Genomic DNA, 57,671 nt, shown 5'->3' on the forward strand with positions numbered 1-57,671 from the left:
GAAAAGGTCAATTTATTTCTGGGATGGCCAAACAAAATCCCGACATCAATTATATTGGTATTGAGTTATTTAAGAGCGTCATCGTGACAGCCGTCCAAAAAGTAAAAGACAGCGAAGCGCAGAATGTAAAGCTTCTGAATATAGATGCGGACACGCTGACGGATGTGTTTGAGCCGGGTGAAGTGAAACGGGTCTACTTGAACTTTTCTGATCCTTGGCCGAAGAAACGGCATGAAAAACGCCGCCTGACATACTCCCACTTTCTCAAAAAATATGAAGAAGTAATGGGAAAAGGCGGAGCGATTCATTTTAAAACCGACAATCGAGGTTTGTTTGAGTACTCTTTGAAGAGCTTCTCTGAGTACGGCCTGCTGCTGACATACGTCAGTCTCGATTTGCATAACAGCCATCTGGAAGGCAATATTATGACAGAATATGAAGAAAAATTCTCTGCACTCGGCCAGCCGATCTATCGGGCTGAGGTTGAATGGAGAACGTAAAGACAGACTCTGACAGGAGTCTGTCTTTTTTATGGACCGTTTGCTACCATGATGATAGGGGGGATGAAAATGGAAACAATGAAAATTGGAAACATTACGTTGACCTGGCTTGATGGAGGCGTGACACATATGGATGGAGGCGCTATGTTTGGCGTCGTTCCAAAGCCGCTTTGGTCTAAAAAATACCCAGTCAATGAAAAAAACCAGATTGAACTAAGGACAGACCCTATTTTGATTCAAAAGGATGGGCTCAATATCATCGTTGACGCCGGAATTGGATCAGGCAAGCTGACTGATAAACAAAAACGAAACTATGGCGTGACACAAGAGTCGAATGTGAAACCATCATTAGCTGCACTCGGGTTAACGGTTGCCGATATAGATGTGATCGCAATGACACACCTTCATTTTGATCATGCATGCGGTTTAACGGAATATGAAGGTGAACGGCTCGTCTCTGTCTTTCCGAATGCGGTGATTTATTCATCAGCTGTCGAATGGGATGAAATGCGCCATCCGAATATCCGGTCGAAAAATACGTATTGGAAAGAAAATTGGGAGGCTGTTGCCGGCCAAGTTAAAACCTTTGAGGACTCTTTAACCATCACAGAGGGGATTACAATGCATCACACCGGAGGCCATAGCGACGGACACAGTGTCCTGATATGCGAGGATGCGGGTGAAACTGCTGTACATATGGCTGATCTGATGCCGACGCATGCCCACCGCAATCCGCTTTGGGTTCTGGCTTACGATGATTATCCGATGACCTCTATCCCGCAAAAGCAGAAATGGCAGGCGTTCGCAGCAGAAAAAGACGCTTGGTTTATTTTTTACCATGATGCCGAGTATCGCGCCCTTCAATGGGAGGAGGACGGAAGCATCAAAGAGTCAGTCAAGCGTATGAAGCAATAGCATATTTTTATGTTTACCCTGCATGTTTTCCGGCTAATAATGCAAACCTAGTACTAATTATGCTCAGAAAGGAAGAGGCAGGGTGAAACAATTCAAAGTAACAAACGAAGGAGACATTCAAACAACATTAAGAGGCCTTGAAGTGCTCTCTGTTCCTTTTTTGAACAAAGGTGTCGCTTTTACTGAGGAAGAAAGAAAAGAGCTTGGTTTAAAAGGCTTTCTGCCGCCAAAGGTATTAACAATTGATGATCAGGCAAAAAGAGCCTATGAGCAATATTCAGCACAGCCAGACGATTTGAGCAAAAATGTTTATTTAACGGCGCTGCACGATCGGAATGAAACGCTGTTTTACCGCCTGTTAAATGACCATTTAGGGGAAATGCTTCCGATTGTCTACACACCGACAGTTGGAACGGCCATCCAGAGATACAGCCATGAATACAGAAAACCACGAGGGCTCTACCTGTCAATTGATGACCCGGACGGTATGAAAGAAGCATTTAAACAGTATAAAGATCAAAGCGATACGATCGATTTAATAGTTGCAACTGATGCGGAAGGAATTTTAGGAATCGGTGACTGGGGCGTCGGAGGAATCGCGATTTCTATCGGCAAGCTGGCGGTTTATACGGCTGCTGCGGGCATTGATCCGAGCAGAGTGCTGGCTGTTGTTTTAGATGCGGGGACAAATCAGGAGAGCCTCTTGAACGACCCGCTTTATGTCGGCAACCAGCATTCCAGGGTGCGCGGGGAACGCTATGACCAATTTATTGACGACTACGTTGCGCTGGCGAGAGAAACATTTCCGAATGCATTGCTGCATTGGGAGGATTTCGGAGCGAAAAACGCGCGAAGCATTTTGAAACGCTATAAAGATAAAGTTTGTACGTTTAATGATGATATCCAAGGGACAGGCGCTGTTTCTTTGGCGGCAGTCTTATCCTGTGCAAAAGCGTCTAAAGTTCCGCTGAGGGATCACAGAGTTGTTATATTCGGAGCGGGAACGGCAGGAGTCGGAATTGCCGAACAGCTGCGGGAAGCATTGGTGCGCGAGGGACTGAGTGAAGAAGAATCATACCAGCGCTTCTGGTGCATAGACAGAAACGGGCTGTTAACAGATGATATGGATCAGCTTCTTGATTTCCAAAAGCCTTATGCTCGTTCGGCTGATGAAGTGAAGGATTATCAGCGGAACGGAGACGGCGGAGGCATTGATCTTCTTGAAGTGGTCCGGCAGGCGAAACCGACGATCCTGATCGGGACATCTACGGTTTCCGGCGCTTTCACTGAAGAAATTGTAAAAGAAATGGCGTCACATGTGAAACGGCCGGCGATTTTGCCAATGTCAAATCCGACAACTCTTTCTGAAGCAAAACCGGAGGATTTAATCGAATGGACAGAAGGCCGTGCCCTGATCACGACAGGAAGCCCGTTCCCGCCAGTTGAATATAACGGAGTTACGTATCATATCGGGCAGGCAAACAACGCGCTTGTCTTCCCTGGTCTCGGTCTTGGAACGATTGTTACCAAATCAAAATTAATTACCGACGGCATGTTTGAAGCATGTGCCCGGGCAATCGCAGGTATGGTCAATGTCGGGGTGCCTGGCGCGCCGATGCTTCCAAAAATTGAGGATTTGCGGACTGTTTCGGCAACCGTTGCTGTTGAAGTTGCAAAAACCGCAATAAAGGAAGGAGTCGCTACGGAAGAGCCTGAAGACATTATACAGGCAGTGCAGGATGCGATGTGGTATCCGGTATACAAACCGATTCGCGCGATATAATAAAAAAGAGCCGCTGCGTTGGCAGCGGCTTCTATTTTTTGCTTGTCCGGTGTTAAGAGGCGATTGTATCAATGACATCAACAATTTCTCCCGTTTTCGCATCCACCATGACTTCATACTGTTCTAATTCTCCGAAAGCTGATCGTGTAATGCCGGTTTTGTATACCTGTACCATTTCTCCGTTAATAGTGTAAGGCTCCGGCTGGGTGTAAATCCATGATCCGTCAATCGGGCCCCGCTGCTTAAAAGCAGATTTTACAATTCGAAGCGCTTTTTCTGAAGAAATATAAGGCTTCATCACATATTGTTTCACAACGACAGCCGTACAAATTCCAAGTCCTGCTCCTAAAAGAAGATGACGCAATTTCAAAATAAAGCACCTCCTGGTTGATCGTACTTTTCATTATACAGAAACAGCCAAATCCTGTTAAGCAATACGCGGCTGATCGAGCAGATTCAGTCAGGGTGCTTGGAAAACTTCATTGTTTCTAATAAAATAAAAGGACTACATAGAAATGAGGGGAAAACATGAATCAAGAAACGAAAGCGCTTTTCCAAACACTGACGCAGCTTCCCGGCGCGCCGGGCAATGAGCATCAGGTTCGTGCTTTTATGAAGCAAGAGCTAGCCAAATATGCCGATGACATCGTTCAGGACAGACTGGGAAGTGTTTTCGGAGTCAGACGAGGCGCAGAGGACGCACCGAGAATTATGGTAGCCGGGCACATGGACGAAGTCGGCTTCATGGTGACATCCATTACAGACAACGGGCTGCTCAGATTCCAGACGCTCGGAGGCTGGTGGAGCCAGGTTTTGCTTGCGCAGCGGGTTGAAATTCAAACAGATAACGGGCCGGTTCCGGGTGTGATTTCAAGCATACCGCCGCATTTATTGACAGATGCGCAGCGAAACCGTCCGATGGATATCAAAAACATGATGATCGATATTGGAGCGGATGATAAGGAAGACGCCATCAAAATCGGCATAAAACCGGGACAGCAGATCGTGCCTGTCTGTCCGTTTACGACGATGGCGAATGAAAAGAAAATTTTATCAAAAGCTTGGGATAACCGGTACGGATGCGGTTTGAGCATTGAACTTTTGAAGGAATTACACGGTAAAGAGCTTCCGAACACGCTCTATGCGGGTGCAACGGTTCAGGAAGAAGTAGGGCTAAGGGGCGCGCAGACGGCTTCTCATATGATTAAACCGGACTTGTTTTTCGCCCTTGATGCCAGTCCGGCAAACGATATGAGCGGAGACAAAAATGAATTTGGCCAGCTTGGAAAAGGCTTTTTGCTGCGTATTCTTGACAGAACAACAGTCATGCATCGCGGAATGAGGGAATTTGTTCTTGATATGGCTGAAACGCATGATATTCCATATCAATATTTTGTATCCGGCGGGGGAACAGATGCAGGCAAGGTTCATATTTCGAACAGCGGCGTTCCGTCAGCAGTTATCGGAATATGTTCCCGCTACATTCATACAAACGCTTCTATCATTCATATTGATGATTATGCTGCTGCTAAAGAAATGCTCATCAAACTTGTAACAGCCTGCGATAGACAGACGGTGGATGCAATTAAGAAGAATATGTAGGGATTTATTTAAAAGCTTGTTGAACGAGCAGTAAGCCCGGATCGACAAGCTTTTTTCTTATTCTGTTTCAAATAGATAGGAAAGGGCCTTGATGGCTTGGTTGACGGTTTCCACCGTTATATTCGCTTTATTGGAAAGCTCTTTTAACGGATGGTGGAGCGATTCCGGCCGAATGATAATCAAGGGTTTTCCTTTTGCGATCGCATATGATGCATCCATTGCCGTGTTCCACTGTTTGTATTTTTCGCCAAACAGGGCGATCACAAAGTCTGCTTTATTCATCAGGACGGCTGTTCTGAAGTTATTGATGTCAGAGGCTTTGTCATCCTTCAAAACGGCATTTGGCTGTACGCCCATAATTTCTTCACCAACATTGTCTGAGCGGTCATGATTCTCCATTGGGCCGACAAATGTAATCGGCAGCTTCAGCGATTTTGTTTTCTCTTTGATTTCCTCGCGCCAATTGCTGTGGATTTCTCCTGCTAAATAGACGATAAACTCCATACTAAAATCCCTCCTATGTATGTCCATCTGTAAATTTTACCCTCATGTACACGATGTTAAACGAAACGAGCTTGATAATGCAAATAAAATATGATAATGATAATGGGAAAGCCAATCTTACATATTCATTCGTTGCATATAAGTGGTTTTGCCTCAATCAGTTTGGTATGATCCAAATGGACGAGTATCGATAAACAAACATGTAAGAACATAAACAACTGGAGGGATATGAAATGAAAAAAATTGAATCAACTCAAGAGCTGGAAAAAGCGGTACAGGATGATTGGTCTGTATTTATGTTTTCTGCCGACTGGTGCCCAGATTGCCGTTTTGTAGAGCCTTTCCTGCCTGAACTGGAAGCAGATTTCCCTGAATTCACCTACTACTACGTAGACCGTGACAAATTCATTGATACATGTGCAGAATGGGAAATTTACGGAATCCCAAGCTTTGTGGTGTTTAATGAAGGAAAAGAAATAAATCGTTTTGTGAGCAAAGACCGCAAAACAAAAGAAGAAATTGAACAGTTTTTAACAGACTCTCTCGCTAAAGCGTAAAGGAGGACATCGGTTTGAAAATGACCTCAAGGAAGCTGTCAGATATACTGAAACAGCGCCTTCAGCACGAGAATCGCTCCTTTCTGTTTGACAGAGAAAAAGACACCCTCCGTGTTGAGGATCAAACGACAAAAAAAGGGATTACGCTCGATTTGCCGCCGATTATTGCGAAATGGGAACTGAAAAAAGACGAAGCCATTGATGAGATCGTGTACTATGTTTCCGAAGCAATGAAGGCAATGGAAGGGAAGGCTCAGGAAATGACCGGGAAAGAAACTCGCATTTATCCGGTCATCCGCTCGACTTCCTTCCCGGACAAGTCCAGCGAAGATATCCCGCTCATTTATGATGATCATACCGCAGAGACAAGAATTTATTACGCGCTCGATCTCGGGAAAACATACCGTTTAATTGACCAGCGCATGCTTGAGAAAGAAAACTGGACAAAAGAGCGGATCAGAGAGACGGCCGCATTTAATCTCCGTTCCCTGCCGACGGTTGTCAAAGAGGATACGGTTGCCGGCAATTACTTTTATTTCTTTAGGGCAAACGATGGATACGACGCCAGCCGGATTCTGAACGAAGCGATTTTAAATGAGTACAAGCAGCGTGCGGAAGGGGAGCTGGCGATCTCTGTTCCGCATCAGGACGTTCTGATTCTTGCTGACATCCGGAATGAATCAGGGTATGATATTCTAGGACAAATGTCGATGAGCTTCTTTGCAGGCGGCACCGTTCCGATTACCGCCCTTTCATTTTTGTATAATGAAGGAAAGCTGGAACCGGTGTTTATCCTGGCGAAAAGCCGTCCGAAAAAGGATTAGAAAGGATTTTTACTTATGAACGCTTTTTATAATAAAGAAGGTGTGGGAGACACGCTCCTGATTTCTCTTCAAGATGTGACACGCGAACAATTAGGCTATGAAAAACACGGCGACGTCGTCAAAATTTTCAATAACGAAACAAAAGAAACTACGGGTTTCAACATTTTCAATGCGTCTACTTACTTGACCATTGATGAAAACGGCCCGGTTGCGCTCTCAGAAACATTCGTGCAAGATGTGAATGAGATTTTAAACAGAAACGGCGTTGAAGAAACATTAGTCGTTGATTTATCTCCGAAGTTTGTTGTGGGTTATGTAGAATCAAAAGAAAAACATCCGAATGCGGATAAATTAAGCGTGTGTAAAGTCAATGTAGGAGAAGAAACGCTTCAGATCGTCTGCGGCGCCCCTAACGTTGACCAAGGACAAAAAGTTGTCGTTGCCAAAGTCGGCGCTGTGATGCCTAGCGGACTTGTCATTAAGGATGCAGAGCTTCGCGGCGTTCCGTCAAGCGGAATGATCTGCTCAGCGAAAGAGCTTGATTTGCCTGACGCTCCTGCTGAAAAAGGAATCCTTGTGTTAGAAGGAGATTATGAGGCGGGAGAGGCATTTCAGTTTTAGACTCCCATAAATCCGCCAAAAAAAACGAATCATGTGAAAAGCCGCTAAGCCCCTGTTTAGCGGCTTTGTTTCTGCTGATAGCTTAATCTTTTCTGGGCCGACCAGCAGTGGTATACTAAAAACCGTCCCAGAAAACTATAAGGGAGTTAGAGATAAATTATGAGTTGGCTTCATAAATTTTTTGATTTGTTTTTAGGCGAGAGCGAAGAGGATGCTGAACGGGAGACAAAACCCGCTCAAATTCCGCAGCAACAAGAGGTGCATCATCCTGAAGGACAATTAAAAAGATTGGAAGATCCTAAAATATATTATGAATATCCAAAAGGCAAGTTCCGTTTTCCAGTCGTGCCTGATGGATACAAAAATCATGACCTGAGAAGGCGCCGCGCACCATCGGACGAACCGAAATCCGCGCCTCGTCCAAGCGCTGCACCTTACAGAGAGCGTCCCAGCAATGAAAAAGAGCAGCATACATATCAATCATCAGAGCCGGCGAAGAAACCGTTTAAACCGACAAATATCCCTTCGCCTATCTATGGATTCAATCAAAAACCATCCGTTAAAAGGGATGTGCAGAAACAGCCTTCTAAAACATTGAGCGTACCGGATAAATCGGTAAAAGAGAAGGTGACACTGCTGTCAGAAGAGATCGAACGTGAACGCGGCTATCCTGCTTCAGACACACAGGCGCACTCCAAAAAAGAAAATCCTTTCTTTCGGGATACCCAATTTGAAAAACAGCCCTCTGGCGTTTTAAACAGAAAGGATACAGAGCGTGATGAGGCTCCAGGTAACGAAGTGCCATTTGAATCAGGCGTTCAACAGCCGCAAAAAGAGGAGTCTTTCTTCCCGGCTGAACATGCCGAAGGGCAAGCAACGCCTGAGATACTCACAGATACGGCGAATGAAGACCTTTCAGGCAGTGAAGTAAGCCGCGAAGACATCATGCCTGCAACGGCTGAGGAAGAACAAAGGGAAGAGCAGTCAGAGAAATTTGAAGAGCCTGTTTTCTCCGCTGAACTTGATGAAGAGCCAACAGCTCCTGAATCTCTGGCAGAGGCAGCATCTGAGGATGAAAAATCAGAAGAGCCGTCAGACAGCACAGTATACAATCATCACGAAAACGCGGCAGAAGGTGCTGAGTCTCCGTTCGTTCAAGAAGAACAAATGGAATTTCGTCAGGAAGAGCCTTCATTATTTACTGATCACGAGCATTCATCTGGAGCTCTGGATCAAGCAGAAACCGAGGCGAAAGAATCAGAAGAGCCATCAGACAGCATAATAAATAATCAGTATGACATCCAGGCAGAATCTAAGGAAACGAAGATAGATGTTCAGCCAGACATCCATACAGAGCTTGAGGAAACTGATCGGATGGACCAAGGTTCCAAACCGTTTTCTGCAACCCATGAAAACCGGCAGGAAATCCGGGCAGACAAACCTCGCGAAGCTTCAAAAGAGCCAAAAACAAGGCCTGGTGTGCAGGAGAAAAGGACCGAACAAAACGCACCTTCTCAAAAAGGGCCATCCGTTCCTTTTAATGTCATGATGCTGAAAAGAGATACGCATAAACAGCAAAAAGCAGAGGAACGCCGCGGCAGCTATGTATTTCCGAATGTTGCACTTCTAGATGTCCCGCCAGCGCAGGTCCAAGATGATACTGCGTGGATCGAAGAACAGCGTCAGCTTCTTGATTTGACCTTGAAAAATTTCAATGTCCGCGCCAATGTCGTCCATGTAACCCAGGGGCCGTCTGTCACGAGATTCGAAGTGCATCCTGAACCAGGTGTAAAGGTGAATAAAATCACCAACTTGTCTGATGATATTAAACTCAGTCTCTCAGCAAGAGATATTCGGATTGAAGCACCGATTCCGGGGAAAAACACGATCGGGATTGAAGTGCCGAACCGCACGAGCAAGGTGGTTGATTTGCGCCAAATGATTCGTAGCTCAGCTTTCAGGACAAGCAAGTCACCGCTCACGGCTGCGCTGGGATTAGATATTTCGGGAAATCCTGTCGTTATCGACTTAAAGAAAATGCCGCATGGCTTGATTGCCGGCGCCACAGGCTCGGGAAAAAGCGTATGCATCAATACAATATTAGTCAGCCTGCTTTATAAAGCTGATCCGAGTGAGGTAAAGGTGCTGCTGATTGACCCGAAAATGGTAGAGCTGGCTCCTTACAATAAAATTCCTCATCTCGTCAGCCCGGTCATTACTGATGCTAAAGCGGCTACAGCTGCTTTGAAATGGGTCGTTGAGGAAATGGAGCGCCGCTATGAGCTGTTTGCCCATTCAGGTGTCCGCGACATTGACCGCTTTAATCAATTAACCGGAGAACACCAAATGGGTGAAAAGCTGCCGTATTTAGTTGTCATTATTGATGAGCTTGCAGATCTGATGATGGTGGCGCCAAACGATGTGGAAGAAAGCATTGCGAGGATTGCCCAAAAAGCAAGAGCGTGCGGTATCCATCTTCTCGTCGCAACTCAGCGTCCGTCAGTAGATGTCATTACAGGCCTGATTAAGGCGAATATCCCGACGAGAATCGCCTTTTCTGTTTCAAGCCAGGTTGATTCCCGAACGATTATTGACATCGCCGGAGCAGAAAAGCTTCTCGGAAAAGGGGATATGCTCTTTTTGGAAAACGGCTCGGGAAAACCGGTCCGTCTGCAAGGTAACTTTGTGTCGGACCGCGAAATCGACCGCGTCGTTTCTCACGTCAGAAACCAAATGCCGCCAACCTATTTATTTGAACAAGAAGAGCTCGTAAGACAAGGATCAGCTCTGAAAGAAGAGGATGAACTGTTTTACGAAGCGTGTGAGTTTGTTGTAGAGCAAAACAGTGCGAGCACTTCAAGCCTGCAGAGAAGATTCAGAATCGGTTACAACCGGGCGGCAAGGCTGATCGACATGATGGAAGCAGAAGGCATGATCTCTGAGGCAAAAGGAAGCAAACCCCGCGAGGTGCTGATCACGGCAAGTGATTTAATAAACGAATAATATGGGTTCATTTTCACTCCAAACATGGTATGATAGTGTTTAGAGCATTTAACAGCTATGCCGCTTTACAGCAGCTGCGCATAGACAAATCTTGATATCTAGGTTTAATCGAAAAGAAATAACCGGATACTGAACATAACAAAACATATAAAATACGCCGCTAAGGGAGGCTTTTCACCCGCCGCGGTCGCAAATTGAAATGAGCGTCATATACTGGGGAACAGATAGACGTTTGTTGGAGGTACAATTATGACTGTTTATCATTTTGTTGGAATAAAAGGGACCGGTATGAGTCCGCTTGCCCAAATACTTCATGATAATGGATATACTGTCCAAGGATCGGATATCGAAAAATTTATTTTTACGCAAACAGCGCTTGAAAAAAGAAATATTACAATTCTTCCTTTTAGCGCGGAAAATATTAAGCCCGGCATGACAGTCATCGCCGGAAACGCATTCCCAGACACGCATCCTGAAATAGAAAAAGCGATGTCTGACGGAATTCCGGTGATACGTTATCATAAGTTTTTAGGCGACTACATGAAAAAATTCACGAGTGTTGCCGTTACAGGAGCACACGGCAAAACGTCGACTACGGGTCTGCTGGCTCACGTGATCCAAAACGCAAAACCGACGTCTTTCTTAATCGGAGACGGAACAGGCCAGGGAAATGAAAACAGCGAATACTTTGTGTTTGAAGCGTGTGAATACCGCCGCCATTTCTTAAGCTATCAGCCAGACTACGCGATCATGACGAATATTGATTTTGATCATCCTGATTACTTCTCAAGCATTGACGATGTATTTGACGCTTTTCAAGAGATGGCTCTTCAAGTCAACAAAGGCATTATCGCCTGCGGAGACGATGAGCATCTGCCGAAAATCCATGCGAACGTCCCGGTTGTGTATTACGGCACAGGGGAAGAAAATGATTTTCAAGCCAGAAACATCGTAAAAAGCACGGAGGGGACAACTTTCGATGTCTTTGTCCGCAATACGTTCTATGATACGTTTTATATTCCTGCGTACGGCCACCACAATGTATTAAACTCATTGGCGGTCATTGCGTTATGTCATTATGAAGAAATTGATTCCAGCATCATTAAGCATGCTCTCAAATCCTTTGGGGGCGTCAAACGCAGATTCAATGAGAAGCAGCTTGGGGATCAAGTGCTGATTGATGACTATGCTCATCATCCGACAGAAATAAAAGTGACAATTGAGGCGGCAAGACAGAAATATCCTGATCGTGAAATTGTTGCGGTATTTCAGCCTCATACCTTTACACGTACGCAGCAATTCCTTGACGAATTTGCAGAAAGCCTGAGCGGCGCTGACTGTGTGTATTTATGCGATATTTTCGGCTCAGCCCGTGAGAATGCTGGAAAGCTGACGATCGGCGATTTGCAGGGAAAAATTCATAATGCCAAGCTGATTGAAGAAGATGACACTTCTGTTTTAAAAGCTCATGATAAAGCCGTTCTCATCTTCATGGGGGCAGGAGATATCCAAAAATATATGAGAGCCTACGAAAACGTCATGGCATAATAAAAAGCAGTGATCTCACTGCTTTTTATTTATCTGACAAGAAAGCTTATTAAAGGATTTTTTTACATAATGGAGAATAGTATGTATACAGCCCAGTACACATGTTTATGATTGAAGAAAACGGGTAAACAGCAGTATATCCTGCAGCAAGGAGGTTTGAGATGATTATTATTCTTTATTTGAGCGTTGCACTCATCGCAATTGCATTTCTCGTATTAGTGATCTACTTGTCTAAAACATTGAAGTCACTTCAGCTGACACTAAAACACGTCGCATCCACTCTTGAAGGGCTGGAGGGACAAATGAAGGGCATCACAACTGAAACAGCCGAGCTTTTACATAAGACTAACCGCCTGGCTGAAGATATTCAGGAAAAATCAGAAAAGCTGAACACGGTCGTTCATGCTGTTCAAGGGGTGGGAACTTCTGTACAGCAGTTCAATACATCCATGAAACAGGCGGCAGGGTCTGTATCGGCATCAGTTAGAGAAAATCAAGACAAGATCAATCAAGTTGTCACATGGAGCCAAGCAGCAATGGAAATTTGGGAGAAATGGAAGCAAAAGAAAAAATCAGCTCTGTAAGAGAAAAAATACCTAGAGGAGGAATAATGATGAGCAAAGATGGAATTAATAGTAAAGATTTTTTAATCGGAACTTTAATCGGGGGAATCATCGGTGCCACTACAGCTCTTTTTCTAGCGCCTAAATCAGGCAAAGAACTTCGCGACGATCTCGGCAGCCAAGCTGTTGCTTTACGGGATAAAACTGATAAAATGACGGCGGATGCGAAGGAAAAAGGCACGCAATATGTCAGCATCGCAAAAGACAAAACTTCCAACATCACACAGCTTGTAGCGGATCAGTCTGGGCAGATCATGAACAAGGTGAAGGATTTAAGAGACCGTTCCAAATCTGACAAAACGGATTCATCGACTGCAATGCAAGATATGAGGGAAGAAGCGATGCAGGCGGCTGATGAAACAAAAGAACAAGTCCTCCAGACGAAAGAAGATGTAAAAGACGAACTGAAAGATGCACAAAAACAGGCTGAGCATATGAATCGCTGAGCAGGGAAGGAAGAGCTTGAGTCATGGCTAAACAGCTTATTCAATCTGAAGAAGAATTTAAACGGATTGCAGAACAGGAAGGCGCTTTCGTCTTCTTTAAACACAGCACCACATGCCCGATCAGCCAGGCAGCATTTCACGAGTTTGATGCCTTTGCAAATCAGCATGAGGATGTGCCGGCTTACTATCTTCAAGTACAAGAAGCCCGGGCGCTGTCAAATTTCATTGCAGAAACATACGGGATAAAGCATGAAAGCCCTCAGGTATTCATCATCCAGAACGGTGAAGTGAAATGGCATACCTCACATTCACAAATTACAGAGGCCGCCATTGAGCAGCATTTGTCATAGAAAAAAGCGTCCAGATATCATCTGGCGCTTTTTTTTGTAAAAAACCCTTGAACATTGCCCTCACATCATGTAGGATAGCTTCATAGATTACTTTATCACTTAAAAGCGTTTGGGTAATAAAGTAGAGTTTTTATAAAATTTTTTGTATTTCAGTATTTCCATTTGGAATTACTTATAGTAAGATGCATGATAACTACAAAATAAAAAATGAATGTGCAGGGAAAGGATGAAAAAAATGAGCAACACAGAGTTAGAGCTTTTAAGGCAGAAAGCAGACGAATTAAACCTACAAATTTTAAAATTAATCAACGAACGCGGAAATGTTGTAAAAGAGATCGGTAAAGCGAAGGAAGCACAGGGTGTCAACCGATTTGACCCTGTCAGAGAACGCACAATGTTAAACAATATCATTGAAAACAATGACGGTCCGTTCGAAAATTCAACCATCCAGCACATTTTTAAAGAGATATTCAAAGCCGGTTTAGAGCTTCAGGAAGAAGATCACAGCAAAGCGCTGCTTGTCTCCCGCAAGAAAAAACCTGAAGATACAATTGTTGATATCAAAGGCGAAAAAATCGGAGACGGCCAGCAAAGATTCATTGTCGGCCCATGTGCGGTAGAGAGCTATGAGCAGGTAGCTGAAGTCGCTGCAGCTGCGAAAAAACAAGGGATTAAAATTTTGCGCGGTGGAGCCTTTAAGCCTCGTACGAGCCCATACGATTTCCAAGGGCTTGGTGTAGAAGGCCTTCAAATTTTAAAACGTGTAGCGGATGAATATGATCTGGCGGTTATCAGTGAAATCGTAACGCCTGCTCATATCGAAGAAGCGCTTGACTACATTGATGTCATTCAAATCGGAGCGCGCAACATGCAAAACTTCGAATTGCTGAAAGCTGCCGGTGCAGTGAAAAAACCAGTGCTTCTGAAGCGCGGCCTTGCTGCAACGATCTCTGAATTCATCAATGCTGCTGAATACATCATGTCACAAGGAAATGACCAAATTATCCTTTGTGAGCGAGGAATCAGAACATACGAAACAGCAACGAGAAACACGCTGGATATTTCAGCTGTGCCGATTTTGAAACAAGAAACGCATTTGCCAGTCTTTGTTGATGTTACGCATTCAACAGGCCGCCGTGACCTCTTGCTTCCGACAGCTAAAGCTGCTTTAGCGATCGGTGCAGACGGCGTCATGGCTGAGGTTCACCCTGATCCGTCAGTCGCGCTTTCTGACTCTGCTCAGCAAATGGCGATTCCTGAATTCGAAAAATGGCTGAATGAACTGAAGCCAATGGTGAAAGTCAACGCTTAATTGAACAATCCAAAAGGCCGCGCCTGCGGCCTTTTTTTATGCTTTCTCGTTTATTTAGTTATAAAATCCAAGTATACGTTTTCATCATCTATAAAAACGTGTATAATTTCATGAGAAGTAATTAAATTTGATGAATAATGAAAAATAATGTACACTACTGACTTACGCTTACAAATCATAAACGACATAAATTCGGACATTATGACATTTCTCTACATAAAGTGTTTATGCTATAGATAAGGATAAGTGTATCCAGTAAAAGGAGTGGTTTTAGGATGAGCAATATTACGATCTACGACGTAGCGAGAGAAGCTAATGTAAGCATGGCAACCGTTTCCCGTGTCGTGAACGGCAACCCGAATGTAAAACCGACAACACGGAAAAAAGTATTGGAAGCCATTGACCGTCTCGGTTACCGTCCAAACGCGGTGGCAAGAGGGCTGGCAAGCAAAAAGACAACAACTGTAGGTGTCATCATTCCCGATATCTCAAGCATTTTCTATTCAGAGCTTGCGCGCGGAATTGAAGATATCGCGACAATGTATAAATACAATATTATTTTGAGCAACTCTGACCAAAACATGGAGAAAGAGCTGCACTTGTTAAACACAATGCTCGGCAAACAAGTGGACGGCATCGTGTTTATGGGCGGAAACATTACGGACGAGCATGTGGCGGAATTTAAGCGTTCCCCGGTGCCGATTGTACTTGCCGCTTCTGTAGAAGAGCAGGAGGAAACACCGTCAGTCGCTATCGATTACGAACAGGCGATTTATGATGCAGTGAAGCTTTTGGTTGATAAAGGACATACAGATATCGCATTCGTTTCCGGACCAATGACAGAACCAATCAACCGCTCGAAAAAACTCCAAGGCTACAAACGTGCGCTTGAAGAAGCGAACCTTCCGTTTAATGAACAATTTATAGCCGAAGGGGATTACACATATGACTCTGGACTCGAAGCGCTGCAGCATCTGATGAGCCTGGACAAAAAACCGACAGCCATTCTTTCCGCAACTGATGAAATGGCACTCGGCATTATCCATGCCGCCCAGGACCAGGGGCTATCTATTCCGGAGGATCTCGACATTATCGGCTTTGACAACACAAGATTAAGCCTTATGGTTCGTCCGCAGCTTTCAACAGTTGTTCAGCCGACATATGATATTGGCGCCGTTGCGATGAGGCTGCTGACGAAGCTCATGAATAAAGAGCCGGTTGAAGAGCATATCGTCAAACTGCCGCACCGTATCGAACTAAGAAAGTCAACCAAGTCATAAGAAAAACAAAGAGCAAGCTTCACCTTCATGGTGAATTCTTGCTTTTTTCATGGGGAGAAATGATGAAACGTTTTGATTATCTTACACCTGTTGGATTTGTGTTAGGAACGATTATTATTGTTATCGGGATTATTTCGGGATCGGGAGTAAGGGGTTTCCGCTCTTTTCTTGATCTAACCTCTTTCTTCATCGTAACAGGGGGACTATGCGCCGCTGTTTTTATCAGTTTTCCGCCAAGAGAGCTGAAAAAAGCGCCCTCTGTATTAAAGCAGGCATTCATCCGCCAGGAAGACAATGTGAAAGATCTTGTGAAAACCTTTGTCTCCCTTTCCGATCACGCGCGTAAACATGGGCTTTTATCATTGGATGATCAGGCTCGGGGAATCAAAGATCCATTCTTGAAAAAAGGGCTGCTTTTAGCAATAGACGGCTGGGATGAAGAAACGATTCGGCTTGTCATGGATTCAGAAATCGCAGCAATGGAGGAACGGCACCGCAAAGGGCGGCGCGTTTTTGAAAAAGCGGGAGAATTCGCTCCGGCGTGGGGAATGATCGGAACACTCGTCGGGCTCGTGCTGATGCTCAAAAACTTAAATGACCCGCATATGCTCGGGCCGAATATGGCCGTTGCGCTTCTGACGACTTTATATGGTTCATTACTGGCCAATATGGTCTTCAACCCAATCGCGGCAAAGCTTGAAGAGAAAACAGAAAGTGAAATTTTCATCAAGCAGGTAATGGTGGAAGGGATTATCGGTGTTCAATCCGGAAAAAACCCGCGCAACCTTGAAAGCCAGCTCGTCGTTTTCAGTTCACGGGAAGAATGGCAGAAGCAGCCGAATCAAGTAAAAACAAAAAAGGGATCTGTACATGAAGCTTAGAAGAGAACGTTTTGAAAGAAGGAAAAACAGTCAATCTTCATCCAGCTGGATGGTTACCTTTACAGATTTGATCACCCTGGTCCTTGTGTTCTTTATTTTGCTTTTTTCGATGTCTCAAATCGATCTGCAAAAATTTAAAGCGGCAGTCGATTCGATTCAGAAGGAAGGCGGCGGGCTTCAGCCGGACCAAACGTCCATAGAAAAAAAGAAAACACCTCCATCCGAAGCGAAGAAGCAAGCGGATCAGCAGGATCAGCTTCTCAAGAAAGTAAATACATATATAAAGGACAATCACTTGAAGGCCCAAATGACAGCCAAACGGGATGAACGCGGTGTCGTGCTCGTTCTGCAGGAGGCTGTGCTGTTTGATACAGGTGAGGCAAAGGTGCTGAAAAATGCCGAAACACTTCTTCACCAAATTGCCGTACTTCTTCAAACCATTCCAAATGACATTCAAGTCGAAGGCCATACAGACAGCCGAAATATTTCGACATACCGATACCCGTCGAACTGGGAGCTGTCAGCAGCACGGGCGAGCGGAGTGATTCAATACTTCACGTCAAAAGAGAAACTTCCCTCCAAACGCTTTATTGCTGTCGGGTATGCGGATACAAAGCCGGTAAAGGATAACAAGACAAACGAACACATGAAAGAAAACCGGCGTGTGGAAATCGTCATTAAGAAATCAAAAACGACCTCTTCGTGAAGGTCGTTTTTTACTTTGTTCGTTGTTGCTCAGACCGTATCGCATACAATGCTTTGCTGACGGTTTGGGCATTTTTTTCTGTAATTTCAGACTTGCGGGGAATCGGAGGATATAAATCAACCGGATCGCTCCAGCTGGACGGCAGGGCGACGGGGCATTGTTTTTGCCATTTAGCGATCCATTCCGGCGGGATCTCGTGTCCCGGATCAATCCCCTTCATTTCAAGCCATATTCTGGCCCAGGCGCGGGGCACAACACGCCAAATATCATATCCGCCGCCTCCGACTGCAATCCATTTCCCTCCGCAATATTGGTGAGCCAAAGTGTGTGCAAGCCGGGGGATTTCTTCGTATATATTGATTGTTGCTGATAAATGTGTCAGCGGGTCGTAGTAATGGGCATCGGCGCCGTTTTGGCTGATAATGACATCGGGCCCGAAATACGCGGCGACTTCTGAAGCTGCTGTCCGGTAAGCTTCAAGAAAAGAATCATCCTCTGTAAAAGCGTCAAGCGGGATATTAAAGGAATAGCCATATCCTTTTCCGCTGCCTTTTTCCTGGATTTGGCCGGTTCCGGGGAATAAATACCTTCCTGTTTCATGAATGGACAGCGTGCATACGTCAGGATTATCGTAAAATGTAAATTGCACACCGTCCCCGTGGTGGGCGTCTGTATCAATATAAAGCACTTTGGCGCTGTATTTTTTCTGGATATATTGAATCGCTACAGCGCTGTCGTTGTATATGCAAAACCCTGAGGCTCTCCCGCGAAAGCCATGATGAAGCCCTCCACCAAGATTTGCCGCATGCAGGGCTTGTCCTGACATGACCCAGTCTGCGGCCGTTAAAGTGCCGCCGACCAAGAGTGATGCCGCTTCGTGCATGCCGGCAAAGACAGGTGTATCTTCAGTGCCGAGCCCGTAGCTTTCTCCTTCTTCAGCGGGAAGCTTTCCGGCGCCCGCAAGCTTTACTGCCTGAATGTAATCATCCGTGTGGACAAGGGCTAGTTCCTCTTCTGAAGCGAGTCTGGGACTGACAATGTCTCCATCATCAAAGGCATTGATCGTCTTAAGCAAATCATATGTTAACAGAACCCGCTGCTGATTAAAGGGATGCTCTTGATGAAACATGTAGGTTTGATAGGATGGAGAATAGATAAATACACTGTCTCTCATAGCAGATCCCTTTGCTCTGACGGCCATACGACGTGGTGTCCATTTCTTTGTAATGCCTGCAAAAACGGCAGCGGATTCATCGTTTTTACACGGAAGACAAGCACTTTTACACCGGGATCGTCATGCGGATAAACAAGCACGCTTAATATTTTCACTTGAAGGTCTTGGCAAAGGCTGCTGATCTCAGCGAGGCTTTTGGTGATGTCGTTTACTTTTATTTCAATTTGCGATCCCGGCTGGTCAGCGCCTGTCAATTTGACAAATGTCCGCAGCAAATCGGTTTTTGTTAAAATGCCTACTAATTTTTGATGCTGTACCACTGGAAGGCAGCCGATGCCATGCTCGTAGAACACCGCAGATATTTCTTCGACAAAATCTAACGGGTGGGCGCAGACGACCTCTTTTTTCATAATTGAATCTACGCTTCGTGTGAGAAATAGGCTTCGTTTGTTTTCTTCAAAAATACTGGGGCTTGCCTGTTTCATGTCTCTGTCTGTAATCATGCCGATCACGTGTCGTTCTTCATCTACAACAGGCAGATGCCTGATATGGAATTCCTTCAGTTTGCATATTGCTGTTTCAAGCGTATCCGTCTTCGTTAATGTAATGACATCTCTTTTCATGATTTGCTCAACAATCATTATTTTTTCCCCTTTGTCAGTGTCAGTTAATACATATAACGATGATAAAAACGGAGCCTGTCAAATTGTTCAATTGATTCTTGGCTGACGTTTTTTCCGATGCGGGCCATCAGACAGTTTGCAGGGTGGGAGCTGATCTCCGGCTCATCCGTTGCAAACCAGACCAATCCGCCTGCATTCATCATCTTTTCCATGATCTTTCTGTATTCCCACACATCTTTTTTCATCCCTTTCAAATCCCAATGCCAGTAATATTCTGTCGTCATCACAATGTAGTTTTCCATTTGTTCATCCATCATGCTGACGGTCAGAAGGGTCTTTCCGACAGCGCATCCCCGATAGTCCGGCGCTACTTCGATGGCTCCCAGCTCAAGCAAATCCTCCATATTTCCTTCAGACCATCTTTCGAGCGGGTCAGGATATAAATACGTGACATAGCCGACGATGGTTCGGCCGTCTCTGGCTATAATAATACGCCCCTCGGGAAGGCCTGCAATGTCGACTAGCGCTTCATGCTGCTCGCGAGGCGGGCGAAATGCGGTTAAATCTTTATGAAACTCATAACCTGCCAAATCCTCTGGAGAGACAGGCCCTTCTATCAGTAAAGAGCCGGTTGCTGTTTTGATGTTTGCTGAATGGTATGTTTTATGATGTTCCACTAATTCACCGTCCCATCAATTCTTATAAAAATACATGCCTTCTTTAAGAATACCAAATTATAAAGCGTTTTCAACATGGTTTATATTTTAAAAATTGAGAAGAATATGAATTTATACTATAATAATTGTGACAACTTCAGCAAAGGGGGATGTTTGGGCATGAATTTGAAAGCGTTACCAGTAATAGAGGGGGATCATAACTTAAAAAACTATGAAGAAACGTACCGGCATTTTGATTGGGCCGAGGCAGAGAAACATTTCTCTTGGCATGAGACAGGGAAACTGAATGCGGCGTATGAAGCGATTGACCGCCATGCCGAATCGTTTCGAAAAAACAAAGTAGCACTTTATTATAAAGACGCAAAACGGGATGAAAAATACACATTTAAAGAAATGAAGGAAGAATCAAACAGAGCCGGGAATGTGCTGAGACGGTATGGAAATGTGGAAAAAGGGGACCGCGTTTTTATTTTTATGCCGAGATCACCCGAGCTTTATTTTATTATGCTTGGCGCTATCAAAATTGGCGCAATCGCCGGGCCGCTGTTCGAAGCATTTATGGAGGGAGCGGTGAAGGACCGGCTTGAAAACAGTGAGGCAAAGGTTGTTGTCACAACGCCTGAGCTGCTGGAGAGGATACCGGCAGACAAATTGCCTCACTTGCAGCATATATTCGTAGTCGGCGGAGAGGCTGAGAGCGACACAAACATCATCAATTATGATGAAGCGGCGAAACAGGAGAGCACAAGACTGGATATCGAATGGATGGATAAAAAAGATGGCTTTCTGCTTCACTATACATCAGGTTCCACTGGAACACCAAAGGGCGTGCTGCATGTCCATGAAGCGATGATTCAGCAATATCAAACAGGAAAGTGGGTCCTTGATTTAAAGGAAGAAGACATTTATTGGTGCACAGCTGATCCAGGCTGGGTGACAGGTACGGTATATGGCATTTTTGCACCGTGGCTGAACGGGGCGACAAATGTCATCGTCGGCGGACGTTTCAGCCCGGAAAGCTGGTACGGCACAATTGAACAGCTTGGCGTCAATGTCTGGTACAGCGCGCCGACCGCTTTTCGGATGCTGATGGGAGCGGGAGATGAAATGGCTGCGAAATATGATCTCACCTCACTTCGGCATGTGCTCAGTGTCGGTGAGCCGCTAAATCCGGAGGTCATCAGATGGGGACACAAAGTTTTTAACAAACGAATCCATGATACATGGTGGATGACCGAAACGGGCAGTCAGCTCATCTGCAACTATCCTTGCATGGACATTAAACCCGGTTCAATGGGTAAGCCGATTCCAGGAGTGGAGGCAGCGATCGTTGACAATCAAGGAAATGAGCTTCCGCCATACCGAATGGGCAATCTCGCTATCAAAAAGGGCTGGCCTTCCATGATGCATACCATTTGGAATAACCCTGAAAAGTATGAATCGTATTTCATGCCGGGCGGCTGGTATGTGTCTGGCGATTCTGCTTACATGGATGAAGAGGGATACTTCTGGTTCCAAGGCAGAGTTGATGACGTCATCATGACCTCCGGTGAGCGCGTGGGCCCATTTGAAGTGGAGAGCAAGCTTGTCGAACACCCGGCCATTGCAGAAGCCGGTGTAATCGGAAAGCCTGATCCGGTACGGGGAGAAATCATTAAAGCCTTTATTGCACTCAGGGAAGGATTTGTGCCGTCTGATAAACTGAAAGAAGAGATCCGCCTATTTGTAAAGCAAGGTCTTGCAGCCCATGCGGCTCCGCGTGAGATTGAATTTAAAGATAAGCTTCCGAAAACCCGAAGCGGAAAGATCATGAGACGCGTGCTGAAGGCGTGGGAGCTTAATCTCCCAGCCGGTGATCTGTCAACGATGGAGGATTAAAAGGCGGCGTTGACACGGGATTTTATTTATGTTAAAAATGATATAGCTTCATATGAAAAGGTAAAGATTGAGACAAGTAGAATATCCTTACGTTCCAGAGAGCTGATGGCCGGTGAAAATCAGCACAGACGGATATATCGAATACACTCATGAACCGCTTTTGCAAACAAAGCCGGCCAGGCTTTCAGTAGTGAAAGAACGGACCTGATCCGTTATCAGGCAAAGTGATGAGACGAATGTTTTTCATTCTCTTATTAGTAGGGTGGTACCGCGATAATCAATCGTCCCTTCGTGTAAACGAAGGGGCGTTTTTTATTTTAATCAAAAAAGGAGCTTTATCTTATGACAAACTTACTTGAAGACTTATCCTTCCGCGGATTGATTCAGCAAATGACAGATGAAGAAGGGTTAAATAAACAGCTGAATGAAGAAAAAATCCGCTTGTACTCAGGCTTTGACCCGACAGCAGACAGCTTGCATATCGGACACCTGCTGCCTATTTTAACACTTCGCCGTTTTCAGCTTGCAGGGCATCATCCGATTGCGCTTGTGGGTGGCGCGACGGGCCTCATCGGTGATCCAAGCGGAAAAAAAGCAGAGCGTACTTTAAACACTGCTGACATCGTTTCCGAATGGTCCCAAAAAATCAAAAACCAGCTGTCCAGATTTCTAGATTTTGACGCAGCAGAAAACCCAGCTGTCATCGCGAACAACTTTGACTGGATCGGCAAAATGAATGTGATCGATTTCCTTCGTGATGTCGGTAAAAATTTTGGCATTAATTACATGCTGGCAAAAGACACGGTCAGCTCAAGAATTGAATCCGGCATCTCATACACGGAATTCAGCTACATGATTCTTCAATCTTATGATTTCTTAAATCTTTACAGAGAAAAAAACTGTAAACTGCAAATCGGCGGTAGCGATCAGTGGGGCAACATCACAGCGGGTCTTGAACTGATCAGAAAATCAGAAGAAGAAGGAGCAAAAGCGTTCGGCCTTACGATTCCGCTTGTCACAAAAGCAGACGGCACGAAGTTCGGAAAAACGGAAGGCGGCGCGATCTGGCTTGATAAGGAAAAAACATCACCATATGAATTCTATCAATTCTGGATCAACACAGATGACCGTGATGTTGTCAAATACTTGAAATACTTTACGTTCCTATCAAAAGATGAAATTGAAGCATACGCTGAAAAAACAGAAACAGCGCCAGAAAAACGTGAAGCGCAAAAACGCCTGGCAGAAGAAGTGACATCGCTTGTTCACGGACGTGAGGCGCTGGAACAAGCCATCAACATCTCCCAAGCGCTGTTCAGCGGCAATATTAAAGAGCTTTCCGCTCAAGACGTAAAGGTAGGCTTTAAAGATGTTCCTTCTATGGAAGTTGACAGCAGCCAAGAGCTTTCACTTGTAGATGTGTTGGTGCAATCTAAATTATCTCCTTCTAAACGTCAAGCGCGTGAAGACATCCAAAACGGAGCTGTTTACATTAACGGCGAACGCCAAACAGAAATAAATTATACCCTATCGGCTGAAGACCGCATCGAAAATCAATTTACTGTTCTGCGCCGCGGGAAGAAAAAATACTTCCTTGTGACGTATAAATAAGAAAAAGATCCTTTGCCACTGAAGGCAAAGGATCTTTTTGTTTACCGCATAGGAATGAAAGGAAAAGAGTATATTAGATAGGGCAAACACGATCAACCACATCACCTTTTAAAAGAAAGGAGCGCTAAAGCGTGAATCTCATGTGCACGATTGCAAAAGAACGGATACAGCGGGATTATTGGGAGCGGCAGGCGCAAGATAGTGTTGGCCAGCAAGAGGCGAAAGACGAAACAGACGATAAAAAAACCCCAACCGCATAGCGGCAGGGGTTTTTAAAACGATTAACGAGAGTAGAACTCAACGATAAGCGCTTCGTTAATTTCCGGAGCAAGTTCAGAACGCTCAGGAAGACGAGTGAAAGTACCTTCAAGCTTTTCAGCATCGAAAGTAAGGTATTCAGGAACGAAGTTGTTCACTTCAACAGATTCTTTGATGATAGAAAGGTTTCTTGATTTTTCGCGAACACCGATTGTTTGACCAGGTTTCACAAGGTAAGACGGGATGTCAACGCGGCTTCCGTCTACAAGAATGTGACCGTGGTTAACCAATTGGCGAGCTTGACGGCGAGTACGTGCTAAACCTAGCTTGTACACAACGTTATCAAGACGAGAATCTAAAAGAATCATGAAGTTTTCACCGTGTTTACCAGCTAGTTTGCCAGCTTTGTCAAACAAAGTGCGGAATTGGCGTTCGTTTACACCGTACATGTGACGAAGCTTTTGCTTTTCTTGCAATTGCAAACCGTATTCTGATAATTTTTTACGTTGTCCTGGGCCGTGTGGACCTGGAGCGTAAGGGCGTTTTTCTAATTCTTTTCCTGTACCGCTAAGAGAGATTCCTAGACGGCGGGACAGTTTCCAAGATGGACCTGTATAGCGAGCCATAATGTGACTCCTCCTTTGGTTTTATTTTTGTGGAAAATAAAAACCGTCTGCTCTATTCGACCATGCACATTTTGTTTTCATGTATCCTCGCTCCAGCAGCAGAGAGTTACACGATACACCTTATGGATAAGGAACAAAATGAAAACATAGAAGCTGAACAAAAAGGCTGCAATATTTCACACAAAGGTCATTATATAATTTATTTGTTTTGAAGTCAACCATTCCTCCATTATTGCTTCGCCGTTTATGATATAATAAACAAAAATTAGTGGTAAACTTTTAGGTGATAAAAACATGGTAGAACAAACTAAAGATCAATTATCCGCCTTTCATTATCATATGCTCGATTTTTTATTAACCAAATCGGAAAAAGTCACATTCACCGCCTCTTTCATATGGCTGACTTCCGCTCTTCAAACCTATTTTTCAACCCTTTGTGTTTCGCTTACACCGTCATCATCAGACTTTGTGACAAAACTGGCAGAGGGTGAAGCCCGTTTTTCCGTTTCAAAAATAAACGCTTCATGTTATCTGATTGAGGACGGCTCCGGCAGGCGTTTCCATCTTGCATGCAGGCAGGATGAAGAGATTCCTGAAGGGCTTCCGGACGTGGTTGCTTCATTTTTAAACCAGTCGATGAAACAGGAAAGACTCTATAACAAAACGATCTACCAAAAAAAGATATACAAAATGACAGAGCTGTTCCATTCACTGCTTGATCAGACAGATGTGCTGAAGCAGCTTTTAGAAAGCTTGACAAGCACATTTTCTCTTTTTGAGTTTTCTTTATTTATATCGCACGATCAAGACCAATGTTTAGGGGTTCCTGCAAAAGAGCTGTATATGGAAGGAGAAAAATCCGATTCCTTTGCGCTCAAAGTGTATTTGTCCGGGGATATATTACGGAAAAATGAATCGGCCGCCTATATTCCGATCAAAGGACAGCAAGGCACATACGGGGTGCTGAAGGCTGAGGGAACGAGTGACCGCTTTCTTACTGATGCCTACCTTGATGAAATGTCGCTGTTAGCAAACGCGGCGGGAAAAGCGTTTGAAAATGCCCAGCTCTACGAACAATCCAAAGCAAGTATCGCAAATTTGGAATTGATCAATGAAACATCACGCCGCTTGAATCAGCGGCTGACACTGACTGATACAATGAATGATCTGGCTGTGAGAATGGCAGAATCGTTTCAGGCAGAAGAAGTGGGATTTTTTCATATAGACCATTTTGAAAACCTAACATTGCTCCCAGGAAGTACAGCATTTTTTAAAGAAGCGAAGCCATCAGATTTTTATAATGAGCTGAAAGAAAAGCTGTATGAAGGTGAAAAAGGAGTTTTCATCGGGAATGGCCAGTCTGTTTTTGGGCAGGCGGGGTACGGCTCGCTGATGGCTGCTCCGATGATTCAAAACGACCGCCTTTTAGGCTTTGCGGTTTTATTGAAACAGAAGATGTACGCTTTTACATTTGAAATGTACAAGCTGTTTCAGGCGCTGATTCATCACGCGACACTGGCTGTAACCAATTCAATGCTTCGCGACCGTTTGGAGCATCTCGTAAAAACAGATCAGCTGACTGAACTGTATTCACGAGTGTATTTAGATGAAAAAATTCAATACAGCATGAAAATCCACCAAAAGGGTGTTTTTATTCTTGTTGATATTGATAATTTCAAGAATGTAAATGATACGTACGGCCATCAGACTGGGGACGAGATTTTAATTCAAGTTGCTTCAGTGATTAAAAGCAACATCCGAAAGCATGATGTCGGCGCCCGCTGGGGAGGCGAGGAGCTGGCGATTTATTTGCCAAATGTGCCGGTTGCAGTGGGGAAACGGATTACCGAGCGGCTGGTTTACGCGGTCAGAAAAAATACGAAACCCGAGGTAACCATTTCCTGCGGTATCTCCTGCTGGACGACAGAAACAAGAAAGTCTCTTAAAGAGCTTGTGCATGAGGCTGATGAAGCGCTCTATAGCGCGAAACGGAGCGGGAAAAACCGCTTGATGATACACGACTCAATAAAATAAAAAAAGCCCAAAACGATGTCAGTTTTGGGCTTTTATATTACTGCGCTAACGCTTTTTCTAGCTTTTCGGCAAATTGAGTTAAGTATTTTTCATCAATTTCGTCGAAACGGTTTTTCACTGGGCTGTCGATGTCTAAGACGCCGACAATTTTTCCATCTACATGAATCGGAAGCACAATTTCTGATTGAGACGCTGCATCGCAGGCGATATGTCCCGGAAACGCGTTTACATCCTCCACACGCTCCACTTTTCCGTTTGCGTACGCTGTGCCGCAAACCCCTCTGCCGAAAGGAATCCGAACACATGCCGGCAGGCCTTGGAACGGACCTAATACTAGCTGTCCATCCTCTTCTTTGGCAAAATAGAAACCCGCCCAGTTGACCTCAGGCAGCGAATGATACAGCAGTGCTGAGGCATTTGCATAGTTAGCTATTGGATCTGTTTCGTCTTCGGTCATGGCTTCGAGCTGTTTTAGCAGAAGCTGATAGTCTTTTTCTTTATCTCCAGATTGTTTTTCGACATGGAACATGGAAAACCCTCACTTTTTCTATAATATAAAACAAACTTCCGGCTTTTCTGCCGGCATTTGTCGATAAGTTCTTACAGGAACAGCGGCTTCCTGCTTGAATAATATCAAGAGGAAGGAGTGAGCCGTATGAAAGTAAGCACCAAAGACAAAATTATTGAATCTGCTGTCATGCTTTTTAACCAAAAAGGATTTTCTGGCACGTCTGTCCGTGAAATCGCAAAGTCAGCTGATGTAAATGTTGCGCACATCTCCTACTATTTTAAAGGCAAAGGAGGCTTGATGGAACACTTAGTTTCAGAGTTTTACGAAGGCTACAGCAAAACGCTTGAAACAGCGGCAATCAATATCTCTTCTCAAAGCACGCAGGAACAGCTTCTCCAATTGGTTTTCGATATTTTATCCTATCAGCATAATCATCGTCAATTAACTCGTTTTGTCTACAGGGAAGTCACAATTGACTCCACGTTAATCAGGGAAATTATGTCGACATATTTAATGAAGGAAAAGTATATCTTCCAGCTGATCATTGAGGAAGGAGAAAAACAGCGTGAACATTTAACACTGCCGCTGCCTCATTTTATTCTCCAATTAAAATCTCTCTTGATGATGCCCTATCTCCAGCCTCAATATATTTCAGAAGTGCTCTACATGCAGCCGCACGAGCCGTATTTTTATAAAATGTATTTTGAAGAGATCAAGATTTGGATCAAAAGCGTCTTTCGGACAGGAGACGTGGCGCTTACCAATTAGCATCGTTCCAAAAACGCCTCATACGCATATCCGACATCTCCCGCTTGATGGGCATCAGACCCAAACACAAGCGGGATCTTCTTTTGCTTCGCTTCATTCAGCATCCAATCCTCGATATAAATACCGCCAGCGTACATTTTTCTTAAGCCGGAAGTATTGAAGTCGAGCTCCATTCCGTTTTTTTCAACGGCATTCAGACACTCAGAAACGAGACCGCGAATATCCTCTGACATGCTGTATGGAAACAGCTTGATGAATTTTTGGACGAGTGTGATGTGACCGACTCTTTTTGGCTTATAGACGCCGAGAGATGCTACAATGGAAGAATAGATACTCCGGTAATATTGTTCATATACAGCTTCAATGTTTCCACAGGCTGAAATCAGCTCTTTAAAGGTGTGCTCGTCATAATCAAGACACAGATAGGAAGAGCCTGTGCGCAAAAAATGAACGGATAAGATGCTGTCATCTAAATATGGCCCGTATGTGTCCAGGAATAATGTGATTTCGTCTTCAAATTCAGCAATATAATCGACTTCAAGCCCCGTCCGGATGGTAAGCTGTCCGCCATATTCTTTTTTCAATCTGGAAATTTCATGAATATAGCGTTCCAAAGAAGCTTGCGCCATCGCGCTGTCTTTCAGCGGCGTGGGATCGGTAAAAGAGGGGGGCAATGGGGCGTGTTCGGTAAAAGTAATCGATTCGAACCCTTTTTTTAAGGCTTCTTCTGCATATTGTCTGAGTGTGTCATTGGAGCCGTGAGGGCAAAATGGTGTGTGAATATGTCCGTCTCGCTTTTGCATTGATGTCACCCCGTGAAAAAATAGTCAAATCCTGCCGATTTTGCACAAAAAGTTTTTGATTTCTGGTCAAAAAATGTTTGTTACATGGTATCATAATAACAATGAAAACGACAGTTTTTCTCAATACATATCCTGAAATCTTTCTGAATAAATAAAACACCCTGACAGATTAAGGTAAACAGCAAGGGGGCTCATTATGGAGTTTGTCATTGGATTATTAATTGTACTGCTTGCGCTGTTTGCGGCAGGCTACTTTTTCAGGAAAAAAATCTACGCCGAAATCGACCGGCTGGAATCGTGGAAGATTGAAATTCTGAATCGGTCTATCGTGGAAGAAATGTCCAAAATTAAACATTTAAAAATGACGGGTCAGACAGAAGAGTTCTTTGAGAAGTGGCGTGAAGAATGGGATGAGATTGTCACAGCCCACATGCCGAAAGTTGAAGAGCTCCTTTATGATGCCGAGGAAAATGCAGACAAATACCGGTTTAAAAAGGCCAATCAAGTGCTCGTTCATATCGACGACCTGCTGACAGCGGCGGAATCAAGCATTGAAAAGATTCTTCGGGAAATCAGCGACCTTGTCACAAGTGAGGAAAAGAGCCGTGAAGAGATTGAACAGGTGAGGGAGCGCTATTCGAAATCTCGAAAAAACCTGCTGGCTTACAGCCACCTTTACGGGGACCTATATGACAGCCTTGAAAAGGATCTGGACGAAATTTGGAGCGGCATCAAACAATTTGAAGAAGAAACAGAAGGCGGAAACTATATTACTGCACGAAAAGTATTGCTTGAGCAGGACCGCAATCTTGAACGGCTTCAGTCATACATAGATGACGTGCCGAAGCTGTTAGCTGATTGTAAGCAGACGGTGCCCGGCCAGATTGCAAAGCTCAAGGACGGCTATGCAGAGATGAAAGAAAAAGGGTACAAGCTTGAGCATATCCAGCTTGATAAGGAATTAGAAAATCTGTCAAATCAGTTAAAACGGGCGGAGCATGTCCTGATGACTGAGCTGGATATTGATGAAGCGTCCGCAATTCTGCAGCTCATTGACGAAAATATTCATTCTGTTTATCAGCAGCTGGAGGGTGAAGTTGAAGCCGGCCAATCTGTACTAAGCAAAATGCCTGAATTGATTATTGCTTATGACAAGCTTAAAGAAGAGAAAGAACATACGAAGGCGGAAACTGAGCTGGTGAAGGAAAGCTACAGGCTGACAGCCGGCGAGCTTGGCAAACAGCAGGCTTTTGAAAAGCGCCTTGATGAAATTGGCAAGCTGCTATCATCCGTTAAAGATAAGCTCGATGCAGAGCATGTCGCCTACTCACTTTTAGTAGAAGAAGTTGCTTCAATAGAGAAGCAGCTTGAAGAAGTGAAAAAAGAGCATGCCGAGTATCGTGAAAATCTGCAAGCGCTGAGAAAAGAAGAGCTACAGGCGAGGGAGACGCTCAGCAATTTGAAAAAAACAATTTCTGAGACAGCAAGACTGCTGAAGACCAGCAACATTCCAGGCATTCCGAGCCATATTCAAGAGATGCTGGAGAACGCGCATCATCACATTCAAGAAACAGTCAATCAGCTAAACGAACTTCCATTAAATATGGAAGAAGCCGGAGCCCATTTGAAGCAGGCAGAAGATATCGTCAACAGGGCAAGCCGGGAATCAGAGGAACTTGTCGAACAAGTCATCCTCATTGAAAAAATTATTCAGTTCGGAAACCGGTTCAGAAGCCAGAACCACATTTTATCTGAACAGCTGAAAGAAGCGGAAAGACGTTTTTATGAATATGATTACAGTGAAGCGTATGAAATAGCAGCAGCCGCAGTTGAAAAAGCCGCACCGGGTGCTGTCCAAAAAATAGAATCGCAAAAGACAAAAGAGCATCAATATCAATAAAGTGTATATAAAAGGCCGGCGCATACATGCTCGGCCTTTTATATGTATTCAGAATATAAAAAAGCCTCATTGGATGTGGATCCAATAAGGCTTTTTGGTTTTTGCTAGTTGATATTAGCTGTTTTTTTATTCGAACCGGTAACAAGAGAAATCAGATAACCGGCAATGCCTCCAATGATTGCAGGGAGGACCCAGCCAAATCCTAAGCTGTAAAGCGGCAGCGATTGACTGAGAACTTTATTTAAAGAACCGAGTGGAATGCTTGCGGCATTCAGGCCATCGATAATACTAAAAATACCAGTTGCGATCAAACAAAGAATATATACTTCACGTCTGCCTTTAAATGATTTTTCAATAAATGAAAGCAGAATGATAACAATTGCTAACGGATAAATAGCTGATAAAATAGGAACAGAGAACAAAATGATATTTGACAGCCCAAAGTTAGAAATAATAAAGCTGAACACAGTGACAATCGTTACAACGGCTTTATAAGATAAAGAAGGAATCAGCTTTGAGAAATAATTTCCGCATGAAGAGACAAGGCCAATGCTTGTAGTCAAGCACGCGAATAGGATAGCGACACCTAAAATGATATTTCCTAATGATCCAAACAGGTGCTGTGAAGATTCAGATAAAATTTTGCTTCCTGCACCGAGGAGTCCTACAGAATCTGTGCTTGTTGCTCCTAAATAGGCGAGTGAAACGTAAACCAGACCGAGTCCCGCTGCTGCAACAAGACCCGCTTTAATACATACAGAAGCAACTGATTTACGGCTGGTGATGCCTCTGTCCTTAACAGCATTGACAACGACAATTCCGAACACGATAGAAGCAAGTGCATCCATTGTTTTATAGCCTTCTAAAAATCCTTTAAACAATGATCCGGAAGCATACGCTTCAAGCGGTGACCGAATGTCCCCCATCGGCGTTATGATGCTTTTGATGACTAATATAGCAATAACAGCAAGCAAAATAGGTGTTAAAACTTTTCCAATACGGTCAACAAGCTTTGTAGGATTTAAAGCCAGATAGTACGTAATAGCGAAAAAAATAAATGTGAAAACAAGCAGCGCGACCCAAGAAGGTATCCCGCTTACAAACGGTACAGCGGCAATCTCATAAGAGACTGTGCCTGTCCGCGGAATCGCGAACAGCGGTCCGATTGTTAAATATAGAACGACTGTAAAAATTGTTCCGAAGACCGGATGTGCTTTATCAGCAAGGCCTTTGGCATCCGTCCCTGTTAAAGCGACAGCTACAACACCTAAAAGCGGCAGGCCGACACCCGTCACGAGAAAGCCAGCCATCGCTTTCCAAACATTTTCCCCGGCTGCTTGTCCAAGTTCCGGCGGAAATATCATATTTCCTGCGCCAAAGAACAGTGCAAAGAGCATAAGCCCAATCGCGATCGTTTCCTTGGCTGATAGTGATGATTTCATAATGAATAAATCCTCCTAATTTTACTATGGTAGAATATTCTGTCAATTAATTGTCAGATAATATGACGAAAGTAACAAATCTAATTATAGGTGAATGCATGAAGAAGTCAATAGTAATTTTATTTACTTTTTCAGCAGTAATTTGTTATGGTAACATATAAAATTAGTTTTGTATCGCTTTCATATTAAAGGAGTAAAATGATGTTATATTTAGACAATAGTTCAACAACGAAGCCTTATGACGAAGTCTTGAACGTGTATGAACAGACAAGCAGCCGATATTTTGGCAATCCTTCATCTTTGCACCGATATGGAGCCGAAACGGAACAGCTGCTTCAGGCAGCTAAAAATCAAATCAGAAGGTCCTTAGGCCTAAAAAAATATGATATTGTATTTACGTCAGGCGCCACAGAAGCCAATAATGCGGCTTTAAAAGGAGCAGCTTTGTCAAAAATAAAAACAGGCAAACATATCATTGCCACTTCTATTGAACATCCATCCGTTACGGAATCGTTAGAACAGCTGAAAGAGTTGTTCGGGTTTGATGTTACTTATCTTCCAGTGAATGAAGACGGATTTGTTTCTATTGAAGAACTAAAAGCAGCCATCCGTCCCGATACCGTCCTTGTCAGCATGATGCATGTGAACAATGAAGTCGGTTCCGTGCAGCCGATTGAAGAGGCAGGAGAAGTGCTGAAAGAGCACTCGAACATTTTGTTTCACGTCGATTATGTGCAGGGCATCTATAAAGTGCCCTTGGCAATTGAAAAGGCCGGCATTGATCTATGTACAATATCAGGGCATAAATTTCACGGTCTAAAGGGGACAGGCGCACTTATTGTAAAAGAAGGAACACGCCTTATTCCGCTCATAACGGGAGGCTCTCAGCAAAAAGGCATACGGGCCGGAACGGAACATACTGCGGGTGCGGTTTCGCTTGCCAAGGCCATTAATCTTGCCGCTGCTGATTTTGCTACACGGCTTGATACGATGACTGCCGCAAAGGGATTGTTTATGAAAAGGCTGAGTGAAATTGAGGGCGTCGTTATCAACACGCCTCAAATGAATAGCGCACCGCACATTATTAATTTCTCTGTACCGGGGATTAAAGCAGAAGTGCTTTTACACATGCTTGAGGAACAGGATATATTCGTCTCCACAACATCAGCTTGCTCAGCAAAAGAACATAAGCCCAGTAAAGTTCTCTTACAGATGAGCAAAGGAGAGCAGATTGCAGGAAGCAGCATCAGAATCAGTTTAAATTACAGCCAGACAAGCGATGTGGCAGAACCATTTATGAACGCACTTCGTCCTGGCATCAAAAAATTAAGGGAAATGATGAGGTAGATCATGAATTACGATCATATATTAATCCGTTTTGGGGAAATTTCGACCAAAGGCAAAAACAGAAAAAGCTTTATTGAGCGCTTAAAACAAAACGTGAGACTCGTTTTGAAAGACTATCAGAATTTAAAATACTTTTCCAATAGGGATCGCATGACGATTACATTAAATGGTGAGGACCCTGAATCCCTTTTTCCTCATTTAAAGCAGGTGTTTGGGATTCAAAGCTTCAGCCTGGCGATTAAGTGTGACAGCCGCCTTGATGATATTAAGGCAACTGCTCTGCAGGCTATCAAGGATCAGTATAAACCAGGTGATACGTTTAAAGTTGCGACAAAGAGAGCGTATAAACAATTTGAATTAGATACAAACCAGATGAACGCTGAAATCGGCGGCCATATTTTGCGAAATACAGAAGGCTTGACGGTCGATGTCCGCAACCCAGACATCCCGCTCAGAATCGAAATCAGGGAAGAAGCAACATTTTTGACAATTCGTGATGAAAAAGGTGCAGGCGGGCTGCCAGTTGGTTCAGCAGGAAAAGCGATGCTAATGCTTTCCGGCGGTTTTGACAGTCCTGTAGCCGGTTTTTATGCGATGAAACGGGGGCTGTCGGTAGAAGCTGTTCATTTCTTCAGTCCGCCATACACTAGTGAGCGCGCAAAGCAAAAGGTAATGGATCTGGCAAAATGCCTGTCCCGTTTTGGGGGAAGCATGACGCTTCATATCGTTCCATTTACAAAAACGCAAGAGCTCATCCAAAAACAAATTCCTGAAAATTACACTATGACGGCAACCCGCCGCCTTATGCTCCAGATTGCCGACAGAATCAGAGAAAAGAGAAACGGGCTTGCCATCATTACGGGAGAAAGCCTCGGTCAGGTAGCGAGCCAAACGCTTGAAAGCATGTATGCGATTAATGCGGTGACGTCAACACCGATTTTGCGTCCGTTAATCGCCATGGATAAAACAGAAATCATCGAAAAATCACGGGAAATCGGCACTTATGAGACAAGCATTCAGCCGTTTGAAGATTGCTGCACGATCTTTACGCCGCCAAGCCCGAAAACACGCCCTAAAAAAGAGAAAATTGAACACTTTGAAAGCTTTGTTGATTTCGAGCCGTATATTCAAGAAGCCGTAGATAACATTGAGACAATGACCCTGTATAGCGAACAAGAAGCTAACGATAAATTCGCTGAACTCTTTTAAATCAATTTTCAGCTCCTGTATACAATTACCAAAGTTTTTCTGAATGAAGCCATGTGTTTTAACACATTCTATACTCACAAGGAGGTGAGACACATGGCTAACAATAACTCAGGTAACAGCAACAACCTTTTAGTACCAGGAGCTGCTCAAGCGATCGACCAAATGAAATTAGAAATCGCTTCTGAATTCGGTGTAAACCTTGGAGCAGACACAACTTCTCGCGCTAACGGTTCTGTTGGAGGAGAGATCACAAAACGTCTTGTATCTTTTGCTCAACAAAACATGGGCGGAGGACAATTCTAATTTACAATTTCACATAATGGCTTTGGAGTGGGGGTATCCCCACTCCTTTTCGTTTTTTACATATAAAAAAGGACCAGCGGCCTATAAAATCTATGTTTACAGAGGCTGTTTTTAGGCATATCCTTACGGAAAGAGCCTGTATTTATGTATAATGGGTGGAGAAAGTGAGGAGTTGTTCGTGTTAAAACGTGAAGATTTAATCGCCCCTATGCAATATAATTTAGTGAATGAAATGGAAAAGTTTAGTGCCGCTGGACAAAAAACCGCTCTTCTATGGGAGGATGAGTCGGGCAAGCAAGAATCATGGTCGTATGAAAAGCTGATGGAAGAAACAAATAAAATCGGAGCGGTCTTAGCTAATCTTGGATTTAAAAAGGGAGACAAGCTGATTGTAATGGTTCCGCGGGTGCTTGAAGCCTATGCAGTTTATATGGCTATCCTGAAATCAGGAATGGTCGTCATTCCGTGCTCTGAAATGCTTCGCGCGAAGGATCTTGAATACCGGATTGAACATGCAGAGGTAAAAGGCGCCATCGTCTATTCCGAATTTATCGGCGCTTTCCGTGATGTCAGTACGGCTGACAAACTGATTACACTGTCTATTGGTGAGAATGATGCCGGCTGGAAAAATCTCTTATCAATTGAAGCGGACGGAAGCCAATTTAAAACAGCTGACACAACAAGAGATGATATGGCTTTCTTATCTTATACTTCCGGCACAACAGGTCAGCCGAAAGGTGTTGTACATACACATGGATGGGCATTTGCTCATTTAAAAACTTCTGCCGGCGCTTGGCTTGATATTTCTGAAAAGGATACCGTTTGGGCGACTGCTGCCCCTGGCTGGCAAAAGTGGGTGTGGAGTCCATTTTTAGCAGTATTAGGCAGCGGAGCAACGGGTTTTGTGTACCATGGCAGATTCAAAGCAGAAAAATATCTAGAGCTTTTAAACCGCTACAAAATCAATGTTTTCTGCTGTACGCCGACAGAATACCGCTTAATGGCGAAGGTCGAAGGCTTGGAGCGCTTTGATCTTTCTGCCCTTCACAGCGCTGTTTCCGCAGGCGAGCCGCTCAACCGTGAAGTCATTGATGTTTTCCAAAAGCACTTTGGCATTAAGGTACGGGACGGATACGGCCAAACAGAAAGCACGCTATTAGTCGGTGTTTTGAAAGATACGGCTATTAAACCGGGAAGCATGGGAAAACCAACACCGGGAAATCAGGTGGAAATCATTAATGAAGACGGTGAAGTCTGCAAACCTGGTGAGGTTGGCGATATCGCTGTTCACCTCAGCACGCCTGCGCTCTTTAAAGAATATTTTAAAGATCCGGAAAGAATGAAAACACAAATTCGCGGCGATTATTTCCTAACGGGAGACAGAGCAAGAAAAGATGAGGAAGGTTACTTCTGGTTTGAAAGCCGAAATGACGATATCATTATCAGCTCTGGCTACACGATCGGGCCATTCGAGGTGGAAGACGCGCTTGTTAAGCACCCTGAAGTAAAAGAGTGTGCTGTTGTCGCAAGCCCTGATGAAATCAGAGGCTCCATCGTAAAGGCATACGTTGTCCTGCAAAATCATGAAAAACGAAGTGATGAGCTTGTCAAAATACTGCAAAATCATGTGAAGACGATTACCGCTCCATACAAATACCCTAGAGAAATTGAATTTGTGGAAAGTCTGCCGAAAACGGCTTCTGCCAAGATCAGACGAGTGGAATTAAGAAAACGTGAAGAACAGCTCAAAGCCAATAAAAAGGCGTAAAGAAAGAGAGTGAACGTGAATGAAGGCGATATGGCACGGCGGTTTCATTTATACAATGCTCGAAGAAGGCGATCGGACAGAGGCAGTTTATGTTGAGGATGGTGTCATAAAAGGCACCGGCAGCTATGAACATCTGAAGGAAATGTACGGCTCCCTGGAAACAGAAGAAATCAGCCTGAATGGAGCAGTGATGTTTCCCGGTTTTGTTGACAGCCATTTACATTTGATCGGCCACGGCGAAAAACAGCTTCAGTTTGATCTGTCCGCACTGACGTCTAAAGAAGCGATTTTACAGGCTGCAAAGGAAAAAGAGCGGCAGCTACCTAAAGACGAGTGGCTCATTGGAGAGGGCTGGAATGAAAATCAGTTTGAGACACCGGACTATTTGAATAAGCATGATTTAGACCGCCTGTTTCCAGACAGGCCCGTCTTGCTCAAGCGAGTATGCCGGCATGCAATAGCCGTTAATTCTGCGGCTCTTCAAGCGGCGGGAATTTCAAGAAATACTCCTGAGCCTGACGGAGGCGTCATCGTAAAAGATGCAAATGGCGAGCCGACGGGCCTCCTTTTTGATAAGGCGCAGGATTTGATTCTGAAGGCTGTCCCGCCGGTCTCCCAGCACTATGTTGATGAGGCATTAACGGCTGCAATAGAGGACTGCTGGACAAAAGGCCTGACAGGCGGACATTCGGAAGACTTGTCCTATTATGGCGATGTTTCGGTGCCGATGAAAGCTTATGAGAAAGCTGCCGCTAGCGGAAAGTATCCGTTCCGCTGCCATCTGCTCGTTCATCATGAAGCTGTCGACCGATGGGAGCAGCTGGAGAAGCCGTCAGGCCCGTATGTGGAGTTTGGAGCGATGAAAATCTTTGCGGACGGGGCGCTTGGCGGGAGAACGGCTTTATTGAAAGAACCATATCAGGATGATCCATCAACACATGGTGTTCAGGTTCATGATGACGAAACCCTTGACCGCCTCATTCGAAAAGCAAGAGAAAAAGGGATGGAGGTTGCAGTTCATGCAATCGGCGATCTTGCTTTTGAAAAAGTGCTCAACGCAATAGAAAAGCATCCGCCCCAAAACGGCCGGCATGATCGGCTTATTCATGCTCAAGTGCTTGATAGCGAATTAATCGAGAGAGCAGCTAACATGCCGATCGCGCTTGATCTTCAGCCGCATTTCGTTGCAAGCGATTTTCCGTGGGTCATTGACCGTCTCGGAAAAGACCGGATGAAGACATCATTTGCCTGGAAAACCTTGATGTCTAAAGGCATTTTATGCGCGGGCGGTTCAGACGCTCCGATTGAGCCTGTTGACCCGCTTCTTGGGATCCAATCCGCGGTGCTTCGCAAGAGCAGTCATGAGCATAACGGGCCAAGCTATAATGAAAGTGAATGTTTACCTGTATATGAAGCGATAAAACTTTATACAGAAGGAAGCGCCGGGATCATTTATAAAGAGAAGTCACGCGGAAAAATTGCGGAAGGCTATGACGCGGATTTTACAGTTCTCAGTGGTGATCCGTTTGCCATTGACCCCGCACAGCTTCATCTATTAGATGTCAAAAAAACCGTGATCAACGGTCAGATTGTATATGAGAAATAACAAAAGGACAGGCAGAGGCCTGTCCTTTATTTTCTATAAAAAAGTACGCTTCACTTTCTCCCAAAATGAATTGTCTTTTAGTTTGACCGTTTTTATTTTTTTGTCAGACAGTTTAATTTCAATCGTTTTCACATTTCTCGTGCTGAGTGCTTCATTGTCCAAGCCTATGATTGGGTGTTCGTTGCCGTCCTGCACCACACGAAGGGTCAGCTTTCGGTCAGAGCTGAGGACAAATGGCGAGCCGAGTGTCCGGTAGGTGTTATTGTTAAGGGATGCAAGCTCTGATACCTGCATGCATGGAAGCAGCGGATCAACAACCGCTCCTGCAACAGACTTGTTATAGGCGGTGCTGCCTGTAGGCGTTGAGATAATCATCCCGTCACCTCTAAACGTTTCAAAGTGCAGATCGTCAATCAGCACGTCCATCACAAAGGTTTTAATGATGCTTGAACGGATGGATACCTCGTTTAAGCAGTGAAAAGGACTGGCATGATCCACTGTCACTTCAATCAGCGGATATTTTCTGACTTCAATTTGTTCAAACGTCATTGCATCGACCATTTTTTCTCGCTCATCACTATGAAAGTCGCAATATAAATGAGCTTTCCCCTTTTTGGTAATGCCGACGTACAAGCAGTCGTCGCGAAAATTCGTCTTTCTGACTGCCTGCAAAAATGTGCCGTCCCCGCCAATGCTGGCAATAATATTGGCATCTGAGTGCTGGTTCACAACGGTAAATCCATGCTCTTCAGCCAATTGTGTTAACGAGCGGGCTTGTTCGTTTGTTTCCTGGTCCTGTTTGTGAAAAAAATAAACATTACGGCGTTGATCGGTCATATCCCATTTCCCCTTTGCTGTCATATTTAAGTTTTTCTGCCATCCAGTATTTGTGATAAAATACCTTTGGCCATAAGTGTACCACGTTTGCCGGCAGCTCGTTAAGCCGAAGCTTTCTCATGAAGTGAAACATTTTTCAAATTGAATCGTATAATGAGAGAGTTTGGAAAAAGGAGGAGAAAAGATGAATGCAAAAAGATGGATCGCATTAGTGATAGCTCTGGGGATTTTCGGCGTGTCTATTATCGTCAGCATCTCTATGAGTTTCTTTGAAAGCGTCAAAGGCGCTCAAACGGATCTTACATCGTTGACGGATGAATCGCAGGAAAAGACGCTGGAAAACGGCAGTCTCTCAAGTAAAATTGCCGTATTAGAGGTCAGCGGCACCATCCAGGATAATGGGGACTCAAGCAGTCTGCTTGGTGCAGACGGATATAACCACAGAACGTTCTTAAAAAACCTTGAGCGCGCAAAAGATGACAAGACGGTCAAAGGTATCGTTCTGAAGGTGAATTCTCCGGGCGGCGGAGTGTATGAAAGTGCTGAAATACATAAGAAATTAGAAGAAATCAAGAAAGAAACAAAAAAACCTATTTACGTATCAATGGGTTCGATGGCAGCTTCCGGAGGCTATTACATCTCAACGGCGGCTGATAAGATTTTTGCGACACCGGAAACCCTGACCGGGTCACTCGGCGTCATTATGGAAAGCGTCAATTATTCAAAGCTTGCCGATAAGCTCGGCATTTCTTTTGAAACAATTAAGAGCGGGGCTCATAAGGACATTATGTCTCCTTCACGTGAGATGACGAAAGAAGAAAAAAACATCATGCAATCGATGGTTGATAATTCGTATGAGGGCTTTGTTGATGTTATTTCAAAAGGCCGCGGCATGTCGAAAGCAGAGGTAAAGAAAATTGCGGACGGCCGCGTGTATGATGGACGGCAGGCGAAAAAATTGAATCTCGTTGATGAGCTTGGTTTTTATGATGACACCATTTCGGCCATGAAAAAGGATCACAAGGATTTGAAAAACGCCTCTGTCATTTCTTATGAGGAAAGCTTCGGATTAGGCTCATTGTTTTCCATGGGCGCAAACAAAATGTTTAAAAGTGAAATTGATTTTTTAAATATGAGAGAAATGCTTTCGCAATCCGGTTCGCCGAGAATGATGTATCTCTATGCGAAGTAGGAGGGAACAATAATGGACGCGACATATGAAGAGTTAGAGCGCAATGACATCAAAGGCCCGCAAGAAGCGGAGCAGCTGACACATGCCTATGCTGGCTTTTGGGTTCGTTTCTGGGCTTTCCTGCTTGATTGGCTCGTGGTATGGGGATTAAACCATTTACTCGTTTCTCCCCTCTTTACCGTATTGGAACTGCCGAAAACATCCGGCATATTTACCTTCTCGGCCTACAGTGTGACAACGCTTATTGTTTATCTTGCCTATTTCGCATTAATGACAAAATACTTCAGGCAGACGCTGGGCAAAATGGTGTTCGGCCTCAAAGTGGTTTCTGTGAAGCAAGATTGCAAGCTGACATGGAGTACAGTGATTTTTCGTGAAGTGGTTGGACGGTATATTGATAAGATTTGGATTTTATATATCGTTGTTGCTTTTTCACCTACAAAACAAGGGATTCATGATTACATCGCGGATACCACCGTGGTGCATGAAAAATTATACCGCAAATAACTGATAACCCGGACCTCTGTCCGGGTTTATTTTTTTAGGATTTGGCGATAATGCTCCTAGAGGAAGTGAAGAATATGGTGTATGCACTGACAGCCATTCTTATTCTCATAGGGATCGTCCTGCTTTTTAGAATGAAAATCCATGTTGCGCTGGAGTATCTTCATGCCGATGATAATGACAAATTGACATTGAAAATTACGGCGCTGTTTGGCCTTATAAGGATCAAAAAAACAATCCCGGCGATTAAGCTGAACAAAGAAGACGGAACAGTGGATATCAAACAAAAAACTGAATCTAAAATGAAAAAAAGCAGCGGAAAGAAGAAAATCACACAAAACGATGTGCAGCAAAGCATTAATAAGATTGAAATGCTTTTGCATCAGGTCACCAGATTACGGAAAATCAGCGCCTCTTTTCTCGCTCATTTACATATCACAAAACTGGAATGGATTACAGTTATCGGAATTCAGGACGCGGCAGTGACAGGTGTGATAACAGGTGCTGTATGGGGTGTGAAAGGCGGTATCGCAGCGATGCTCTACGACCACCTGGACTTTGTAAATAAACCTGTCTATGAAGTGATCCCTTCGTTTCAAGTCCCGGTTTCCAAGACCCATTTTCAGTGTATATTCTTTTTTCGCTTTGGACATGCTATGCTTGCAGCTTTCAAATTCGTCAAATACGGGCGGGAGCTATCCGTATTAAAGAAGAATCCGTCGGCTCGAATGACTTCAAAGAATGATTCATCAGTTTAAGGAGGAAGCGTATATGGCAGACCATCCCATCCAAGGTTTAATGAAAACCGCAATGGAAAACTTGAAGGAAATGATTGATGTTAACACCATCATCGGAGATCCAGTAGAAACGCCTGATGGAAGTGTGATTTTAACTGTTTCTAAAGTCGGATTCGGATTCGCCGCAGGCGGAAGCGAGTTTGGCGGAAAGCCGGCCGAAAAGAAATCGGAAGACGATGAGACAAGAGAACAAAAACTTCCTTTCGGAGGCGGAAGCGGGGGCGGTGTGTCCATTACGCCGATCGCGTTTTTAATTGTCGGATCGACAGGGATCAGAATGCTTCATCTAGATGAAAATACTCATTTAATAGAGAAAATTTTAGACGCAGCCCCTCAAACACTTGAACGCATTCAGCAAATGTTCAAGAAAAATAACAAGAACCAAAGCCAGGGCCAAAATCAAAACCAAATGAACAATATGAATTATTAAAAAAGGTTAACTGCGCCGGCCGCAGTTAACTTTTTTTTGGCATAAACTTTGCAGTTTGCAGGAAACTTTACTATGATAGAGACATACATACAAAAGGGAGGAATTATAATGGCTGAAATTACATTCAAAGGCGGTCCGGTTACACTTGTCGGACAGGAAGTGAAGGTAGGAGATCAAGCTCCTGATTTCACAGTGCTGACTAACAGCCTTGAAGAAAAATCGTTAGCTGACATGAAAGGAAAGGTAACGATTATTTCTGTTATCCCTTCAATTGATACAGGTGTTTGTGATGCACAAACACGCCGTTTTAACGAAGAAGCTGCAAAGCTTGGAGATGTCAACGTCTACACAATAAGTGCAGACCTTCCATTTGCACAAGCGCGCTGGTGCGGTGCTAACGGAATCGACAAAGTGGAAACACTGTCTGACCACAGAGATATGTCATTTGGCGAAGCGTTCGGTGTGTATATTAAAGAACTTCGTCTGCTTGCGCGTTCCGTATTTGTCCTTGATGAGAACGGAAAAGTCGTTTACGCTGAATATGTAAGCGAAGCAACAAACCACCCGAACTATGAAAAGCCAATTGAGGCTGCTAAGGCATTAGTGAAGTAAGCAGGGAAAAAAGCTCCAGGCTGCCGCCGGAGCTTTTTTCATGGCAAGGAGGAACACATATGCAAAAAGACCATGTAGGTGCGGTGTATGAGCTGTTAGACGAAGCCGCGATTATTATAAAGAATGAGTTGCAGATTTCATATATAGAGGCCCTGGCCGAAGCAGGAGAAATGTATTTTCTTGAAAAAACAGATCAGCTGAAACTGCCTGCTGATCAGAAAACCAAACAGCTTCAGGCTCTGCTTGAAAAAGCGGAATTCGGCACATATGAGCATGAGTGGGTGCGCAAAGCTTTTCAGCTTGCCGTCCTTAAAGGAATGAAGGATATCTCTCATCCGAACAGACAAATGACGCCGGATACGATCGGGCTTTTCATCAGCTATTTGGTGAATAAGTTTATGGCGGATAAAAAGGAACTGACCGTTCTTGATCCAGCCTTGGGAACCGGAAACCTTCTGTTTACCGTGCTGAACCAGCTGTCTGAAAAAACGGCAACCAGCTTTGGCATTGAAATTGATGATGTGCTCTTGAAGATTGCGTATGCCCAAGCGAACCTTCTGAAAAAAGAGCTTGAGCTTTTCCATCAGGACAGCCTTGAGCCTTTGTTTATCGATCCAGTGGACACGGTCATTTGTGATTTGCCAGTCGGCTATTATCCGAATGACGAAGGAGCAGAAGCGTTTGAGCTCAGAGCTGACGAAGGCCATTCCTTCGCGCATCATCTGTTTATTGAACAGAGCGTCAAGCATACCAAACCGGGCGGCTACTTATTTTTTATGATTCCGAATCATTTGTTTGAGAGCTCCCAAAGCGGCAAGCTGAAGCAGTTTTTCAAAGATAAGGTTCATATCAACGCGCTGTTGCAGCTGCCAAAATCTATTTTTAAAGACGAAGCTCATGCCAAGAGCATTCTTGTGCTTCAGAAACAAGGAGAGAAGACGAAAGCGCCGGGGCAAATTTTGCTTGCGAATCTTCCGTCTTTCTCCAATCAAAAGGCGATGCTTGATATGATGGCTCAATTTGATGAATGGTTTAAAAAAGAAAAGTAAGTGTTTTAAAAGCAGCTTAGGCAGCCGTATGAGATGGATGCCTAAGCTGTTTTTATTTATGCTTTTGAAGACCGGACGTGACGAATTGAATCCATCTTTGAAACACAAAATACAGAGGGAAAAACCGCAAATTGTAAGCGTTCATCAATACAAAACCTATAGGGGATGTGTCTGAAAATAACGACTTCTTATTGTAAGCGTTATCAATACACAAGTTGACTTGAAAAGCAGACATGACAATGTTTAAATGGAAAAGTCAGATATTTTTCGGAGAAGATGTTGATATTCACCGGGAAAAAGTACGAAAAACGAAGTTGTTGATACAGAGTATAAAGGAGCGTCAATCATGTCCAAAATTATTGCAATTAACGCAGGAAGCTCGTCTTTGAAATTTCAGCTTTTCGAAATGCCTTCAGAAACCGTTTTAACGAAGGGTTTAGTTGAACGAATCGGTATCGCCGACAGCGTATTCACAATTTCTGTGAACGGCGAAAAAAATACAGAAGTAACAGATATTCCGGATCATGCGGTAGCTGTTAAAATGCTGCTGAATAAGTTAACGGAATTTGGCATTATTAAAGACTTGAATGAAATTGACGGAATTGGCCACCGTGTCGTTCACGGCGGAGAAAAATTCAGCGATTCTGTTTTATTAACGGATGAAACCATTAAGGAAATCGAAGATATTTCTGAATTGGCACCGCTTCACAATCCGGCAAATATCGTTGGAATTAAAGCGTTCAAAGAAGTGCTTCCAAATGTTCCTGCGGTAGCTGTATTTGATACGGCATTCCACCAAACAATGCCTGAGCAGTCTTACCTGTACAGCTTGCCGTATGAATACTATGAAAAATTCGGCATCCGTAAATACGGCTTCCACGGCACTTCACATAAATATGTAACTGAGCGTGCGGCAGAGCTTCTCGGCCGTCCGTTAAAAGACTTGCGCCTGATTTCCTGCCACCTTGGAAACGGAGCAAGTATTGCAGCTGTTGAAGGCGGAAAATCAATTGATACATCTATGGGCTTTACGCCGCTTGCCGGTGTTGCAATGGGTACGCGCTCTGGAAACATCGACCCTGCCCTGATCCCATACATCATGGAGAAAACAGGCCAAACGGCTGACGAAGTACTGAATACATTAAACAAAAAAAGCGGACTGCTTGGCATTTCCGGTTTCTCTAGCGATCTTCGGGACATCGTTGAAGCAACGAAAGAAGGAAATGAGCGCGCGGAAACGGCTCTTGAAGTATTCGCAAGCAGAATCCACAAATACATCGGTTCTTACGCTGCAAGAATGAGCGGTGTAGATGCGATCATCTTTACTGCCGGTATCGGTGAAAACAGTGTGGAAGTCAGAGAACGCGTTCTTCGCGGTTTAGAATTCATGGGCGTATACTGGGATCCTGCGCTTAATAACGTGCGCGGCGAGGAAGCTTTCATCAGCTATCCGCATTCTCCAGTAAAAGTCATGATCATTCCGACTGATGAAGAAGTCATGATTGCGCGCGACGTTGTTCGTTTAGCAAAATAAATCGCATGAAAGCACATTCTCTTGAATGTGCTTTTTTGTTGATGCATGATAGTGACAGACAGATAACATAAAAGAGGTGAGCCAATGAGCGTTCAAGAGCATAAACAAGAAGCTCCCGATATCGTTCGGTGCAAAGTGATTACTGTCAGTGACACGAGGACAGAGGAAACCGATAAAAGCGGCAAGCTGATGATCTCGCTTTTAAAAGAAACCGGTTATCACATTGCTGCATATGAAATTGTAAAAGACGAAAAGGATGCTTTGCAGCGGTCAGTGCTTGCGGGATGCATGGATGAACAGACAGACGCGGTACTCTTAAACGGAGGGACAGGCATAGCAGATCGGGATGTCACAATTGAAGCCATTACGCCGCTGTTTTCAAAAGAACTGCCCGGCTTTGGGGAAATATTCAGGATGCTGAGTTATACAGAGGACATTGGCTCTGCCGCAATCATGTCGAGAGCAACAGCCGGTGTCATTCAGCATACCGCTGTTTTCTCAACGCCAGGCTCAAGCGGCGCGGTAAAGCTGGCAATGAATCAGCTGATTATTCCCGAACTTGCACATGTGGTCAGAGAAATCAGAAAAGACAAGTAAATGAATAAATACTACGAAACTTCACCTGAAATTTAGGTGAAGTTTTTTTTATAAAAGGCTTGAAAAAACGAAACGTACTTGTTAAAGTGTATACATACAAAATGTATTTTTATTAAAAATAATTTATTTTTATACAAAATAGAAACACGGTTGAGAGGGGATTTTTATCATGTCAGAACAGAAAAAAGTCGTATTAGCATACTCAGGAGGTCTTGATACTTCCGTCGCAATAAAATGGCTTCAAGAGCAAGGATATAATGTAATCGCCTGCTGCCTGGATGTCGGTGAGGGCAAAGATTTGGCATTTGTTCAGCAGAAAGCGCTTGAAGTCGGCGCGACAAACTCCTACGTGATCGATGCAAAAGAAGAATTTGCACAGGATTACGCGCTTATCTCTTTGCAGGCCCACACGATGTATGAAGGAAAATACCCGCTTGTTTCGGCATTATCTCGACCGCTGATCGCGAAAAAACTGGTTGAAATTGCGGAAAAAGAAGATGCACAGGCGATTGCCCACGGATGCACAGGGAAGGGAAATGACCAGGTTCGTTTCGAAGTCTCTATTAAATCATTAAACCCTGACCTTGAAGTCATCGCGCCGGTTCGCGAATGGCAGTGGTCACGTGAAGAAGAAATTGAATATGCGGCAAGCCGCGGCATTCCGATTCCGATCAATCTTGACAGCCCGTATTCTATCGACCAAAACCTCTGGGGACGCGCCAATGAGTGCGGCATTTTAGAAGATCCATGGGCGGCGCCGCCAGAAGGTGCATACGATTTAACAGCTCCGCTGGAAAAAACGCCGGACACGCCGGAAGTGATTGAAATTGCATTTGAACAAGGCGTGCCTGTCTCCATTAACGGCGTATCTTACACGCTTTCTGAACTGATTTTGAAACTGAATGAAATGGCAGGCGCACACGGTGTCGGACGTATCGACCACGTGGAAAACCGCCTTGTCGGCATTAAATCCCGGGAAGTATACGAATGCCCTGGTGCGATCACACTTATCAAGGCACATAAGGAATTAGAAGATTTGACACTGGTGAAAGAGGTTGCACACTTTAAACCGATCATCGAGCAAAAAATGTCAGAAATCATTTACAACGGCTTATGGTTTTCACCGTTAAAAGACGCGCTGCACGCTTTCTTAAAAGAAACGCAAAAGCATGTCACAGGCATTGTCCGCGTGAAGCTGTTTAAAGGCCATGCAATAGTAGAAGGGCGTAAATCAGAATATTCTCTATATGATGAAAAACTTGCAACATATACAAAAGACGATGCGTTTGATCACCATGCGGCAATTGGATTTATCGAGCTTTGGGGACTTCCGACAAAAGTGAACAGCATCGTGAAAAAGAAGGAGCAGATTAAAGCATGAAGAAGCTTTGGGGAGGCCGGTTTCAAAAAACACCGGAAAAATGGGTCGACGAGTTCGGCGCGTCCATATCATTTGACCAAAATTTAGTCACTGAAGACATAACAGGGTCTCTCGCACATGCTGCCATGCTGAAAAAATGCGGTATCCTGACAGCGGAAGAAGAGCTGAAAATCCGCGAGGGACTGAATACCCTTTTGCAAAAAGCAGAGGAGGGAGCATTGGAATTCTCAGTCGATTATGAGGATATTCATTTGAACATAGAGAAAATGCTCATTGACGAAATCGGCCCGCTCGGCGGCAAGCTGCATACCGGCAGAAGCCGGAATGACCAGGTGGCGACTGACATGCATTTATACTTGAAGAATCATGTCGGCCACATCATCGAGCTGATTGAGGCTTTCCAAAGTGCGCTGATTGAAAAGGCGGAAGCGAACGTTGAAACGATTCTGCCGGGTTACACACATCTGCAGCGCGCCCAGCCGATTTCATTCGCTCACCATCTGCTTGCGTATTTCTGGATGCTTGAGCGCGACAAGGAACGTTTTCAGGATTCAATGAAGCGGATTAACAAATCTCCGCTCGGCTGCGGGGCGCTCGCGGGAACAACTTTCCCAATCGACCGTGATTATTCAGCGGAACTGCTCGGCTTTGATTCCATTTATGAAAACAGCTTGGACGGCGTCAGTGACAGAGACTTCATTTTGGAGTTTTTAAGCAACAGCAGTATGCTGATGATGCACCTATCCCGTTTCTCTGAAGAAATCATTTTATGGTGCTCGCAGGAGTTTAAATTCATCGAGCTTGACGATACGTACGCAACAGGAAGCAGCATGATGCCGCAAAAGAAAAACCCTGATATGGCGGAGCTGATCCGCGGCAAAACAGGGCGCGTATACGGCGATATGATGGGTCTGTTTACGACCATGAAAGGACTTCCGCTCGCTTACAACAAAGATCTGCAGGAAGACAAAGAGGGCATGTTTGACACGGTGAAAACGGTGGAGGGCAGCCTGCAAATCTTCACAGGCATGATCCAAACAATGATTGTAAACAAAGACGTCATGAAGCAAGCGACAAAACAAGACTTTTCAAATGCGACGGAACTGGCCGATTATTTAGCTAAGAAAGGAATGCCGTTCAGAGAAGCGCATGAAGTGGTCGGGAAACTTGTGTACACATGCATTGAAAGAGGGATCTATTTAAGCGATATGCCATTTGGCGAGTTTCAGCAGGCGAGCACACTATTTGAAGAAGATATTTACACTGTGTTAGATCCTTACTACGCAGTTGAAAAAAGATTGAGCGCCGGGGGCACTGGATTCAAACAGGTGGAGCAGGCGCTTGAGAAAGCGAAAGCCTGCGTCGCGGCAGGAGTTTGTTAAAATTTCCTTCATAAAATCCCGTCATTATAGCCAACCTACCTCTATAATGATGGGAGGCAGAATGATGAAAAAAGAACCGGAACGCTATATTTATGATGAACAAGAAAGCCAGGAGACAACAAGGCTCATTTCAGAAGCATATCAAAGCGGTTATGTCGATATGCCTGATCAGGAGTCTTCATCTCCTGCAGAATAAGCTGTCTATACAGGCAGCTTTTTTTGTATGCCAAAGTGTAAAAAGTGATATTGCAAGCCTTTTATAGTAAAGTAGAAGAAGAAACACTTTATTGAAAGCGGCGACGTTGCTTTGGGAGGTATTCATGTGCGACATGCTTTAATTACTGCCGGTTCGAAGGGTTTAGGCCGCAAAGTGACTGAAACGTTGCTTGCAAAGGGGTATTCAGTAACAGTCAATTACAGACAGGATGAGGAGGCAGTCAGCCGCCTGAAGGAAGCCTGTCCCGATTGTCTTGACCGGCTGCAATTTGTAAAAGGTGATGTCACCAAAAAAGAAGATCTGCTGCGTATTGCAGAGACTGCATTAAACCGTTTCGGAAGGATCGACTTTTTGATTAACAACGCGGGACCATACATATTTGAACGTAAAAAGTTAGCCGATTATACTGATGATGAATGGTACGGCATGCTGGAAGGGAATTTAAGTGCCGTCTTTCATTTATTCAAAGCGGTTATTCCTGTTATGAGAAAACAGCAATTTGGACGCATCATTACGTACGGATTCCAAGGTGCGGCTCACGCGCCAGGCTGGCTTCACCGCTCGGCATTTGGCGCTGCGAAAGTGGGCTTGGCTTCTTTGACGAAGACAATCGCCATTGAAGAAGCCGAATTCGGCATAACCGCCAACATGGTTTGCCCGGGAGACATTGTCGGCGACATGAAAGAAGCATCGATAGAGGAAGCTAGAATAAGAATTGGCAAAGAAAAAACGCCGATAGGAAGGTCCGGAACAGGCGAGGATATCGCCCGGATTATCGCTTTCTTGTGTGAGGAAAACTCAGACCTTGTGACTGGGACTGTCATTGAAGCCACCGGAGGCCTCAATGTCATTAACAAGAATCAAACAACCTAAGTTTTTCAGCTTTTTAAAAAGGGAAAATAAAAAAATCAAAATCACGTGACGAGGTGAAAGAAATGAAAGTGACATATCACGGACATTCTGTAATTACAGTGGAAACGAAGGACCATCATATTATATTTGATCCGTTTTTAACAGGGAATTCGTTAACGGATATCAAGCCGGAGGATGTAAAAGCGGATGTCATATTATTAACGCACGGCCACAATGACCATGTCGGTGATACTGAACAAATCGCCAGGCAAAATAACGCGCTGGTCATAGCACCGAACGAGCTCGCCGTGTACTTAGGCTGGAAAGGCTTGAATGTTCATCCAATGCATATCGGGGGCTCTCGCCAGTTCGATTTTGGGAAAGTGAAGCTCACACAGGCCTTTCATGGATCAGCCATCACAGATGAAGAAAACAAAACGATCACTTACACAGGCATGCCAGCAGGTATTTTGCTGACTGTAGAAGGTAAAACGATTTTCCATGCGGGTGATACGGCTCTTTTCTCTGATATGAAACTCATTGGCGAGTTGAATCATATTGATCTTGCTTTTCTGCCAATTGGCGATAACTTTACGATGGGGCCTGAAGACGCCAAGCTTGCGGCTGAATGGCTGCGCGCAAAACAGGTCGTGCCGGTGCATTACAATACATTCCCAGTCATCGAGCAAGACCCTGAAGCATTCGCTGACAGCCTGCCGGGCGGAGTCGGCAAAGTCATGGCGGTCGGTGAGACGATCGAGCTTTAAACGATGAAACCATCTCCTGATTCATCAGGAGATGGTTTTTTATTTTCCAGCCTCATTGCGTATAAATCCTTTGAAACCTTATAATAAAAACAAGAAGACTGTCCTTAGAGGTGAAAGGCTTGGCAACGAAGCATGAACAAATTTTAACGTATATCGATTCACTGCCTGTCGGCGAAAAAATTTCTGTGCGAAGAATTGCAAAGGAAATGAAAGTAAGTGAAGGAACCGCGTACAGAGCGATCAAGGAAGCAGAAAATAAAGGGTTTGTCAGCACGATTGAACGTGTGGGCACAATTAGAATCGAACAAAAGAAAAAAGAGAACATTGAAAAGCTTACCTATGCAGAGGTTGTAAATGTCATAGACGGACAAGTGCTCGGAGGCCGGGCAGGGCTCCATAAGACATTGAATAAATTCGTCATCGGCGCGATGGAACTGGACGCGATGATGCGTTATACCGCAGCGGGGAATCTTTTGATTGTCGGAAACAGAATCAATGCACACAGGCAGGCGCTTGAAGCGGGCGCGGCCGTATTGGTGACTGGGGGCTTTAACACGGATGACAGCATTGTACAGCTGGCAGATGAGCTTGAACTGCCGATTTTATCCACGAGCTATGACACCTTTACAGTCGCCGCGATGATTAACAGGGCAATTTATGACCAGCTGATCAAAAAAGAAATTGTTTTGGTGGAGGACATCCTAACACCCGCTGACCGCACGGTATATCTTTCGCCCAAGGATAAACTTGAAAAATGGTATGAGAAAAATTTTGAAACGGGCCACGGGCGCTTCCCGGTTGTCGACGATCAAATGAAAATCCATGGCATTCTGACATCAAAAGATATTGCCGGACATGACCGAAATGCATCTATAGAAAAAGTCATGACTAAAAATCCCGTTACGGTGATTGGGAAAACATCTGTCGCCTCAGCGGCGCAAACGATGGTATGGGAAGGAATCGAAGTGCTTCCCGTCACTGACGGCCACCAAAAACTGATCGGGATGATCAGCCGCCAAGATGTGTTGAAAGCCCTTCAAATGATTCAAAAGCAGCCGCAGGTCGGGGAGAAGCTTGATGATATCGTTTCAAGAGGGTTTAAAGACGAGGGTGATGATAAAGAGGATCAAACGGTTTACGAGTATGAAGTCACGCCGCAAATGACAAATCAGCTTGGAACCATTTCATATGGTGTATTTACAACCATATTGACGCAGGCGGCAAACCGATTTTTGCGCTCGAAAAAACGCGGCGAACTCGTCATAGAGAGCATCACCATTTTCTTTTTGAAGCCTGTGCAGATGGAATCGGTCATCGAAGTCAAACCGCGTATCTTGGAGGCCGGCAGAAAGTTCGGGAAAATGGAAGTGGAAGTGCACAGCCAAGGCCATATCGTGTCTAAAGCGATGCTGATGGTGCAGCTGATGGAAAGAAGCTAAGGGACGTTCAGGCGCCCCTTACGCGTGATCTCGTTCAGCTTCTTTGGCGTGAAGGGGATTGTAATGCCTGTAGGCTTTATAACCTGCCCAAGCGCTTCCTGCTCCTATGACGATAAAGATACCGCCGATTACTAACGTTAATACTGAATGGAATAATATCATTTGGTTGAGCCCGTAGAACAGGACTAGTGACCCTAAGGCCATGCTTGATTTTGCTGAATAGATTTCTTTTGCCAAAGATGGCTTTGCCCGTACGCCTTTTACTTTATAGTACACATAAAAGCAGGCTGAAAGCCCAATCAAAAAAACAAGAACCAACATAAATGAAATCCTCCATCGTAAAAGTTTACAAACCCATTTTATACAAAAACGGGCTTGGTTTTGACGTTATTTTTCTTTTCCGTCGGCAGAGAATGTGATTTAATGAATAAAAACAATAAAGGAGTATCAAATGAAAACAGAATTGATCAGAACCATATCATTATATGACACGATTATCTTACATAGACATGTGCGTCCTGATCCGGATGCTTACGGATCACAGTGCGGGCTTACGGAAATCCTGCGTGAAACATATCCTGAAAAAAATATTTTTGCGGTCGGCACGCCTGAACCGTCCCTCTCTTTCTTATATTCCCTTGATGAGGTGGACAATGAAACATATGAAGGCGCACTTGTCATTGTCTGCGATACGGCAAATCAGGAAAGAATCGACGATCAGCGTTATCCTTCAGGCGCCAAACTAATGAAAATCGACCACCATCCGAACGAAGATCCATACGGTGACCTTCTCTGGGTCGATACTAGCGCCAGCTCAGTAAGTGAAATGATTTACGAGCTGTATTTAGAAGGAAAAGAGCACGGCTGGAAGCTGAATACGAAAGCGGCAGAGCTGATCTATGCCGGCATTGTTGGAGATACCGGACGCTTTTTATTTCCGAATACCACGGAAAAAACATTAAAATATGCCGGCGAGCTCATTCAGTATCCATTCTCTTCCTCAGAGTTGTTTAATCAATTGTATGAAACAAAACTGAATGTGGTGAAGCTTAACGGCTTTATCTTTCAAAATGTGTCTTTGTCCGAAAACGGCGCCGCTTCTGTTTTCATCAAAAAGGATACGCTTGAAAAATTCGGCACAACGGCTTCTGAAGCGTCGCAGCTTGTCGGGACGCTTGGCAATATCTCTGGTATTCGCGCCTGGGTGTTTTTCGTAGAAGAAGACGATCAAATCAGAGTCAGATTCCGTTCGAAGGGGCCTGTCATTAACGGACTTGCCCGGAAATATAACGGCGGAGGACATCCGTTTGCTGCCGGCGCCTCTATTTACAGCTGGGATGAAGCTGATCGGATTTTGGCTGATCTGGAAACATTATGTAAAGAACACGAGTAGAGGGGAGACCCTCTCTCTTAGTGTTCATCTGTGACGGGGATGAACCAGCAGCCGAAATCAGTAAGGTCCTCGTAGACTTGGAGATTGTGAGATTGAAGTTCTTTTTTAATGAGGGAAGCGAGTGAGTTTGTTTCGGCATATGCAGAAAAACCTTGTCTGAGACGGGCTGCTTGATCTTTTGCTAACTGACGGTCACTGTAAACCTCCATTTCCCTTCCTCCTTCCTTGCGCCATTAAGCCTCACATATAGTTTATAAAAAAGAATGGGAAAAAGCGACAGAAGTTTGGAGAATTTAAAAAAAATCCATAATTATGTGGCGAATGATATTTCAAGTTCTACTGTCAGCCTCGTATAAATAATCAATTCTCTTACGGTTGCCTCGTATTTTTTTTCATTGATCATATAGACTTTATTTTCAATTGTCCGTTTCAAAAGATCCTTTGTTTGATAGACGCTTTCTATGTCTTTGGTAATCACCTCTGAAATATCATCCTTTACATGCTCCTCGAATTTCGTTTTATCCGGCTGCGATATTTTATATTTATCCCCATTCAGCAACTTAACGCTGACGCTTTGAATCAGCAGTTTTCTTTTATTATCTTCATTCAGTTTATGGAGGTCTTCCTGATAGATCGAAATTTGATTGTTCAAGTCTTTTACATGCTCTTTTTGTTTTTCGATGAGGCTGACCTGCTCCTCTTGAAATGTTCCGTAAGTAAACAGGAAAAAGAACCAGCTGATTACGGCTCCGCACATCATTCCCGCGAAAAAACGCTGCCACCCCGGTTTTTTGTAATGCTGAGGGACCCTCATGAAGAAAGATGCTCCTGGGTCAGCCATGATATAATGAGCCAGCCGCTTTGCGCGCCTCCCATGGCGGAAATAATCAAAAGAAGCTGCTTAAAGATATCTCTCGTATTGCCTTCGAGTATGCCTCGTTCAAAGCTGTATACCGCATCAAAGGTGCCTCCGATAGCTGCGACAAGCGCCCAAATTTTTAACCGGTTCGCAAGCTTTGTAATGGCTGTAAGCGGGGGTTCGCCCGCCAAATATGCTCCGAGCCCTCCAATGAGTGCGCCCCCGATCAGCACCCCTAACGCAATGAAGTAGCTATTGATAAAATTCACCATAAATCCTGCTTCCTGATCCATCTTTATCACCTCACCTTTTATATCATATTGAGCTTTCAGGACAAGTATGATGATGAGTCAAAAAAGAACATTTGTTTCTTTTGGAAACCGGCCTTATAATGAAAAAAGAAATGGATCGTAATGAGAAAGAGGTGATAGCATGTCTTTTGTTCACCTGCAAGTGCATAGCGGGTACAGCCTGCTAAACAGCGCCGCGGCTGTGGAAGAGCTCGTCAGTGAAGCTGACAGGCTCGGATATGCGTCTTTGGCGCTGACAGATGATCATGTCATGTACGGAGCTATTCAATTTTATAAAGCTTGCAAGGCGAGAGGGATCAACCCGATAATCGGTTTGACGGCTTCTGTTTTTACAGATGACAGCGAGCTTGAAGCCTACCCGCTCGTCCTGCTGGCAAAATCAAATACAGGCTATCAAAACCTGCTGAAAATCAGCAGCGTTCTGCAATCTAAATCAAAAGGCGGACTGAAGCCGAAATGGCTTCACAGTTATCGAGAAGGCATTATCGCAATAACGCCCGGCGAAAAAGGATATATTGAGACGCTTCTTGAAGGAGGGCTGTTCGACCAGGCCGCTCAAGCTTCGCTGGATTTCCAGTCAATATTTGGAAGTGGATCCTTTTATTTCTCCTATCAGCCTTTTAAAGGGAATCAAGTCTTGTCTGAGCAAATTCTAAAGCTGTCAGAAGAAACGGGTATCCCTGTTACGGCCACAGGCGACGTGCACTACATAAGGAAGGAAGATAAGGCTGCCTACCGTTGTCTGAAAGCGATTAAAGCGGGGGAAAAACTGACGGATGCACCTGCTGAAGTTCTGCCTGATCTCGATTTGAAACCAATTGAAGAAATGCAAAACATTTATCGAGAGCATCCCGAGGCATTGCAAGCTTCTGTGGAGATCGCGGAACAATGCCGGGTTGACGTCAGCCTCGGGCAGACCCGTCTGCCGTCTTTTCCGACCCCAGACGGAACGTCCGCTGATGATTATTTAACGGATATCTGTATGGAGGGACTCCGCAGCCGTTTCGGCACGCCTGATGAACGATACCTTCGCCGTCTTCAATATGAGCTTGATGTCATCAAGCGGATGAAGTTCAGCGATTACTTTCTGATCGTGTGGGATTTTATGAAGCACGCTCATGAAAAAGGGATTGTTACAGGACCGGGACGAGGTTCTGCGGCAGGCTCTCTTGTGGCATATGTGCTGTATATCACAGATGTTGACCCGATTAAGCATCACCTTCTGTTTGAAAGATTTTTAAATCCTGAACGCATCAGCATGCCGGATATTGATATTGATTTTCCCGATACAAGAAGAGATGAAGTCATTCAATATGTTCAGCAGAAATACGGTGCGATGCACGTCGCACAGATCATCACCTTTGGAACACTTGCGGCAAAGGCGGCGCTTCGGGACGTCGGCAGAGTATTTGGCGTCAGCCCGAAGGAGGCAGATCAGCTTGCAAAACTCATTCCTTCAAGACCGGGCATGACGCTGGATGAAGCGAGACAGCAGTCACCGCAGCTGGATAAGCGGCTTCGGGAGTCAAGCCTGCTTCAGCAAGTCTATACAATTGCCCGAAAAATAGAGGGGCTGCCAAGGCATGCATCCACCCACGCAGCAGGCGTTGTCCTGAGTGAAGAACCGTTAACAGATGTTGTTCCGCTTCAGGAAGGGCATGAAGGGATCTATTTAACGCAATATGCGATGGATCATCTTGAAGATTTGGGCCTTTTAAAAATGGATTTCTTAGGCTTGAGGAATCTGACGCTGATTGAATCCATCACTTCAATGATTGAAAAAGAAGAAAACATCAAAATAGATCTTTCAAGTATTTCCTACAGTGATGACAAAACGTTCTCCTTGCTGTCCAAAGGAGATACGACAGGGATTTTCCAGCTCGAATCTGCAGGGATGAGAAGCGTCCTGAAACGGCTGAAACCTTCAGGGCTGGAGGATATTGTGGCGGTCAATGCGCTGTACCGGCCCGGTCCGATGGAAAATATTCCGTTATTTATTGACCGTAAACACGGCCGGGCGCCTGTCCATTATCCTCATGAGGATTTAAGGAGCATTTTGGAAGACACATATGGCGTTATAGTGTATCAGGAACAAATTATGATGATTGCTTCCCGCATGGCGGGGTTTTCTTTAGGCGAAGCAGACCTATTGAGAAGGGCGGTCAGCAAAAAGAAAAAAGAAATCTTAGACAGAGAGCGAAGCCATTTTGTTGAAGGGTGCTTAAAAAAGGAGTATTCTGTAGACACTGCAAATGAAGTCTACGATTTAATCGTCAAATTCGCAAACTATGGCTTTAACCGAAGCCATGCGGTGGCATACAGCATGATCGGGTGCCAGCTTGCGTATTTGAAAGCTCATTATCCGTTATATTTTATGTGCGGATTGCTGACAAGCGTCATTGGCAATGAGGATAAAATTTCTCAATATCTTTACGAAGCAAAGGGGAGCGGGATTCGTATCCTTCCTCCGTCAGTGAATAAAAGCAGTTTTCCGTTTACAGTTGAAGACGGATCTGTCAGATACAGCCTCCGCGCGATAAAAAGTGTAGGCGTCTCAGCAGTCAAAGATATATATAAAGCAAGGAAAAAGAAACCATTTGAAGATCTTTTCGATTTCTGCTTTCGCGTGCCGTCAAAAAGTGTAAATCGCAAAGTGCTTGAAGCACTTATTTTTTCTGGTGCGATGGACGAATTCGGCCAAAACCGGGCCACGCTGCTCGCATCTATTGATGTTGCTTTGGAACATGCTGAGCTATTCGCCGCGGACGATGACCAAATGGGATTGTTTTTAGATGAATCGTTTTCAATTAAGCCGAAGTATGTGGAGACGGAGGAGCTTCCTCTGGTGGATTTACTTGCGTTTGAAAAGGAAACGCTTGGCATTTATTTTTCAAATCATCCGCTCTCCGTCTTCCGAAAACAGCTCGCTGCGCACGGAGCAGTTTCCATTTTGCAGGCTCAGCGGACGGTCAAAAGGCAGCTTTCGCTAGGCGTTCTGCTGTCGAAGATCAAAACGATTCGGACGAAAACAGGTCAAAACATGGCGTTTTTAACGCTCAGTGATGAAACCGGCGAGATGGAAGCCGTAGTCTTCCCTGAACAATTCAGACAGCTTTCACCCGTTTTAAGAGAAGGCGCTCTTTTGTTCACAGCGGGGAAATGTGAAGTAAGACAAGATAAGATCCAATTCATCATGTCCCGGGCAGAATTATTAGAAAATATGGATGCAGAAAAAGCGCCATCGGTTTATATAAAAATAGAAAGCAGTCAGCACAGCCAGGAGATCCTGGCAAAAATTAAGCGCATTTTGCTGGAGCATAAAGGGGAAACAGGCGTTTATCTCTATTATGAAAGGCAGAAACAGACGATTAAGCTTCCTGAGTCGTTTCATATCAATGCGGATCACCAGGTGTTATATCGCTTAAAAGAGCTGTTGGGTCAAAAAAACGTCGTTTTAAAACAGTGGTAACGAGTCACTTTTTGTTATACAATTGGAGCAATTATGTGATCCTGTTTAAATATTCA

59 protein-coding genes and 1 other annotated feature (1 of these 60 running past the window's edge) are annotated in these 57,671 nt (G+C 44.4%); of the genes, 45 read left to right on the forward strand and 14 right to left on the reverse strand.

What is annotated here, in order from left to right:
• The 3 genes from trmB to BLL41_RS05070 form a co-directional block, all read left to right on the forward strand.
• Positions 1-500: the 3' portion of a tRNA (guanosine(46)-N7)-methyltransferase TrmB gene (gene trmB / locus BLL41_RS05060; protein WP_071577011.1), read on the forward strand. Its footprint begins 142 nt before the window's first position; only the last 500 of its 642 coding nucleotides appear in the window; its start codon lies beyond the left edge, outside the window; its stop codon occupies positions 498-500.
• Between the two features lie 69 nt (positions 501-569).
• Positions 570-1,415, forward strand: a complete 846-nt coding sequence (locus BLL41_RS05065; RefSeq protein WP_071577012.1) for a YtnP family quorum-quenching lactonase — start codon at positions 570-572, stop codon at positions 1,413-1,415.
• Between the two features lie 82 nt (positions 1,416-1,497).
• Positions 1,498-3,198, forward strand: a complete 1,701-nt coding sequence (locus BLL41_RS05070) for an NAD-dependent malic enzyme (RefSeq protein WP_071577013.1) — start codon at positions 1,498-1,500, stop codon at positions 3,196-3,198.
• Positions 3,199-3,250: 52 nt separating this feature from the next.
• On the opposite strand, the gene BLL41_RS05075 is transcribed toward BLL41_RS05070, so the two are convergent.
• On the reverse strand, positions 3,251-3,568 hold the full coding sequence (locus tag BLL41_RS05075; RefSeq protein WP_071577014.1) for a PepSY domain-containing protein: 318 nt from the start codon (positions 3,566-3,568) through the stop codon (positions 3,251-3,253).
• A 158-nt stretch (positions 3,569-3,726) separates the two neighbouring features.
• Here BLL41_RS05075 and BLL41_RS05080 point away from each other — a divergent pair, with 158 nt between their 5' ends.
• Complete coding sequence (locus BLL41_RS05080) at positions 3,727-4,800, forward strand: M42 family metallopeptidase (protein ID WP_071577015.1); 1,074 nt, start codon at positions 3,727-3,729, stop codon at positions 4,798-4,800.
• A gap of 57 nt (positions 4,801-4,857) precedes the next feature.
• Here the strand turns inward: BLL41_RS05080 and BLL41_RS05085 are convergent, their stop codons facing one another.
• The gene (locus BLL41_RS05085) at positions 4,858-5,304 is read right to left on the reverse strand and encodes a YtoQ family protein (protein ID WP_071577016.1); all 447 of its coding nucleotides are present in this window, start codon (positions 5,302-5,304) and stop codon (positions 4,858-4,860) included.
• A gap of 77 nt (positions 5,305-5,381) precedes the next feature.
• On the opposite strand from BLL41_RS05085, the gene BLL41_RS22515 reads away from it, so the two are divergent.
• The 13 genes from BLL41_RS22515 to motS all read left to right on the forward strand — a co-directional run bounded on the left by BLL41_RS22515 (position 5,382) and on the right by motS (position 17,455).
• Positions 5,382-5,498, forward strand: coding sequence for a hypothetical protein (locus BLL41_RS22515; protein WP_141770189.1), 117 nt, complete (start codon positions 5,382-5,384; stop codon positions 5,496-5,498).
• A 39-nt stretch (positions 5,499-5,537) separates the two neighbouring features.
• Positions 5,538-5,861: a thioredoxin family protein gene (locus tag BLL41_RS05090; RefSeq protein WP_071577017.1), complete on the forward strand. Its 324-nt coding sequence runs from the start codon at positions 5,538-5,540 to the stop codon at positions 5,859-5,861.
• Between the two features lie 14 nt (positions 5,862-5,875).
• Positions 5,876-6,685, forward strand: a complete 810-nt coding sequence (locus tag BLL41_RS05095) for a DUF1444 domain-containing protein (protein WP_083427938.1) — start codon at positions 5,876-5,878, stop codon at positions 6,683-6,685.
• 15 nt (positions 6,686-6,700) lie between these two features.
• Positions 6,701-7,306, forward strand: coding sequence for a YtpR family tRNA-binding protein (gene ytpR / locus BLL41_RS05100; RefSeq protein ID WP_014665014.1), 606 nt, complete (start codon positions 6,701-6,703; stop codon positions 7,304-7,306).
• 159 nt (positions 7,307-7,465) lie between these two features.
• On the forward strand, positions 7,466-10,309 hold the full coding sequence (locus BLL41_RS05105; protein ID WP_071577018.1) for a DNA translocase FtsK: 2,844 nt from the start codon (positions 7,466-7,468) through the stop codon (positions 10,307-10,309).
• Between the two features lie 249 nt (positions 10,310-10,558).
• The gene (murC, locus tag BLL41_RS05110; RefSeq protein ID WP_014665012.1) at positions 10,559-11,857 is read left to right on the forward strand and encodes a UDP-N-acetylmuramate--L-alanine ligase; all 1,299 of its coding nucleotides are present in this window, start codon (positions 10,559-10,561) and stop codon (positions 11,855-11,857) included.
• Positions 11,858-12,018: 161 nt separating this feature from the next.
• A complete protein-coding gene (locus BLL41_RS05115; RefSeq protein ID WP_014665011.1) occupies positions 12,019-12,441 on the forward strand; it encodes a DUF948 domain-containing protein in 423 nt (140 codons plus the stop codon).
• Positions 12,442-12,470: 29 nt separating this feature from the next.
• Positions 12,471-12,926, forward strand: coding sequence for a YtxH domain-containing protein (locus BLL41_RS05120; RefSeq protein WP_071577019.1), 456 nt, complete (start codon positions 12,471-12,473; stop codon positions 12,924-12,926).
• A gap of 23 nt (positions 12,927-12,949) precedes the next feature.
• Positions 12,950-13,276, forward strand: coding sequence for a bacillithiol system redox-active protein YtxJ (gene ytxJ / locus BLL41_RS05125; RefSeq protein WP_071577020.1), 327 nt, complete (start codon positions 12,950-12,952; stop codon positions 13,274-13,276).
• Positions 13,277-13,511: 235 nt separating this feature from the next.
• On the forward strand, positions 13,512-14,588 hold the full coding sequence (locus BLL41_RS05130) for a bifunctional 3-deoxy-7-phosphoheptulonate synthase/chorismate mutase (protein ID WP_040082124.1): 1,077 nt from the start codon (positions 13,512-13,514) through the stop codon (positions 14,586-14,588).
• A 275-nt stretch (positions 14,589-14,863) separates the two neighbouring features.
• Positions 14,864-15,868, forward strand: coding sequence for a catabolite control protein A (gene ccpA, locus BLL41_RS05135; RefSeq protein WP_071577021.1), 1,005 nt, complete (start codon positions 14,864-14,866; stop codon positions 15,866-15,868).
• Positions 15,869-15,930: 62 nt separating this feature from the next.
• The gene (gene motP, locus BLL41_RS05140; protein WP_071577022.1) at positions 15,931-16,749 is read left to right on the forward strand and encodes a flagellar motor protein MotP; all 819 of its coding nucleotides are present in this window, start codon (positions 15,931-15,933) and stop codon (positions 16,747-16,749) included.
• Complete coding sequence (motS, locus tag BLL41_RS05145; RefSeq protein ID WP_071577023.1) at positions 16,739-17,455, forward strand: flagellar motor protein MotS; 717 nt, start codon at positions 16,739-16,741, stop codon at positions 17,453-17,455. The genes motP and motS overlap by 11 nt, the downstream gene beginning before the upstream one ends.
• A 10-nt stretch (positions 17,456-17,465) precedes the next feature.
• Here the strand turns inward: motS and BLL41_RS05150 are convergent, their stop codons facing one another.
• The 3 genes from BLL41_RS05150 to acuA are packed head-to-tail and all read right to left on the reverse strand — an operon-like array spanning position 17,466 to position 19,929.
• Entirely contained in the window at positions 17,466-18,629 is a 1,164-nt protein-coding gene (locus tag BLL41_RS05150; RefSeq protein WP_071577024.1) for an acetoin utilization protein AcuC, read from the reverse strand.
• Positions 18,626-19,270, reverse strand: a complete 645-nt coding sequence (locus tag BLL41_RS05155) for an acetoin utilization AcuB family protein (protein ID WP_071577025.1) — start codon at positions 19,268-19,270, stop codon at positions 18,626-18,628. Before BLL41_RS05155 ends, BLL41_RS05150 begins: the two co-directional genes overlap by 4 nt.
• A 26-nt stretch (positions 19,271-19,296) precedes the next feature.
• A complete protein-coding gene (gene acuA, locus BLL41_RS05160) occupies positions 19,297-19,929 on the reverse strand; it encodes an acetoin utilization protein acetyltransferase AcuA (RefSeq protein ID WP_014665002.1) in 633 nt (210 codons plus the stop codon).
• A 159-nt stretch (positions 19,930-20,088) separates the two neighbouring features.
• On the opposite strand from acuA, the gene acsA reads away from it, so the two are divergent.
• The 3 genes from acsA (at position 20,089) to sr7p (ending at position 23,678) form a co-directional block, all read left to right on the forward strand.
• The gene (gene acsA / locus BLL41_RS05165) at positions 20,089-21,807 is read left to right on the forward strand and encodes an acetate--CoA ligase (RefSeq protein ID WP_071577026.1); all 1,719 of its coding nucleotides are present in this window, start codon (positions 20,089-20,091) and stop codon (positions 21,805-21,807) included.
• Between the two features lie 54 nt (positions 21,808-21,861).
• Positions 21,862-22,099, forward strand: a binding site (T-box leader).
• A 50-nt stretch (positions 22,100-22,149) separates the two neighbouring features.
• A complete protein-coding gene (tyrS, locus tag BLL41_RS05170) occupies positions 22,150-23,418 on the forward strand; it encodes a tyrosine--tRNA ligase (RefSeq protein WP_071577027.1) in 1,269 nt (422 codons plus the stop codon).
• 131 nt (positions 23,419-23,549) lie between these two features.
• Positions 23,550-23,678 (forward strand): small protein SR7P, encoded by a 129-nt coding sequence (sr7p, locus tag BLL41_RS22965; RefSeq protein ID WP_041521401.1) that lies wholly within the window; start codon positions 23,550-23,552, stop codon positions 23,676-23,678.
• 21 nt (positions 23,679-23,699) lie between these two features.
• On the opposite strand, the gene rpsD is transcribed toward sr7p, so the two are convergent.
• Positions 23,700-24,302 (reverse strand): 30S ribosomal protein S4, encoded by a 603-nt coding sequence (rpsD, locus tag BLL41_RS05180; RefSeq protein WP_003229304.1) that lies wholly within the window; start codon positions 24,300-24,302, stop codon positions 23,700-23,702.
• Positions 24,303-24,596: 294 nt separating this feature from the next.
• Between rpsD and BLL41_RS05190 the strand changes: the two genes are divergently transcribed.
• Positions 24,597-26,336, forward strand: a complete 1,740-nt coding sequence (locus tag BLL41_RS05190; RefSeq protein ID WP_071577028.1) for a diguanylate cyclase domain-containing protein — start codon at positions 24,597-24,599, stop codon at positions 26,334-26,336.
• A gap of 37 nt (positions 26,337-26,373) precedes the next feature.
• Here the strand turns inward: BLL41_RS05190 and BLL41_RS05195 are convergent, their stop codons facing one another.
• Positions 26,374-26,865, reverse strand: a complete 492-nt coding sequence (locus BLL41_RS05195) for a GAF domain-containing protein (protein ID WP_071577029.1) — start codon at positions 26,863-26,865, stop codon at positions 26,374-26,376.
• A gap of 126 nt (positions 26,866-26,991) precedes the next feature.
• Here BLL41_RS05195 and refZ point away from each other — a divergent pair, with 126 nt between their 5' ends.
• A complete protein-coding gene (gene refZ / locus BLL41_RS05200; RefSeq protein ID WP_071577030.1) occupies positions 26,992-27,615 on the forward strand; it encodes a transcriptional regulator RefZ in 624 nt (207 codons plus the stop codon).
• On the opposite strand, the gene hisJ is transcribed toward refZ, so the two are convergent.
• Positions 27,612-28,418 carry a histidinol-phosphatase HisJ gene (gene hisJ, locus BLL41_RS05205; RefSeq protein WP_071577031.1) on the reverse strand — a complete coding sequence of 269 codons (807 nt, stop codon included), beginning with the start codon at positions 28,416-28,418 and terminating at the stop codon, positions 27,612-27,614. The genes refZ and hisJ overlap by 4 nt on opposite strands.
• 196 nt (positions 28,419-28,614) lie before the next feature.
• Between hisJ and ezrA the strand changes: the two genes are divergently transcribed.
• Positions 28,615-30,318: a septation ring formation regulator EzrA gene (gene ezrA, locus BLL41_RS05210; protein WP_071577032.1), complete on the forward strand. Its 1,704-nt coding sequence runs from the start codon at positions 28,615-28,617 to the stop codon at positions 30,316-30,318.
• A 104-nt stretch (positions 30,319-30,422) separates the two neighbouring features.
• On the opposite strand, the gene brnQ is transcribed toward ezrA, so the two are convergent.
• Positions 30,423-31,760 (reverse strand): branched-chain amino acid transport system II carrier protein, encoded by a 1,338-nt coding sequence (gene brnQ / locus BLL41_RS05215; RefSeq protein WP_071577033.1) that lies wholly within the window; start codon positions 31,758-31,760, stop codon positions 30,423-30,425.
• A gap of 201 nt (positions 31,761-31,961) precedes the next feature.
• Here brnQ and BLL41_RS05220 point away from each other — a divergent pair, with 201 nt between their 5' ends.
• The 5 genes from BLL41_RS05220 to BLL41_RS05240 all read left to right on the forward strand — a co-directional run bounded on the left by BLL41_RS05220 (position 31,962) and on the right by BLL41_RS05240 (position 37,993).
• Positions 31,962-33,107, forward strand: a complete 1,146-nt coding sequence (locus tag BLL41_RS05220) for a cysteine desulfurase family protein (RefSeq protein ID WP_071577034.1) — start codon at positions 31,962-31,964, stop codon at positions 33,105-33,107.
• Between the two features lie 3 nt (positions 33,108-33,110).
• On the forward strand, positions 33,111-34,316 hold the full coding sequence (gene thiI, locus BLL41_RS05225) for a tRNA uracil 4-sulfurtransferase ThiI (RefSeq protein WP_071577035.1): 1,206 nt from the start codon (positions 33,111-33,113) through the stop codon (positions 34,314-34,316).
• Between the two features lie 93 nt (positions 34,317-34,409).
• Positions 34,410-34,619: an alpha type acid-soluble spore protein SspA gene (gene sspA, locus BLL41_RS05230; protein ID WP_003223491.1), complete on the forward strand. Its 210-nt coding sequence runs from the start codon at positions 34,410-34,412 to the stop codon at positions 34,617-34,619.
• 178 nt (positions 34,620-34,797) lie between these two features.
• Positions 34,798-36,387, forward strand: coding sequence for an acyl-CoA synthetase MbcS (gene mbcS / locus BLL41_RS05235; RefSeq protein WP_071577036.1), 1,590 nt, complete (start codon positions 34,798-34,800; stop codon positions 36,385-36,387).
• A 19-nt stretch (positions 36,388-36,406) separates the two neighbouring features.
• On the forward strand, positions 36,407-37,993 hold the full coding sequence (locus BLL41_RS05240; protein WP_071577037.1) for an amidohydrolase: 1,587 nt from the start codon (positions 36,407-36,409) through the stop codon (positions 37,991-37,993).
• A 33-nt stretch (positions 37,994-38,026) separates the two neighbouring features.
• Here BLL41_RS05240 and BLL41_RS05245 read toward each other — a convergent pair whose 3' ends face one another.
• Entirely contained in the window at positions 38,027-38,830 is an 804-nt protein-coding gene (locus BLL41_RS05245) for an NAD kinase (protein ID WP_071577038.1), read from the reverse strand.
• Between the two features lie 184 nt (positions 38,831-39,014).
• Between BLL41_RS05245 and sppA the strand changes: the two genes are divergently transcribed.
• The 15 genes from sppA (at position 39,015) to BLL41_RS05320 (ending at position 51,583) form a co-directional block, all read left to right on the forward strand.
• Positions 39,015-40,022: a signal peptide peptidase SppA gene (gene sppA, locus BLL41_RS05250; RefSeq protein ID WP_014664984.1), complete on the forward strand. Its 1,008-nt coding sequence runs from the start codon at positions 39,015-39,017 to the stop codon at positions 40,020-40,022.
• A gap of 12 nt (positions 40,023-40,034) precedes the next feature.
• A complete protein-coding gene (locus BLL41_RS05255; RefSeq protein WP_071577039.1) occupies positions 40,035-40,529 on the forward strand; it encodes an RDD family protein in 495 nt (164 codons plus the stop codon).
• A gap of 74 nt (positions 40,530-40,603) precedes the next feature.
• Positions 40,604-41,284 carry a DUF2953 domain-containing protein gene (locus BLL41_RS05260; RefSeq protein ID WP_071577040.1) on the forward strand — a complete coding sequence of 227 codons (681 nt, stop codon included), beginning with the start codon at positions 40,604-40,606 and terminating at the stop codon, positions 41,282-41,284.
• 13 nt (positions 41,285-41,297) lie between these two features.
• Positions 41,298-41,753 (forward strand): GerW family sporulation protein, encoded by a 456-nt coding sequence (gene ytfJ, locus BLL41_RS05265; RefSeq protein ID WP_004398631.1) that lies wholly within the window; start codon positions 41,298-41,300, stop codon positions 41,751-41,753.
• 108 nt (positions 41,754-41,861) lie between these two features.
• A complete protein-coding gene (gene tpx / locus BLL41_RS05270) occupies positions 41,862-42,365 on the forward strand; it encodes a thiol peroxidase (protein ID WP_003223506.1) in 504 nt (167 codons plus the stop codon).
• Positions 42,366-42,424: 59 nt separating this feature from the next.
• On the forward strand, positions 42,425-43,414 hold the full coding sequence (locus tag BLL41_RS05275; protein ID WP_071577041.1) for a class I SAM-dependent methyltransferase: 990 nt from the start codon (positions 42,425-42,427) through the stop codon (positions 43,412-43,414).
• Positions 43,386-43,589, forward strand: a complete 204-nt coding sequence (locus tag BLL41_RS05280) for a hypothetical protein (RefSeq protein ID WP_141770190.1) — start codon at positions 43,386-43,388, stop codon at positions 43,587-43,589. The genes BLL41_RS05275 and BLL41_RS05280 overlap by 29 nt, the downstream gene beginning before the upstream one ends.
• Before the next feature lie 171 nt (positions 43,590-43,760).
• A complete protein-coding gene (locus tag BLL41_RS05285) occupies positions 43,761-44,948 on the forward strand; it encodes an acetate kinase (RefSeq protein ID WP_003223511.1) in 1,188 nt (395 codons plus the stop codon).
• An 84-nt stretch (positions 44,949-45,032) separates the two neighbouring features.
• The gene (locus BLL41_RS05290; protein ID WP_071577043.1) at positions 45,033-45,545 is read left to right on the forward strand and encodes a MogA/MoaB family molybdenum cofactor biosynthesis protein; all 513 of its coding nucleotides are present in this window, start codon (positions 45,033-45,035) and stop codon (positions 45,543-45,545) included.
• 169 nt (positions 45,546-45,714) lie between these two features.
• Positions 45,715-46,926, forward strand: coding sequence for an argininosuccinate synthase (locus BLL41_RS05295; protein ID WP_071577044.1), 1,212 nt, complete (start codon positions 45,715-45,717; stop codon positions 46,924-46,926).
• Positions 46,923-48,308, forward strand: coding sequence for an argininosuccinate lyase (gene argH / locus BLL41_RS05300; RefSeq protein WP_071577045.1), 1,386 nt, complete (start codon positions 46,923-46,925; stop codon positions 48,306-48,308). The genes BLL41_RS05295 and argH overlap by 4 nt, the downstream gene beginning before the upstream one ends.
• A 64-nt stretch (positions 48,309-48,372) precedes the next feature.
• A complete protein-coding gene (locus tag BLL41_RS22970; protein ID WP_009967976.1) occupies positions 48,373-48,504 on the forward strand; it encodes a hypothetical protein in 132 nt (43 codons plus the stop codon).
• A 126-nt stretch (positions 48,505-48,630) separates the two neighbouring features.
• A complete protein-coding gene (locus BLL41_RS05310; RefSeq protein ID WP_071577046.1) occupies positions 48,631-49,398 on the forward strand; it encodes an SDR family oxidoreductase in 768 nt (255 codons plus the stop codon).
• A 62-nt stretch (positions 49,399-49,460) separates the two neighbouring features.
• Positions 49,461-50,144, forward strand: a complete 684-nt coding sequence (locus BLL41_RS05315) for a metal-dependent hydrolase (RefSeq protein WP_071577047.1) — start codon at positions 49,461-49,463, stop codon at positions 50,142-50,144.
• Positions 50,145-50,263: 119 nt separating this feature from the next.
• Positions 50,264-51,583, forward strand: coding sequence for a CBS domain-containing protein (locus BLL41_RS05320; protein ID WP_071577048.1), 1,320 nt, complete (start codon positions 50,264-50,266; stop codon positions 51,581-51,583).
• Between the two features lie 18 nt (positions 51,584-51,601).
• Here BLL41_RS05320 and BLL41_RS05325 read toward each other — a convergent pair whose 3' ends face one another.
• Positions 51,602-51,904 (reverse strand): YtpI family protein, encoded by a 303-nt coding sequence (locus BLL41_RS05325; protein ID WP_014664957.1) that lies wholly within the window; start codon positions 51,902-51,904, stop codon positions 51,602-51,604.
• 130 nt (positions 51,905-52,034) lie between these two features.
• On the opposite strand from BLL41_RS05325, the gene nrnA reads away from it, so the two are divergent.
• Positions 52,035-52,976: a bifunctional oligoribonuclease/PAP phosphatase NrnA gene (nrnA, locus tag BLL41_RS05330; RefSeq protein WP_014664955.1), complete on the forward strand. Its 942-nt coding sequence runs from the start codon at positions 52,035-52,037 to the stop codon at positions 52,974-52,976.
• 17 nt (positions 52,977-52,993) lie between these two features.
• On the opposite strand, the gene BLL41_RS05335 is transcribed toward nrnA, so the two are convergent.
• The 3 genes from BLL41_RS05335 to ytrH form a co-directional block, all read right to left on the reverse strand.
• Positions 52,994-53,185, reverse strand: a complete 192-nt coding sequence (locus BLL41_RS05335) for a YtzJ family protein (RefSeq protein WP_003229407.1) — start codon at positions 53,183-53,185, stop codon at positions 52,994-52,996.
• A 101-nt stretch (positions 53,186-53,286) separates the two neighbouring features.
• The gene (ytrI, locus tag BLL41_RS05340; RefSeq protein WP_003229408.1) at positions 53,287-53,790 is read right to left on the reverse strand and encodes a sporulation membrane protein YtrI; all 504 of its coding nucleotides are present in this window, start codon (positions 53,788-53,790) and stop codon (positions 53,287-53,289) included.
• A complete protein-coding gene (ytrH, locus tag BLL41_RS05345; protein ID WP_003229410.1) occupies positions 53,787-54,128 on the reverse strand; it encodes a sporulation membrane protein YtrH in 342 nt (113 codons plus the stop codon). Before ytrH ends, ytrI begins: the two co-directional genes overlap by 4 nt.
• Positions 54,129-54,267: 139 nt before the next feature.
• Between ytrH and dnaE the strand changes: the two genes are divergently transcribed.
• On the forward strand, positions 54,268-57,615 hold the full coding sequence (gene dnaE, locus BLL41_RS05350; protein ID WP_071577049.1) for a DNA polymerase III subunit alpha: 3,348 nt from the start codon (positions 54,268-54,270) through the stop codon (positions 57,613-57,615).
• The last annotated feature ends 56 nt before the right edge of the window (positions 57,616-57,671 follow it).

The sequence above is a fragment of the Bacillus sp. FMQ74 genome, assembly GCF_001875785.1.
Classification (GTDB): domain Bacteria; phylum Bacillota; class Bacilli; order Bacillales; family Bacillaceae; genus Bacillus; species Bacillus stercoris.

What these genes read in the sequence shown, in the direction of transcription:
- BLL41_RS05065 (WP_071577012.1), top strand. Translation starts at nt 570, where the DNA reads ATGGAAACAATGAAAATTGGAAACATTACGTTGACCTGGCTTGATGGA.
- BLL41_RS05080 (WP_071577015.1), top strand. Translation starts at nt 3,727, where the DNA reads ATGAATCAAGAAACGAAAGCGCTTTTCCAAACACTGACGCAGCTTCCC.
- BLL41_RS05085 (WP_071577016.1), bottom strand. Translation starts at nt 5,304, where the DNA reads ATGGAGTTTATCGTCTATTTAGCAGGAGAAATCCACAGCAATTGGCGC.
- BLL41_RS22515 (WP_141770189.1), top strand. Translation starts at nt 5,382, where the DNA reads ATGCAAATAAAATATGATAATGATAATGGGAAAGCCAATCTTACATAT.
- BLL41_RS05090 (WP_071577017.1), top strand. Translation starts at nt 5,538, where the DNA reads ATGAAAAAAATTGAATCAACTCAAGAGCTGGAAAAAGCGGTACAGGAT.
- ytpR (WP_014665014.1), top strand. Translation starts at nt 6,701, where the DNA reads ATGAACGCTTTTTATAATAAAGAAGGTGTGGGAGACACGCTCCTGATT.
- BLL41_RS05105 (WP_071577018.1), top strand. Translation starts at nt 7,466, where the DNA reads ATGAGTTGGCTTCATAAATTTTTTGATTTGTTTTTAGGCGAGAGCGAA.
- murC (WP_014665012.1), top strand. Translation starts at nt 10,559, where the DNA reads ATGACTGTTTATCATTTTGTTGGAATAAAAGGGACCGGTATGAGTCCG.
- BLL41_RS05115 (WP_014665011.1), top strand. Translation starts at nt 12,019, where the DNA reads ATGATTATTATTCTTTATTTGAGCGTTGCACTCATCGCAATTGCATTT.
- BLL41_RS05120 (WP_071577019.1), top strand. Translation starts at nt 12,471, where the DNA reads ATGAGCAAAGATGGAATTAATAGTAAAGATTTTTTAATCGGAACTTTA.
- ytxJ (WP_071577020.1), top strand. Translation starts at nt 12,950, where the DNA reads ATGGCTAAACAGCTTATTCAATCTGAAGAAGAATTTAAACGGATTGCA.
- BLL41_RS05130 (WP_040082124.1), top strand. Translation starts at nt 13,512, where the DNA reads ATGAGCAACACAGAGTTAGAGCTTTTAAGGCAGAAAGCAGACGAATTA.
- ccpA (WP_071577021.1), top strand. Translation starts at nt 14,864, where the DNA reads ATGAGCAATATTACGATCTACGACGTAGCGAGAGAAGCTAATGTAAGC.
- motP (WP_071577022.1), top strand. Translation starts at nt 15,931, where the DNA reads ATGAAACGTTTTGATTATCTTACACCTGTTGGATTTGTGTTAGGAACG.
- motS (WP_071577023.1), top strand. Translation starts at nt 16,739, where the DNA reads ATGAAGCTTAGAAGAGAACGTTTTGAAAGAAGGAAAAACAGTCAATCT.
- BLL41_RS05150 (WP_071577024.1), bottom strand. Translation starts at nt 18,629, where the DNA reads ATGAGAGACAGTGTATTTATCTATTCTCCATCCTATCAAACCTACATG.
- BLL41_RS05155 (WP_071577025.1), bottom strand. Translation starts at nt 19,270, where the DNA reads ATGATTGTTGAGCAAATCATGAAAAGAGATGTCATTACATTAACGAAG.
- acsA (WP_071577026.1), top strand. Translation starts at nt 20,089, where the DNA reads ATGAATTTGAAAGCGTTACCAGTAATAGAGGGGGATCATAACTTAAAA.
- tyrS (WP_071577027.1), top strand. Translation starts at nt 22,150, where the DNA reads ATGACAAACTTACTTGAAGACTTATCCTTCCGCGGATTGATTCAGCAA.
- rpsD (WP_003229304.1), bottom strand. Translation starts at nt 24,302, where the DNA reads ATGGCTCGCTATACAGGTCCATCTTGGAAACTGTCCCGCCGTCTAGGA.
- BLL41_RS05190 (WP_071577028.1), top strand. Translation starts at nt 24,597, where the DNA reads ATGGTAGAACAAACTAAAGATCAATTATCCGCCTTTCATTATCATATG.
- BLL41_RS05195 (WP_071577029.1), bottom strand. Translation starts at nt 26,865, where the DNA reads ATGTTCCATGTCGAAAAACAATCTGGAGATAAAGAAAAAGACTATCAG.
- refZ (WP_071577030.1), top strand. Translation starts at nt 26,992, where the DNA reads ATGAAAGTAAGCACCAAAGACAAAATTATTGAATCTGCTGTCATGCTT.
- hisJ (WP_071577031.1), bottom strand. Translation starts at nt 28,418, where the DNA reads ATGCAAAAGCGAGACGGACATATTCACACACCATTTTGCCCTCACGGC.
- ezrA (WP_071577032.1), top strand. Translation starts at nt 28,615, where the DNA reads ATGGAGTTTGTCATTGGATTATTAATTGTACTGCTTGCGCTGTTTGCG.
- brnQ (WP_071577033.1), bottom strand. Translation starts at nt 31,760, where the DNA reads ATGAAATCATCACTATCAGCCAAGGAAACGATCGCGATTGGGCTTATG.
- BLL41_RS05220 (WP_071577034.1), top strand. Translation starts at nt 31,962, where the DNA reads ATGTTATATTTAGACAATAGTTCAACAACGAAGCCTTATGACGAAGTC.
- thiI (WP_071577035.1), top strand. Translation starts at nt 33,111, where the DNA reads ATGAATTACGATCATATATTAATCCGTTTTGGGGAAATTTCGACCAAA.
- sspA (WP_003223491.1), top strand. Translation starts at nt 34,410, where the DNA reads ATGGCTAACAATAACTCAGGTAACAGCAACAACCTTTTAGTACCAGGA.
- BLL41_RS05240 (WP_071577037.1), top strand. Translation starts at nt 36,407, where the DNA reads ATGAAGGCGATATGGCACGGCGGTTTCATTTATACAATGCTCGAAGAA.
- BLL41_RS05245 (WP_071577038.1), bottom strand. Translation starts at nt 38,830, where the DNA reads ATGACCGATCAACGCCGTAATGTTTATTTTTTTCACAAACAGGACCAG.
- sppA (WP_014664984.1), top strand. Translation starts at nt 39,015, where the DNA reads ATGAATGCAAAAAGATGGATCGCATTAGTGATAGCTCTGGGGATTTTC.
- BLL41_RS05255 (WP_071577039.1), top strand. Translation starts at nt 40,035, where the DNA reads ATGGACGCGACATATGAAGAGTTAGAGCGCAATGACATCAAAGGCCCG.
- BLL41_RS05260 (WP_071577040.1), top strand. Translation starts at nt 40,604, where the DNA reads ATGGTGTATGCACTGACAGCCATTCTTATTCTCATAGGGATCGTCCTG.
- ytfJ (WP_004398631.1), top strand. Translation starts at nt 41,298, where the DNA reads ATGGCAGACCATCCCATCCAAGGTTTAATGAAAACCGCAATGGAAAAC.
- tpx (WP_003223506.1), top strand. Translation starts at nt 41,862, where the DNA reads ATGGCTGAAATTACATTCAAAGGCGGTCCGGTTACACTTGTCGGACAG.
- BLL41_RS05275 (WP_071577041.1), top strand. Translation starts at nt 42,425, where the DNA reads ATGCAAAAAGACCATGTAGGTGCGGTGTATGAGCTGTTAGACGAAGCC.
- BLL41_RS05285 (WP_003223511.1), top strand. Translation starts at nt 43,761, where the DNA reads ATGTCCAAAATTATTGCAATTAACGCAGGAAGCTCGTCTTTGAAATTT.
- BLL41_RS05290 (WP_071577043.1), top strand. Translation starts at nt 45,033, where the DNA reads ATGAGCGTTCAAGAGCATAAACAAGAAGCTCCCGATATCGTTCGGTGC.
- BLL41_RS05295 (WP_071577044.1), top strand. Translation starts at nt 45,715, where the DNA reads ATGTCAGAACAGAAAAAAGTCGTATTAGCATACTCAGGAGGTCTTGAT.
- argH (WP_071577045.1), top strand. Translation starts at nt 46,923, where the DNA reads ATGAAGAAGCTTTGGGGAGGCCGGTTTCAAAAAACACCGGAAAAATGG.
- BLL41_RS22970 (WP_009967976.1), top strand. Translation starts at nt 48,373, where the DNA reads ATGAAAAAAGAACCGGAACGCTATATTTATGATGAACAAGAAAGCCAG.
- BLL41_RS05315 (WP_071577047.1), top strand. Translation starts at nt 49,461, where the DNA reads ATGAAAGTGACATATCACGGACATTCTGTAATTACAGTGGAAACGAAG.
- BLL41_RS05325 (WP_014664957.1), bottom strand. Translation starts at nt 51,904, where the DNA reads ATGTTGGTTCTTGTTTTTTTGATTGGGCTTTCAGCCTGCTTTTATGTG.
- nrnA (WP_014664955.1), top strand. Translation starts at nt 52,035, where the DNA reads ATGAAAACAGAATTGATCAGAACCATATCATTATATGACACGATTATC.
- BLL41_RS05335 (WP_003229407.1), bottom strand. Translation starts at nt 53,185, where the DNA reads ATGGAGGTTTACAGTGACCGTCAGTTAGCAAAAGATCAAGCAGCCCGT.
- ytrI (WP_003229408.1), bottom strand. Translation starts at nt 53,790, where the DNA reads ATGAGGGTCCCTCAGCATTACAAAAAACCGGGGTGGCAGCGTTTTTTC.
- ytrH (WP_003229410.1), bottom strand. Translation starts at nt 54,128, where the DNA reads ATGGATCAGGAAGCAGGATTTATGGTGAATTTTATCAATAGCTACTTC.
- dnaE (WP_071577049.1), top strand. Translation starts at nt 54,268, where the DNA reads ATGTCTTTTGTTCACCTGCAAGTGCATAGCGGGTACAGCCTGCTAAAC.